Raw genomic sequence first — 55,740 nt, 5'->3', positions numbered from 1 at the left:
GAACACGGGCGTATCCTCGAAAGCCGCGAGCGCATGCAGCAGGTGCTGCAGATCGCCGGCGGGGAAATGGCCAGCCTGCACCAGCAGTTGTCCGGTGCTGGCCACGCGGTGCTGCTCACCGACGCTCGTGGCGTGATCCTCAACTGCGTGACCGCGCCCACCGAGCGCAAGGTGTTCGAGCGCGCCGGCTTGTGGCTGGGCGCTGACTGGAGCGAAGCCCGGGAGGGCACCAACGGGATCGGCACTTGCCTGGTGGAGCGACAGGCGTTGACCATTCACCAGGACGAGCATTTTCGCGGCCGTCATACCGGGTTGACCTGTTCCGCCAGCCCGGTGTTCGACCCCAATGGCGAGCTGTTGGCGGTACTGGACGTATCTTCGGCACGGGCGGATGTGTCGCGCCAGAGCCAATTTCACACCATGACCCTGGTCAACCTCTCGGCGAAGATGATCGAAAGCAACTATTTTCTGCGTCATTTCGAAGACCAGTGGTTGCTGCGCTTTCACTTGCAGGCCGAGTCCGTGGGCTTTTTCAGCGAGGGCTTGCTGGCGTGCGATGAGCAGGGGCGCATTGCCGCTGTCAACCAGAGTGCCTTGAACCTGCTGGCGCGCGGGCGCAGCACGCTGGTGGGCCAGCCGGTGGACAGCTGCTTCGACTGCTCACTGGGTGAACTGCTGGGCCGCGCGACCTTGGAGGCCAGTGCCAGTTGGCCGCTGCGTACCCGTGACGGCCGTTTGCTGTTCGCCAGCCTCAAGGGGCGTCCGCCGGCGTTGGCAGTACCGTTTGCCAAGGCAGCGGTGCCGACGGCGGATATCTGCCTGGGCGACGAGCGCTTGCAGCTGGATTTCCGTCGCGCGCTGAAAGTCTTCGAGCGTGACGTGCCGTTGATGGTCCATGGCGAAACCGGATCGGGCAAGGAGGCCTTCGCCAAGGCTGTGCATCAAGCCAGCCGCCGCGCCGGCAAAGCATTCGTGGCGCTCAATTGTGCTTCGTTGCCCGAAAGCCTGATCGAGAGCGAGCTGTTCGGCTACCGGGGTGGCAGTTTCACCGGCGCGCGCAAGGAAGGCATGCGCGGCAAACTGCAGCAGGCCGATGGCGGTACCTTGCTGCTGGATGAGATCGGCGACATGCCGCTGGCGTTGCAGACGCGCCTTTTGCGGGTACTGGAAGACCGCATGGTGGTGCCGCTGGGGGGTGAGGCCGTGGCAGTGGACGTGCGCATCATCAGTGCTACCCACCGCGATTTGCTGGAGCGAGTTCGCGATGGCAGCTTCCGCGAAGACCTCTATTACCGTCTCAATGGCCTGGAAATCGACCTGCCCGCCCTGCGTGAACGCACCGACAAGCCCGCCTTGCTGGCCTTCGTCCTGGGCCAGGAGGCGGCCGGTGAGCCGTTGCACCTTGAGGAGCGTGCCCGCCAGGCATTGCTCGCGTACTCTTGGCCGGGCAACGTGCGGCAGCTGCGCAATGTGCTGCGCACGCTTGTGGCTCTGAGCGAAGGTGGGCGGGTGGCGTTCAGCGACCTGCCGGCTTATGTGCGTGAGCAGGGCGTGGAGGTACCGCAACCCGAGCAACCACTGGCGCAGGCCGAGCGTACCGCGTTGATCGGTGTGCTGGAGCGCCAGCGCTGGCACATGACCCATGTGGCCGAGGAGTTGGGGGTCAGCCGTAATACCTTGTATAGAAAGCTGCGCAAGCACGGTATCAGCCGGCAGATGAATGCCTGAGTCTCGATCAGGCGTGAAGGCGGGCCCGCAGCGATACACCCGGCGGCGTGCAACAATCAACGCGTGAGATTTTTCCTACCGTGGGCTACCCTGCCTCGATGTTTTGCGAGGTCAATCATGCACATTCACATTCTCGGTATCTGCGGCACGTTCATGGGGTCGCTGGCGGTTCTCGCCAAGGAATTGGGGCATCACGTCACCGGCTCCGACGCCAACGTCTACCCGCCCATGAGCACTCAGCTGCAGGCCCAGGGCATTGAGCTGACCCAAGGCTATGACGCAGCCCAACTGGACCCGGCGCCAGACCTGGTGGTCATCGGCAACGCCCTGTCGCGCGGCAACCCGGCGGTGGAATATGTGCTGAACAAGGGCCTGCCTTATGTGTCAGGGCCGCAATGGCTGGCTGACCATGTGCTGCAAGGCCGCTGGGTACTGGCCGTGGCCGGTACCCATGGCAAGACCACCACCAGCAGCATGCTGGCGTGGGTGCTGGAACATGCCGGCATGGCGCCAGGCTTCCTGATCGGCGGCGTGCCGCAGAATTTCGCGGTGTCGGCGCGCCTGGGGGATACCCCGTTCTTCGTGGTCGAGGCCGACGAGTACGACAGCGCCTTTTTCGACAAGCGCTCGAAGTTCGTCCACTACCGCCCGCGTACGGCCATCCTCAATAATCTGGAATTCGACCACGCCGATATCTTCCCGGACCTGGCGGCCATTGAGCGCCAGTTCCACCACCTGGTGCGCACCATTCCCAGCGAAGGCCTGGTGATTCATCCCACCACCGAGCCCGCGCTCAAGCGCGTCATCGACATGGGTTGCTGGACGCCGGTGCAGACTACCGGCCAGGGTGGCCAGTGGCAGGCTCGGCTGTTGAGTGAAGACGGTTCGCGCTTCGAAGTGCTGTTCGAAGGTAAGGTGGAAGGTACGGTGAACTGGCCGCTGACGGGCCAGCACAACGTTGCCAATGCCCTGGCCACCTTGGCGGCCGCGCGCCATGTGGGCGTGGTACCGGCCATGGGCATCGAAGCGCTGAGCGCGTTCAAGAACGTCAAACGGCGCATGGAAACCGTGGCCCAGGTGCAGGGTGTGACCCTCTACGATGACTTCGCCCACCACCCGACCGCCATTGCCACCACCCTCGATGGCCTGCGCAAGCGTATAGGCGATGCACCGCTGATCGCCGTGATCGAGCCGCGTTCCAACTCCATGAAGCTCGGTGCCCACCGCGACGGCTTGCCGGACAGCGTGCGTGATGCCGACCAGGTCATCTGGTACGCGCCGCCCAACCTGGGTTGGGATCTGGCGGCAACCGCCGCGCTGTGCCCGGTTCCCGCCATCGTCGCCGATTCGCTGGAGGCCATCATTGCCCGGGTGCAAAGCCAGGCTCAACCCGGCACCCACGTGGTCATCATGAGCAACGGCGGCTTTGGCGGCCTGCACCTGAAGCTGGCCGAGGCGCTCAAATGAGTGGCCCGGAACGTATCACGCTGGCCATGACCGGCGCCTCGGGCGCCCAGTATGGTCTGCGCCTGCTCGATTGCCTGGTGCGCGAAGACCGTGAGGTGCATTTCCTGATCTCCAAGGCCGCGCAGTTGGTGATGGCGACCGAGACCGATGTGGTATTGCCGGCCAAACCCCAGGCCATGCAGGCTTTTCTCACCGAGTACACCGGTGCGGCGGCGAACCAGATTCGCGTGTACGGCAAGGAAGACTGGATGTCGCCGGTGGCCTCGGGCTCTGGCGCGCCGGCCGCCATGGTGGTGGTGCCCTGTTCCACCGGGACGTTGTCGGCCATCGCCACCGGCGCCTGCAACAACCTGGTCGAGCGTGCGGCCGATGTCACCCTCAAGGAGCGCCGTCAGTTGATTCTGGTACCCCGCGAGGCGCCGTATTCCAGTATTCACCTGGAGAACATGCTCAAGCTGTCGCAGATGGGCGCGGTGATCCTGCCGGCATCGCCGGGCTTCTATCATCAGCCCCAGACCATTGATGACCTGGTGGACTTCGTGGTGGCGCGGGTGCTCAACCTGCTCGATATCCCGCAAGACATGCTGCCGCGCTGGGGTGAATACCACCTGGGCGGCGATGAATAAACGACTGATCGGCCTGCTGGCGGCGCTTCAATTGACGGGGTGCGCCACTGTCAGCACGTTGAACGCCGCCAAGCCAGGCGCCCCGGTGGTGTACTCCGGGGCGCGGCTGGATTGGTACGCGATCGAAGGCGGTTGCTGTGCGATGGATCACTTCGGCGCGCAAGCCCCGGCCTGGCCGCGGGTGGACCTGCCGTTCAGCACCTTGCTCGATACACTGCTGCTACCGATATCGGCGTTGACCGTGCTCGGCTTCGGCGTGCAGGCCCACGGCGGGATGTAACCCTGCGCCTGACTGGCGCATCTCTGTGGAGTAGGGCGACAGGGCTATTTGCCTAGCCGGCGCAATTCGTCGGACTCGACCACGCGAATGCCATCCTGTTCTTCCAGTGCCAGGCGCCACAAGGCTCGGGCCAGGTCGCACACTTCGATGCCCCGGTACTTGCCCGGAATCAGCTTCGACAGCGGCCCTGCCAACTGTTCGCCCAGACGCGGTTCCAGGCGTTGCCCCAGCAGCAGCGACGGCCGCACGATGGTCAACTGCGGCCAGTTCATGGCCTTGAGGTCGCGTTCGGTCTCGCCCTTCACACGGTTGTAGAAGATCTTCGACTTGTCGTCGGCATCAATCGCGCTGATCACCAGCAGGTGCCGTGCGCCCAGTTCCCGCGCGCGTTTGGCATAAGCCACCACCAGGTCATGGTCGATCTGGCGGAAGGCTTCCTGCGAGCCGGCCTGCTTGATGGTGCTGCCCAGGCAGCAGAAGGCAATATCGACCCGGCCGCTCAGGCCAGGCAACAATTCGTTGAACGCCCCCACCGGGTTTTCCAGGTGCGGGTGCTCGGCAAGGGGGCGACGGGTAGGGGCCAGAACACGGCTCACGGTGGGTTCGCTGAGCAGGCGGTCAAGCAGATGTTCACCGGTCAGCCCGGTGGCTCCAGCAAGCAGGATGTGCTGCGGCGTCAAGTACATGATGTCTCTCCCTTGATACAGGAAGTTTAGTGGCTTCCGGTATTTTTTGCCTCTCCCGTGACACCCAGTGAGGCGCTTTGCAACGCATGCCTGGCTTGCTGCTGGCGCAGCCGCTGCCAATGCGCCAGCACGCCTTTGGGCGCCCAGATCTGTGGGTCGGACGCTTCGAAACCGTCCGTCGCTTCACGTTCGGCAACATGCTTGCGGGCAAGTTCGAATGCCTGTTGCAGGTCATCGGTTTCGTTCAGCGCCTGGGCGAACAGGGCATCGCCGAAATACGTGAAGTCCGACTCCTCCGAGCAGCCGAACGACACGCGGTCGGCCCGGGAAGCCGTCATGACCAGCGTGTGGTCGTCCTTGATGGCGGGAATGAAACCACCGGAGTAACAGGCGGAAATCACCACGACCTTGTCACGGTTTTTCAACGGTGCCAGCACCGCCGCCAGTTCGTCGGGCGGCAGGTCTGACAGCTGAAGGCGGGGTTGGTCCAGCACCAGTTCGTTTTCGTGGGTGCCGTGGCTGGTGAGGTAGATGAACACCAGGTCGTCGGCCTTGCTGCGCTGGGCAATGGTCTGTACTGCGCGGCTCAGGGTTTCGCGGGTCGCCATGGGGCGGTCGTCGAGATGGTCGCGGTGGTTGATCAGGTTGATCTGGCCCACGGCGCCGAATCGGCTGGCCAGCATGTGGTTGACGTAGTCGGCTTCGCGCATGAACACGCTCTGCTTGCCATCCCCTGCCAGGGTGATGGTGTACAACTGCACGTCGTTGCCCGTGGCAGCGGGCACGGCGGCCAACGCCTTGTCCAGCAACGCGCCCTGGTTCAGCAGGCCCAGTTCAAGGGTGTCGGGCAACAGCTTGCCCTGGGCGTCGCGCACACGCTGGCCGTTGGCCCACAGGCCGCTTTCGACTTCGCCGTCCTTGTGGATCAGCGTGCCCTTGCCGTCGTAGGCGTCCTTGTCGAAATTGCCGACGTAGGCGCTGCCATCGGCCAGGGACAGGCTGCCCGGGCCTGTGAAGTGCCAGTCATCGAAGCGGCCCTTGTAGTGGCTGCCGTCGCTGCCGAACATTTCGCCTTCGCCGCTCAGCGCGCCTTCCTTGAACTGGCCTATCCACACGTCGCCCTCGGCGCTCTCGTACCGGCCGCGACCGTGCAGTTGGCTGCGGTGGAAGTCGCCGATGTACTGGTCACCCTCGGAGCTGCTGAACGTGCCATGGCCTTCCAGCTCGCCGTTGGCGAAGGTACCGGTGAACTGGTTCCCGCTGGCATCGCTGCGCACCCCTTCACCGTTGGGCTTGCCATGGGCGAACACGCCCTGGTAATCGCTGCCGTCGTCGAGTTCCAGGTGGCCGGCCCCCGAATACTGGTCGGCCTTGAACTCGCCGCGGTAAGTCTGGCCAGGCTCCTTGAGGGTACCTTCACCGTCGCGGCGGCCCAGTTTGAAACTACCCACATACGTTGTGCCGTTGGCGCTCAGGTTGCCCTGGCCGTCGAACAGCCCCTGCTGGAAGCCGCCGCGGTATACCTCGCCATTGCTGCCGTGCCATTCGCCCTGGCCATGCCACTGGCCATTCTGGAAATCGCCGGCGTACCAGCTGCCGTTGGGATAGTCGATCCGGCCCTGGCCCTGCAACAGGCCATTGACCACCTCGCCCCGGTACCGGCCGCCGTCGGGCAGGCGTGCATCAGGTGGGGAAAGGGACTCGCCATCGCCACAGGCGGTGATCAGCAGGGTCAGGGCGAGGGGAACGAGTGGGCGCATGGCGGGATCCGGGCAAGTAAGGCGCCGAGTATGCCGCACAACACCCCCGGTGAAACAGCCACCGGGGTGGTTTGAGCGCTGGCCGGTATTAAACGAAGCAGAGCGACAACGGTTCAGCTATATAGGCCGGTTTTTCCTGACCTTCGATTTCCAGCGTGGCGACTGCCTTGAGCAACCACTGGCCGGGCTTTTTCTCGGTGACCTCGGTCAGTTCCACCTTCAGGCGCACGTTGGAGTCGACCTTCACTGGCTGGATGAAGCGCACGCTGTCCAGGCCATAGTTGACCACCATCTTCAAGCCCTCTGGCACTACCAGCAGGTCTTCCATCAGCTTGGGGATCAGTGACAGGCTGAGAAAACCATGGGCGATGGTGCCGCCGAACGGGGTCTTCGCGGCCTTTTCCGGGTCCACATGGATGAATTGGAAGTCACCCGTGGCCTCGGCGAACAAGTTGATGCGGGCCTGGTCGATTTTCAGCCATTGGGAATACCCCAGTTCCTTGCCCACGTACTGCTTGAGTTCTGCAACAGGTACAAACGGCATCGAGACTCTCCTTGTTGAGTGGCGCGTTGGCGTGCGCCCGCTTAGATCAGCACGCTGTGCCGGGCCGGTCAAGCCTCCATGGCGTTGGCGAATGCCGGTTTATAGGCATCAACCTTGCGTGCTTATAATGGTGCCGGATGCCGGCGGGGGAGGAAAATATGTTGTTACGTGGTTTGACGTGGCTGATCGTGTTCCAACTGTTGGGCACCGCGCTCAATCACTTGGTATTGCGCATGCTGCCTGGGCCGATCATCGGCTTGCTGCTGTTGCTGGGGTTCCTGATCATTCGGGGCGAAGTGGGCAAGCCGCTGGCCGATGCATCTGCCAGCCTCCTGCGTTACCTACCGTTGCTGCTGGTGCCCCCCGCCGTGGGCGTGATGGCCTACGCCAGCGACATTGCCGCCGACTTCTGGGCCATCGTCGGCACGCTGTTCATCTCGGTGCTGGTGTCCATGGCCCTGGTGGGCAAACTGATGCAGAAAATGCTCGCTCGCCGCGGGGAGCACCCATGAACCTTGACTGGCACGGCGCACTGGAATCGGTCATTCACCACCCGCTGTTCGGCATCGGCATTACCCTGGGTGCCTATCAACTGGTGCTGGCGGGGTACGAGCGTACCCGTTGGGTCTTTCTGCAACCGGTGCTGGTGTCGATGCTGCTGGTGATCGGGGTGTTGCTGCTGACCGGCGTCAGCTATGGCGAGTACCGCAAGAGCACCGAGATACTCGGCACTTTGCTGGGGCCGGCCACGGTTGCCTTGGCGGTGCCGCTGTTTCTCAACCTGCGGCGCATCCGTCAACTGCTGGCGCCGGTGTTGGCTACGCTGGTGATAGGCGGGGTGTTTGCCACCGGCCTGGGGCTGTTGCTGGCGTGGTGCTTTGGCGCCGAGCACATGATCCTGATGACCATGGCACCCAAGTCGGTCACCTCGCCCATTGCCATGCTGGTGGCGGAGCAGATTGGCGGTGTAGCCGCCCTGGCGGCGGTGTTCGTGCTGATCACCGGGGTCATCGGGGCGATCTTTGGCCCCGCGCTGTTGTCCATGCTCAAGGTGCACAGCCCCGAGGCCCGTGGCATGGCCCTGGGCATGACCGCCCATGCGGTGGGCACTTCGGTGGCCCTGCAGGAAGGTGAAGAGTGCGGGGCGTTTGCCGCATTGGCCATGAGCCTGATGGGGGTATCGACCGCGGTATTCCTGCCGCTGGCCGTCAGCCTGTTCGTTTAAGGAAACCACTATGACGTTGCCGCTTTTTCCCCTCAATACCGTGCTGTTCCCGGGCTGCATCCTCGATTTGCAGATTTTCGAGGCACGCTACCTCGACATGATCGGGCGCTGCATGAAACAGGGCGGGGGCTTTGGCGTGGTCTGCATTCTCGACGGGCAAGAGGTTGGCCCGGCGCCGGCTGGGCACGCGATGGTCGGTTGTGAAGCCGTGATCACCGACTTTCAGAAGCAGGACAATGGCCTGCTGGGCATTCGCGTGAAGGGCACCCGGCGGTTCAAGGTAACGGCTACCGAGCTGCAGCGCGACCAATTGCTGGTGGCGGATGTGGAGTGGCAGGACGAGGCCGCTGACCAGCCGTTGGTGGAAGAGGATGACGACCTGGTGGCGTTGCTGCATGCCCTGGCCGAACACCCCATGGTGGCGGCGCTGGACATGGGCACCGAAGTGCCCGGGCGTCAGTCCCTGGCCAATCAACTGGCCTATCTGCTGCCGTTTCCCGAGCAGGACAAGATCGACCTGCTGACCCTGACTGACCCGGCTGAACGGTTGGCTGGCATTCAGGTGCTGCTGGACGACTTGCAGGGCGAGCTCTTCGCCTAGTGCTCTACCGCGCGATTTGCGGCGGCCTTGAACGGTTAGTAGGCATACCGCAGCAAAGTATGGGAGAAGTCCCGCGTAGCGAAGAAGCCCAGCGACACCACTATCACCGGCATCACTGTCCACCACACCCGCGGTGGCATCGCTGGCAATGGCTGGCGCCACTGGTTCAAGGTCAGGCTGGCCGCGCAGACGAAGCACGCCAGCAGGGTGCCCGCCAGAATATCCGTCGGCCAGTGCGCCCCCAGGTACACGCGCGACAGGGCAATGCCCGCTGCCGGCAGCCCCGCCAGTACCAGCCAGGCCAGGCGCAGACGCGGTGGCTGGCCGCGCCCGGCCAGCACGCCCAGGGTCAGGAACAGCGCGAACGCCGCCGAACTGTGGCCGCTGGGCATGCTGTAGGTGCCCAGCGGGTGGGTCATCACCTCCGGGCGAATGCGCGCGAACACGTGCTTCATCAAGCCGTTGCCTAGCGCGGTAAATAGCAGCGTGCCCATGGCGAACATCGCAGGGCGCCACTGGCGCTGCACCACCAGCAGTCCGCATACCACGGCCGCCAGGAGGAACTGACTGCGAAAATCACCCATCTTCGTCAAGGCGATGGCGACGTCGTCCATGAACGGGGCGCGGTGCTCCTGAACCAGGGTCATGATCCCCTGATCGAACTGCACCAGGTGCGGCCAGCCGAGGAAGACCCCGACCAACAGCACCAGGCACATGCCCGTGACCAGGCGCGTGCCATGGGGCCGCGAGCGCCATGCGGCACTGATACTCAAGCCAACGAGCACGGCGAAGCCCGCCGCCAATACCCCGGCCTGCCCCCAGAACCCCTCTGGCAGCGGCAGTCGCATGGCCGCGCCGGTCGCCCAGCCCGGCATCAGGTACACCACCGACCAACCGGCGCCCGCCAGCAGGCTGACCCCCACGAAGCGCAACAATGGCATGTCGAACATGCCCGCCACCATGGGCAGCATGGGCCGCAGCGGGCCGATGAAGCGGCCCACCAGCAAGCTGGCAATGCCATAGCGCTGGAAATAGCCCTCGGCGCGGCCGATCCATTCCGGGTGGTGGCGCAGCCCGGGCAAGCGGCGGATGTTCTGGTGGAAATGGCGGCCGGTGAAGTAGGACAAGCCGTCACCCAGTAATCCGCCGATGTAGCCCAGCAACAAGGTTTCACCCAGCGACAGCGCACCATTGCCGGCCAGCACGGCAATGGCGAACAGCAGCACGGTGCCGGGCACTATCAGCCCGACAATGGCCAGGCATTCGGTGCACGCCACCAGCACAATCGCCAGCCCCAGCCATTGGGGGTGTGCGGACAACCAGGCGGTCAGCCCGTCGAGCCATGGGCCCATGTTTCAATTTCCTTGCGCAAGGGTAAAAAAGTCGCGACCTTCGACTTGGCCGCGGCGCAAGGGGTTCCTTGTGCAATGGCGGGCATGCTCGGCGTCCACGAAACGGTACGGCAGATGTTCGTCGCGCCCGTGGGGAATGCCCAGGCGAGTGGTCTGGATAATTTGTTTCGGGATGATGCCAAGGTCATCGACAAATAATTGTTCATGGTCGAACCGCTTGGCGTCCCAGTTCGGCACCTTCAGCCCCATGGCCTTGCACAACAGTGTCTGGCCGGCACAGAGGCGCTCGATCGGGCGCGGGTTGCCGGCGGCGTCGGGGTTGTTCAGTTGCATCTGGGCCAAGGCGTTTTCATCGGCATGGGCGTCCACCCAGGGGTAGCCGGACTTGATCAGCACTGCGTTGCCAGGGCCCTGGGCGCTGAAGTTCAGCGAATCACCGCCCCGGGCGTAGTACATGTAGATGTGCCCGCCATCCAGGAACAGCGCCTTGCGTTTCTCCGTGTAGCCCAGCGAGGCGTGGCTGCCCTTCTCGGCGCAGTAGTAAGCCTCGGTCTCGATGATGCGGGCCGACAGCCAGTACGGGCCCTGCTTGTGGCGAATCACCTTGCCCAGCAATTCGCGGGCAAGCAGTTGGGCGTCGCGGTCGAAAAACGCGTCGGGCAGAGGGCGTGCGTCTGGCCAGGGCAGGGCATTGAGCAGCATCGGCGATTTACCGCAAGTTACGAAAGAACCTGCAAGGATAATATTCATTCGTGGCTTAATCACGGCTGAATCATTGCCCTGGCGCAGACTGTTTTCGACCATCCGCCTGCCGCCGCTGTCAGTGGCCGGTCGAGACAGCTATAATCAGCCGCTTTCCTCTTTGCCAAGACCACAGAGACCATGACTGAGTCCGTTCTTGACTACATGACCCGTCTGGGTCGCGCCGCCCGCGAAGCCTCCCGCGTGATCGCGCGCGCCAGCACCGCGCAGAAGAACCGCGCCCTGCTGGCTGCTGCCAACGCGTTGGACGCTGCCCGTGGCGCGCTGACTGCCGCCAACGAACAGGACCTGGCCGCTGGCCGCGCCAATGGCCTGGAACCAGCCATGCTCGAGCGCCTGGCGCTGACCCCGGCACGCATCGACGGCATGATCGTTGGCCTGCGCCAGGTGGCCAGCCTGCCAGACCCCGTGGGTGCCATTCGCGACATGAGCTATCGGCCGTCGGGCATCCAGGTGGGCAAGATGCGCGTGCCCCTGGGGGTGGTCGGGATCATCTATGAGTCGCGCCCGAACGTGACCATCGACGCAGCCAGCCTGTGCCTGAAGTCCGGCAACGCCACTATTCTGCGCGGCGGCTCCGAGGCCATCCACTCCAACCGTGCCATCGCCGCCTGCGTCCAGCGCGGCCTGGCCGAAGCCGGCCTGCCGGCTGCCGTGGTGCAGGTCGTGGAAACCACCGACCGCGAAGCCGTGGGCGCGCTGATCACCATGCCCGAGTACGTGGACATCATCGTGCCCCGTGGCGGCCGTGGCCTGATCGAGCGCGTCAGCCGCGACGCCAAGGTGCCGGTCATCAAGCATCTGGATGGCATCTGCCACGTTTACGTGGCCGCCGACGCCGACCTGGCCAAGGCCGAGCGCATCGCCTTCAACGCCAAGACCTACCGCTATGGTATCTGCGGCGCCATGGAAACCCTGCTGGTGGACGCGGCCGTGGCCGCCGACTTCCTGCCGGCCATGGCTGCCCGGTTCGCCGAGAAAGGTGTCGAGCTGCGTGGCTGCGAGCGCACCCGCGATATCATCCAGGCGCTACCGGCCACCGAAGAAGACTGGCACACCGAGTACCTGGCGGCGATCCTGTCGATTCGCGTGGTCGATGGCCTGGAACAGGCCATCGACCACATCAACCATTACGGTTCGCATCACACCGATTCCATCGCCACCGAGAACTTCGGCGAAGCCCGGCGCTTCACCGCCGAGGTCGACTCCGCCTCGGTGATGATCAACACCCCGACCTGCTTTGCCGATGGCTTCGAGTATGGCCTGGGTGCCGAGATCGGCATTTCCACGGACAAGATCCACGCCCGTGGCCCGGTGGGCCTGGAAGGCCTGACCTGCGAGAAATACATCGTGATTGGCGACGGCCAGTTGCGCGGCCAGGAGCCTGCCTGACTTGGGTGACGTCAGCCGCCCAGGCAGCCAGCCCGTCCCGCGCCGTATCGGTGTGCTGGGCGGCACGTTCGACCCGGTGCACATCGGCCACTTGCGCAGCGCGCTGGAAGTGGCCGATGCCCTGGGCCTGGACGAGCTGCGCCTGACGCCCAACGCGCGGCCGCCCCACCGCGACACCCCGCAGGTGACGCCCCAGGACCGCCTGGCCATGGTGCGCTGCGCCGTGGAGGGCGTGGCGCCGCTGACCGTGGATGCCCGGGAGCTGCAACGGGACAAGCCGTCGTACACCATCGACACGCTGGAACTGATGCGCGCGGAACTCGCCGCCGACGACCAGCTGTTCTTGCTGCTGGGCTGGGATGCCTTTTGTGGCCTGCCTTCCTGGCACCGCTGGGAAGAACTGCTGCAGCATTGCCATATTCTGGTATTGCAGCGGCCTGACGCCGACAGCGAGCCGCCGGATGCCTTGCGCAACCTGCTGGCCGCGCGGTCGGTCAGCGACCCGCTGGCCCTTGAAGGGCCGGGCGGGAATATTACTTTCGTCTGGCAGACACCCCTGGCGGTGTCGGCCACCCAGATCCGTCAACTGCTGGCCAGCGGGAAGTCGGTACGTTTCCTGGTGCCTGACGCGGTACTGGCCTACATCGAGGCGCACGGGCTGTACCGTGCGTCCAATTGAACTGAACGAGTTTTATATGACCAAGCAAAAAATCAGCGTATCCGGCGAAGAGCTGGTTGAACTGGCCAAGGCCGCCCTGGAAGACGTCAAGGCCCAGGACATCCTGGTGATCGACGTGAAAGACAAGCACAGCCTGACCGACTACATGGTGATCGCCACCGGTACCTCGAACCGCCAGATCAACGCCATGCTCGACAAGGTTCGCGAGAACGTCAAAGCCAAGGGCGCGCAGCCACTGGGCGAAGAAGGCAAGGGCGAAAGCGACTGGGTACTGCTGGACCTGGGCGACGTGATCGTGCACATGATGACCGCCGCTGCCCGCCAGTTCTACGACCTGGAACGCCTGTGGCAGGGTGCCGAGCAGAGCCGTGCCGCCAGCGGTGCGCACCACACCCCAGGCAACGAATAAGGCCGGGCCATGCGTCTGCGTCTGATTGCTGTCGGTTCGCGCATGCCCAGGTGGGTGGAGGACGGTTGGCAGGAATACGCCAAGCGTCTGCCGTCCGAACTGGCGCTCGACCTGGTGGAAATTCCGCTCAACACCCGTGGCAAGAACGCCGACGTGGCGCGCTTCATCCGTCAGGAAGGCGAGGCCATGTTGGCCAAGGTTCAGCCGGGTGAGCGTATCGTCACGCTCGAAGTGCACGGCAAGCCGTGGAGCACCGAGCAGCTGGCGGTGGAACTGGACCGCTGGCGGCTGGACTCGCGCACCGTCAACTTCATGGTCGGCGGCCCCGAAGGGCTGGCGCCGGAAGTCTGCGCGCGCGCTGACCAGCGCTGGTCGCTGTCGCCGCTGACACTGCCGCACCCGTTGGTTCGTATCCTGATCGGCGAGCAGCTGTATCGCGCCTGGACCGTGTTGTCCGGGCACCCTTACCACAAATAAGCGTACAAGCCGCCTTTCATGTCCCAGCCGATTCACCTCAAGGATCACGAGAAGGACGCACGCCTGGTGCGTGGCCGCGTCGTGGTCGGTGCAATCGTGGTGATGGTGATGGTGTGCGCGCTGGTGGCGCGGCTGTATTACCTGCAGGTGATCCAGTACGAGTATCACTCCACGCTGTCGGAGAACAATCGGGTGCACGTGCAGCCGATTCCGCCGTCGCGTGGGCTGATCTACGACCGCAACGGCGTGATCATCGCCGACAACCGCCCCAGCTTCAGCCTGAGCATGACCCGCGAACGCGCGGGGGACTGGGCGCAGGTCCTGGACCTTATCGTCCAGGTGCTGGAGCTGACCCCGGATGACCGGGCCATTTTCGAAAAGCGCATGAAGCAGGGGCGCCGGCCATTCGAGCCGGTGCCTATCCTGTTCGAACTCAATGAAGAGCAGATCGCCCGCATCGCGGTGAACCAGTTCCGCCTGCCGGGCGTGGAAGTGGTGGCGCAGTTGGTGCGCCATTACCCCCAGGGCCCGCATTTCGCCCATTCGGTGGGCTACATGGGGCGCATCAACGAGAAAGAACTCAAGGCGCTGGACTCGACCAACTACAGCGGTACCCACCACATCGGCAAAACCGGCGTCGAGCGTTTCTACGAGCCCGAGCTGCACGGCCAGGTGGGTTACGAGGAAGTCGAGACCAACGCCCGCGGCCGCGTGCTGCGGGTACTCAAACGCACCGACCCGGTACCTGGCAAGGACATCGTCCTGAGCCTGGACATCAACCTGCAGGAAGCGGCCGAAGCGGCCCTGGGCGGGCGCCGCGGCGCCATCGTCGCCCTGGACCCGAAAACCGGCGAGGTGCTGGCCATGGTCAGTCAGCCGAGCTTCGACCCCAACCTGTTCGTCACTGGCATCAGCTTCAAGGCCTACGCCGAGTTGCGTGACTCCATCGACCGCCCCCTGTTCAACCGGGTGCTGCGCGGCCTGTACCCGCCTGGCTCGACCATCAAGCCAGCGGTGGCCATCGCAGGCCTGGACACCGGCGTCGTCACCCCTGCTACCCGGGTGTTCGACCCCGGCTATTACCAACTGCCGAATTTCGACCACAAGTACCGCAACTGGAACCGCAGTGGCGACGGCTGGGTGGACCTGGACACCGCCATCATGCGGTCCAACGACACCTACTTCTACGACCTGGCGCACAAGATGGGCATCGACCGCCTGTCCAGCTACCTGAACCGCTTCGGTATCGGCCAGAAGGTGTCGCTGGACATGTTCGAGGAGTCGCCGGGCCTGATGCCGTCGCGGGACTGGAAACGCATCACCCGCCGCCAGGCCTGGTTCCCGGGTGAAACCCTGATTCTTGGGATCGGCCAGGGCTACATGCAGGCCACCCCGTTGCAACTGGCCCAGGCCACCGCGCTGGTGGCCAACAAAGGCAAATGGAACCGGCCGCACCTGGCCCGCACCATCGAAGGCCAGCCTCCGGTGGATGACAACCCCATGGAAGACATTGTGTTGCGCGACGCCAATGACTGGGACCGCGTCAACCACGGCATGCAGCAAGTGATGCACGGCGCCCGGGGTACCGCGCGCAAGGCGGCGGTCGGCGCCCAGTACCGTATCGCTGGCAAGAGCGGTACCGCTCAGGTCGTCGCCATCAAGCAGGGCGAGAAATACGACCGCACCAAGCTTCAGGAACGCCATCGCGACCACGCTCTGTTCGTGGGTTTCGCGCCGGCCGACAATCCCAAAATTGTAGTTGCGGTGATGGTGGAGAACGGCGAGTCCGGTTCCGGCGTCGCGGCGCCCGTCGTGCGTCAGGTGATGGATGCCTGGCTGTTGGGGCCCGACGGCCAGCTCAAGCCCGAATACGCCAGCAACACCGCAATGGAGACAACCGCACGTGAAGAGTAATTTCGATCGCATGCTCTCCAGCGAGGACGTGATGCGCCGCCGCGCCACCTTGCTGCAGCGCATCCATATCGACGGCCCGCTGTTGATCCTGCTCCTGACCCTGGCCGCCGGCAGCCTGTTCGTGCTGTATTCGGCCAGCGGCAAAAGCTGGGACCTGCTGATCAAGCAGGCCACCTCGTTCGGCATCGGCCTGGTATCAATGCTGCTGATTGCCCAACTGGAACCGCGCTTCATGGCCCGCTGGGTACCATTGGCCTACGGCCTGGGGGTGATCCTGCTGGTGGCCGTGGATGTCATGGGCCACAACGCCATGGGGGCCACGCGCTGGATCAACATTCCGGGGGTGATTCGCTTCCAGCCGTCGGAATTCATGAAGATCATCATGCCGGCCACCATCGCCTGGTACCTGGCCAAACGCACCCTGCCGCCCACGCTCAAGCACGTGGGGGCCAGCCTGGTGCTGATCGGCGTGCCGTTCATCCTCATCGTGCGCCAGCCGGACCTGGGTACCTCGCTGCTGATTCTGGCCTCGGGTACCTTCGTGCTGTTCATGGCCGGCCTGCGCTGGCGCTGGATTGTCAGCGTGGTCGCCGCCGCCGTGCCGGTGGCCGTGGGCATGTGGTTCTTCATCATGCACGACTACCAGAAACAACGGATCCTGACCTTCCTGGACCCCGAGAGCGACCCCCTGGGCACCGGCTGGAACATCATCCAGTCCAAGGCGGCGATTGGCTCGGGTGGCGTATTCGGCAAGGGCTGGCTGCTGGGTACCCAGTCGCACCTGGACTTCCTGCCCGAAAGCCACACCGACTTCATCATCGCCGTGCTCGGCGAGGAGTTTGGCCTGGTGGGTATCTGCGCCTTGCTGCTGCTGTACCTGGCCCTCATCGGCCGCGGCCTGGTGATCACCGCCCAGGCCCAGACCCTGTTCGGCAAGCTGCTGGCCGGCAGCCTGACCATGACCTTCTTTGTGTACGTGTTCGTCAATATCGGTATGGTCAGTGGCCTGTTGCCCGTCGTAGGCGTGCCGCTGCCCTTCATTAGTTACGGCGGAACTTCGCTGGTGACGCTGATGTCAGCGTTTGGGGTTTTGATGTCGATCCATACCCATCGCAAGTGGATCGCGCAGGTTTGATTAAGGTGAAGAATTTCATGCAAGCAGTCTGCAACTGGGCCACCCGGTGCATTCCCTGGGTCGGCCTGGTCGGCATCCTCGGTTCGTCGCAGCAGGCAGTGGCCGGCGACTACGATGGCACCCCGCAGTTGGCGCAGTTCGTCGGTGAAATGACCCGCGACTATGGTTTTGCCGGCGAGCAGGTCATCGGGGTGTTCCAGGAGGTGCAACGCAAGCAAGCCATTCTGGACGCCATTTCCAAACCCGCCGAACGCGTCAAGCCGTGGAAGGACTACCGCCCGCTGTTCATCACCGATGCGCGCATCGCCCGGGGCGTGGACTTCTGGCGCCAGCATGAGGCTGCCCTCAAGCGTGCCGAACAGGAATACGGCGTACCGGCCCAGATTATTGTGTCTATCATTGGTGTCGAGACGTTTTTCGGTAGAAATACCGGCAACTACCGGGTGATCGATGCACTTTCCACACTGGCCTTCGATTACCCGCCACGGGCCGACTTCTTCCGCAAGGAGCTGCGCGAGTTTCTGCTGCTGTCCCGCGAAGAGCAGGTCGACCCGCTGAGCATCAAGGGCTCGTACGCTGGCGCCATGGGGCTGCCGCAATTCATGCCCAGTAGTTTCCGCGCCTATGCCGTGGACTTCGACGGCGATGGCCACATCAATATCTGGAGTGACCCCGATGATGCCATCGGCAGCGTCGCCAACTACTTCAAGCAGCACGGCTGGGTGATGGGCCAGCCTGTGGTGAGCCGCGCCACGGTGCGCGGCGAGCATGTGGACGAAGGCTTGAGCCCGGGCATTGATCCGGTGAAGAACGTTGGGCAGTTGCGAGCACTGGGCTGGTCGAGTCATGATGCGCTGCGCGACGATATGCCGGTGACTGCTTTCCGCTTCGACGGTGAGTTCGGTCCGGAATATTGGATGGGGTTGGGCAACTTCTACGCCATCACTCGCTATAATCGCAGCGCCATGTATGCCATGGCCGTCTATCAACTGTCGCAAGCACTGGTTCAAGCACGGGGCGTCAAGTAAATGCGGACACTGCAGATTCGCACACCTTTGAAGCTGATGGGCTACGCGGCCCTCGCCATGCTGGTCGTCAGTTGTTCGTCCACCAGCCGCACGCCGCAAAGCGGTGGCTACGTGGTGCGCTCCCAGCCGGGGCTGGACATCAACCGGGCCCACAAGGACGGCGCGCCGTGGTGGGACGTGGACGTATCACGCATTCCCGACGCCGTGCCCACCCTGCACAGCGGCCCCTACAAGGCCAACCCGTACACGGTATTGGGCAAGACCTACTTCCCGCTCACCGATGCCAGCCATTATGCGGCGACTGGCACGGCGTCCTGGTATGGCACAAAGTTTCACGGCCAGAACACCGCCAATGGCGAAGTCTACGACCTGTACGGCATGAGCGCGGCGCACAAGACCCTGCCGCTGCCCAGCTATGTACGCGTGACCAACCTGGACAACAACCGCAGCGTGATCCTGCGGGTCAACGACCGCGGGCCGTTCTATTCCGACCGTATCATCGACCTGTCCTACGCGGCGGCCAAGAAGCTCGGCTATGCCGAGATCGGCACCGCGCGCGTCAAGGTCGAGGGTATCGACCCGGCCCAGTACTGGGCTCAGCGTGGCCGTCCGGCGCCGCTGATGCTTGACCAGCCGCAGGTGGCCCAGGCGCCGCAGCAGCCAGTAATCACCGCGTCGGCGGGCACCATCGAGCAATGGACGCCGCCGCCGCAACAGCACGCCGCCGCCGTCCTGCCCGCGCAGATCGACGCAAAAAAAAACGCTTCTGTTCCAGCGTCTGGCCAGTTTCTCCAGGTGGGAGCGTTCGCCAACCCGGACGCTGCGGAGCTGCTGAGGTCCAAGTTGAGCTCGATGGTTCGGGCCCCGGTGTTCGTCAGCTCGATCGTGCGCAACCAGCAGACACTGTATCGAGTGCGGCTGGGGCCGATCGGCACGCCGGGTGAGGTGCAGCAGACCCAGGACAGCGTGCGCCTGGCCAACCTGGGCTCGCCCAGCGTGGTCACCGCCGAATGATTTTCCCGGCCTGGCGACAGGCCGGACCCCGGTTGCCACTTGCCCTTGGGGGCGGGCGGCAGCCGCATGAACAACGGCCCGCAGAAAGGCCGCGCAAACAACCAGGGCCACGGCCCACACAAACAGATTTTGCCCGCGAGGGCATGTGCCCATTAGCAATTTCGAGAGACGGATGAACATCACCACCTTTGCCAAACGCCTGTGCCTGCCTGTACTGCTGCTGATCGCCCCAGTTGCCATGTCGGCCGAGCAAATGACGCCTGCAGCCCCGCAACTGGCTGCCAAGGCCTACGTACTGATGGAAGCGTCCAGCGGGCAAGTCCTGGTGGACAGCAACGGCGACCAGCGTCTGCCGCCAGCCAGCCTGACCAAACTGATGAGCGCCTACATCGCCACCCTGGAGATCAAGCGCGGCCAGATCGGCGAGAACGACATGGTCACCGTCAGCGAAAACGCCTGGCGCACCGGCGGCTCGCGGATGTTCATCAAGGTCGGCTCGCAGGTCACCGTCAGCGACCTGCTGCACGGCATCATCATTCAGTCGGGTAACGACGCCACCGTGGCCCTGTCCGAGCACATCGCCGGCAGCGAAGATGCCTTCGCCGACATGATGAACAAGACCGCCGGCGACCTGGGCATGGAGAACAGCCACTTCATGAACCCTACCGGGCTGCCGAACCCGGACCACTACTCCACCCCGCACGACATCGCCAAGCTGGCCCGCGCGATCATCAACATCGACCCGGCCCACTACGCGATCTACTCGCAGAAAGAGTTCTTCTGGAACAACATCAAGCAGCCTAACCGCAACTTGCTGCTGTGGCGCGACAAGACCGTCGACGGTCTGAAGACCGGCCACACCGAAGAAGCCGGTTACTGCATGGCGGCTTCGGCCGTTCGTGATGGCATGCGCCTGATCGCCGTTGTGTTCGGTACCACCAGCGAAGCCGCGCGTGCGGCCGAAACCCAGAAGCTGCTGACCTACGGTTTCCGCTTCTTCGAAACCCAGACCTTCTACCAGAAGGGCACCGAGCTGGCGAAGGCGCCGGTCTGGAAAGGCGCTACCCACGAGATCCGCGCGGGCCTGGCCGATGACCTGACCATGACCCTGCCAAAAGGCCAGCTGAAAAACCTGACCGCCACCATGACCATGAACCCGCAGCTGACCGCGCCCATCGCCAAAGGTGACGTGATCGGTAAAGTGGAAGTCAAAAACGGTGAGCAGGTCGTGCACAGCGCCAACCTGATCGCCCTCGACGCGGTCGAGGAAGGTGGTTTCATTCGCCGCATGTGGGATAGCATTCGTCTATTCTTCTACGGCTTGTTCAACTGATTACGTGAACAGCATGCCCCCGGGACCGCGCCGTGCGGACCGGGGGTTTGTCCGTCTTCACGGCTTGCGAGGCCGTTACTGCTATGACAGACACCGAAGTCAAGGCTCCTAAGATCGAATTCCCCTGCGCCGATTATCCGATCAAAGTGATTGGTGACACCGGGGCGGGCTTCAAAGACCAAGTGATCGCCATCGTTGCCAACCATGCAACCATCGAGCACGAGAAAACCGCCGAGCGCCAGAGCAGCAACGGCAAGTACACCACGTTGCAGCTGCACATCCTGGCCACCGGCCAGGACCAGCTCTACAACATCAACAGTGAGCTGCGTGCCACGGGCGTAGTGAAAATGGTGCTCTGATGTCCGGTTGCCTGGGCTTTCGCGAGCTGGGCCTGATGGCCTACGAGCCGGTGTGGCATGCGATGCAGCGCTTCACCGACCAGCGTGGCCCGGCGACGGGTGACGAGGTCTGGCTGGTGCAACACCCTGCGGTGTTCACCCAGGGCCAGGCGGGCAAGGCCGAGCACTTGCTGGTGCCGGGTGATATTCCGGTGGTGCAGGTGGATCGTGGCGGCCAGGTGACCTACCATGGCCCGGGCCAGATGGTGGCCTACCTGCTGCTGGATGTGCGGCGTCTGGGTTACGGCGTGCGGGAGCTGGTCACGCGCATCGAGCAGACCATCGTCGCGCTGCTGGCTGAATATGATGTGCCGGCAGCGGCCAAGGCCGATGCGCCCGGTGTTTACGTCCAGGGGGCGAAAATCGCTTCCCTGGGCTTGCGGATCCGTAACGGGTGTTCCTTTCATGGCCTGGCCCTGAACGTGGACATGGACCTTGCGCCGTTCCGCCGTATCAACCCCTGCGGATATGCCGGGCTGGCGATGACCCAGTTGTGCGATCATGCAGGCCAGATTGAATATGCCGAGGTTGGTGCCCGGCTGCGCGCGCAGCTCGTCAAGCACCTCGACTACGCTGAGCAGACGACCCTGACGGGCGGAATCGATTGATATGACTACCGCGCTAGACACAGCTGAATCCGTGCAAACCATGATCCCCGTGACCAACGTCACGCCGCCGCGGCCCAAGGTCGAAGCCGGTGTGAAGCTGCGTGGCGCCGAGAAAGTCGCACGTATTCCGGTGAAGATCATCCCCACCGAAGAACTGCCGAAGAAGCCCGACTGGATCCGCGTGCGCATCCCGGTTTCGCCGGAAGTCGATCGCATCAAGCAACTGCTGCGCAAGCACAAGCTGCACAGCGTCTGCGAAGAAGCGTCCTGCCCGAACCTGGGCGAGTGCTTCTCGGGTGGCACCGCTACCTTCATGATCATGGGCGATATCTGTACCCGTCGCTGCCCGTTCTGCGACGTCGGCCACGGCCGTCCGAAGGCTCTGGACGCCGATGAACCGATGAACCTGGCGGTCGCCATCGCCGACCTGCGCCTCAAGTACGTGGTCATCACGTCGGTGGACCGTGACGATCTGCGTGACGGCGGTGCCCAGCACTTCGCCGACTGCCTGCGCGAAATCCGCAAGCTGTCGCCAGGCGTACAACTGGAAACCCTGGTGCCGGACTACCGCGGCCGCATGGACGTCGCCCTGGAAATCACCGCCAAAGAGCCGCCGGATGTCTTCAACCACAACCTGGAAACCGTGCCACGCCTGTACAAGGCTGCGCGTCCGGGTTCGGACTACCAGTGGTCGCTGACCCTGTTGCAGAAGTTCAAGGAAATGGTGCCGCACGTACCCACCAAGTCCGGCCTGATGCTGGGGCTGGGCGAGACCGATGAAGAAGTGATCGAAGTGATGCACCGCATGCGCGAGCACAACATCGACATGCTGACCCTGGGCCAGTACCTGCAGCCGTCGCGCAGCCACTTGCCGGTGCAGCGTTTCGTGCACCCTGACACCTTCGCCTGGTTCGCCGAGGAAGGCTACAAGATGGGCTTCAAGAACGTGGCCTCCGGCCCGCTGGTACGTTCTTCGTACCACGCCGACCAGCAGGCGCACGAGGCCAAGATCAAGCTCTGATCCGCGCCTGAGGTACCGATGCCGGCCGCCAGTTCCCGCAACTGCCGCCGGCATCGTTGTTTCCGGGGTTTGTTCATGGGACGCACGGGGTTACAAGGCTATGCTGTTCTGTCATGGGGATCGCTCTACAGTAGGCATCTTCGATCAATGCAAGGAGCCTGACGAATGAAACACACACCCACGCCCGCCGCTTTGCCGCGTCGCGTGCCCACCCAGGCGCAGATCGCCCTGATCGCGCCGGCCGGCCCCAAGGAATTCAGCGTAGAGGCCGCGCAGCGCTGGGTCAGCAGCCGGGGCCATACGCTGAAGGTCTACCCGGGTGTGCTCGAACACCAGGGCTACCTGGCGGGCAGCGATGCCGTGCGCCTGCGCGACCTGCATGACGCCTTCGCCGACCCGGACATAGACGCCATCATCTGCTTGCGCGGCGGCTACGGCACGCCGCGGCTGCTGGATAAAATCGACTACGACCTGATCGCCCGGCACGCCAAGCCCTTCATCGGGTACAGCGACCTCACTGCCTTGCACCTGGCGTTTGCCCGCTACTGCAACTTCGTCACCTTCCACGGGCCGATGCTCACCTCAGACCTGTTGGCCAACCGTCAGGCGCCCACTGAAGACTCCATGCGCCGCTTGTTGCGCGGGCAACTGCGCAAGGGTGACCTGCTGGTCCACCCCGTGGCGCACCCCTTGACCTGCGTCGAGCATGGGGTAGCCAGCGGTCGGTTGACCGGGGGCAACCTGTCGATGATCTGCGCCACCTTGGCCACCGATTACGAAATCGACCTGCAAGGCGCCATCCTGTTTCTGGAGGACGTGGGTGAGCCTCTCTACAGGGTTGACCGCCTGCTGACACAGTTGCGCCTTGCCGGACGTTTCAAGGGCCTTCGCGGGGTATTGGTGGGGGATTTCGCCGGGCTGGATGTGCCACGGTTGACGCCATTGCTCAAGGAGATCTTCGAGCCAATGGGCATTCCGGTGCTGGCCGGTTGGCGCAGTGGCCATTGCGACCCGAACCTGACCCTGCCCCTGGGCGCCCAGGTGCGCCTGGACGCGGGGCAGAAGACCTTGATGCTGGAGCAGGATGTGGTCAGGTAATCGGTGTCGCCTGGCCCCACGTGATTGACTGTGGGACCGGGCGAGGCTCGGGAAGAGAGCGACCCTGTCTCAAGGCTGGCGCAGGCTATCCAGCAACTTGTGGTTGGCATACCCATCCGCCGGCCAGCCCAGCGACTGCTGGGCCAGGCGAATGGCCTTGCGGGTATTGGCGCCGATGATGCCGTCCGGGTTGCCTGCCTCATAGCCCTTGGCCGTCAGCAGCGTTTGCAACTCGATACGCTCGGTGCGGCTCAATGGCAGGTCATCGCGCGGCCAGTCACCCATCACGTAGCCACCCCCGTCGAAGCGCTGAGCCAGCAGGCTCACGGCCAGGGCATAGGACGACGAGTTGTTGTACTTGAGAATGGCGCGGAAGTTGTCCAGCACCAGGAACGCAGGGCCACGGTAACCCGCTGGCAGCAGCAGGGCGGCCGAAAGCTGCTCGCTCCCGGCAGGCAAGCGCGTGCCAGCCGGCAGCTTCACGCCCATCTGCAGCCATTCGGCCACTGGCTTGCGCAGGGCACCATCGGCCTGGGCGTAGTCGAAACCAGGCGCCAATTGCACTTCGAACCCCCAGGGCTGGCCACGCTGCCAGCCCGAGCTTTGCAGGTAATGCGCGGTTGAGGCCAGGGCGTCTGGCGCGCTGTTCCAGATATCGCGACGGCCATCGCCGTCGAAGTCCACGGCATGGGAGTTGTAAGTGGTGGGGATGAACTGGGTCTGGCCCATCGCGCCCGACCAGGAGCCCAGCATGGCCTCGGGCTGGATGTCACCGTTCTGCAGAATCTGCAGGGCAGCGATCAACTGGTCCTGGGCGAAGCTCTGGCGGCGGCCTTCGTACGCCAGGGTCGCCAGCGAGCGGATCACCGACTTGTCGCCCTGGAACTGGCCAAAGCTGCTCTCCATCCCCCATACCGCCACCAAGGCCTGGCGGTCGACGCCATAGCGCTGCTCGATGCGCTGCAGGTCATCGCCGTACTGGTTCATCAGCGCCTGGCCTTTGCGAACGCGCACGGGCGAGATGGCGCCGTCCAGGTATTCCCACACCGGGCGGGTGAACTCTGGCTGGCTGCGGTCGGCCTTGACCACGCTCGGGTCCGGGGTGACGCCGGTGAAGGCGCGGTCGAACACATCCGGGCGGATGCCGGCCTGCAACGCCTGCTGGCGGAAGCCGTCTTCCCACTGGGTAAAGGTTTCGCTGGGCAGCATCACGCCATCGGCATCCACGGGGGCTGCGGTGGTCAGCGGGGCAACCGGCGAGGTCTTTTGCGCAGGGGTGGGCAGGGCATCGGCGGCAACCGTTGGCTTTTCAGCACAGGCGCCCAGCAGAACGAGGGTGGAGGCAGCGAGCAGATGACGCATTTGCACACGCTGGAGACGACGAAGAGACATTCACAGGTCCAGGTATTTCAAGTCAGATGCGGACCATATCATGAGAGCGGGGGGCAAGGGGCAACGCGTAGGAAAGTTCGTGGTAAACGGTGTTTTCAGGCTGCCAGAAAAGGAGAAGCCTCCCAGTTTTTCGACTGGAAGGCTTCGCGTTGGTAGCTGCCCTTGCCCTTGGCGGGTCGTTCCTGGCGGCTGCGGAACAGGGGTTGGGCGACGATGGATTTGGCCTTGTTGGGGCGCTTTTTGCTCATGACGGCACTCCTTGATTGGAGCGCCGATCATACGCCGATCACGCTCCCGCGCAATCCCTGTGGCCTTGGCAGGCCGCGTGTATCCCGCACCGGGCTATTGGGCAGGAAGTACGTTGCGCTGCCCGGCCATCAACAGCGACAGGCGCGACAGGCTGATCCACACCGAACCCTGGGCCTGGCCCTTGATCTGGGCGTCGATGTGCTGGGCGTCCTGCAGCAGTTCGCCCCAGCGCTTGGCCGAATGGCGTTGCAGGGCTTTGCTCATCAGCGGTTTGCGCTTGTCCCATACTGGCGGCTTGGCGCTGCTGAAGGCTTTGTCCAGCGGCGTGCCCTGGCTGTATTGCAGGGCAATGCTGGCCAGGGTGCGCAGCTCACGGGCCAGGGCCCAGAGAATCACCGGTGGCTCCACACCCTCGCCGCGCAAGCCCTCGAGCATGCGCAAGGCGTGGGCCGCTTCGCCGTTGAGTACCGCGTCAACCAGGCCGAATACGTCGAACCGTGCACTGTCGGCCACCGCCGACTGCACCGTTTCCAGGGTGACCTGGTTGTTCTCGGCCAGCAGCTTGAGCTTCTCGATTTCCTGGGCGGCCGCCAACAGGTTGCCCTCCACTCGCGCAGCAATGAGCTCGACGGCATCCTGCTGGGCAGCCAGGCCCGCCTGGGACAAGCGTTGGCGAATCCACTGCGGCAGCTGGTTGGCGTCCACCGGCCAGATCTGCACGAACTGGGTCTGCTGGCCGTCGATCAGGGCCTTGCCCCATTTGGTCTTCTGCGCGCTGCCATCAAGCTTGGGCAGGCTGATCAGTAGCAGGGTGTCTTCGGCCGGGCGGTTGCAGTACTCGATCAACGCCGCGGCGCCCTTGTCGCCAGGCTTGCCCGAGGGCAGGCGAAGTTCCAGCAGGCGCCGCTGGGCGAACAGCGACAGGCTGGCACCGGCCTGCAGCAGGGTGCCCCAATCGAAGTTGGCGTCGGCGCTGAAGACCTGGCGTTCATCGAAACCTTGGGCGCGAGCTGCGCTGCGCACGGCATCGGCGGCTTCCTGGCACAGCAACGGGTCGTCGCCGCTGATCACGTAGATCGGCGCCAGGCTGCCTTGCAGGTGTTTGTTGAGTTGGGCGGGGGTCAGTTTCATGGTGATGAAAGAAGGGGCGCCTGAGCGCCCCGTTCCTCTTTTACTTCGAAGGGATCTGGATCGGCGACTGTTGCGGCGTCGCGTCACGGATACGCTGGGCTTCGGCTTCCTGCTCGGCCAGGGCCTTGGCCTTGGCGTCAGCATCGGCCTGGAGCGTGTCCAGCTGCTGCGGGGTGATCTGCTGCAGACGCAGCATCAGGCGCTGGATAACTTCGCGGCGGATTTCTTCGCGAGTCTCCTGGGCCACCTGGTCGGAACCTGCCAGGTTGTTGCCGTCCTGGGTGTAGGTCTTGTCGACGATGATCTTGTCGCTGAGCAGGTTCAGGTTCTCGTGGCCGACGATGTCATAGCTCAGGGTGGTGGTCAGTTCGTACTCAGCCGAACGCGAACCGCTGGTGTAGCTGGCCGAACGCTGTTGCTCGTCCTCGTGGCTCAGCACCAGTTTGTACGGTGCGCCGTCGTAGACTTTCACGCCACTGGCACTGATTTGCTTGCGCAATTGGGTAACGGTGGGGCCGTAGGCATCGCGGGCGGTGACGTTCAGTTCTTTGAGCGCCAGTTGGCTGGTGCCGGTGCCGCGCAACTGGAAACCGCAGGCGCCCAGCAGCACGGCCAGGCCCATAACCAGTAGATTGCGTTTGATCATCTTGATGCTCCCTAGAAACCTTGTGGGCCGACTCTGTAAAGGGCGCCCGGCGTACCGGGCGCGCTGATACGATCAGCTGGCGACGATATTGACCAGTTTGCCAGGCACGACGATGACCTTGCGGATCGTCAGGCCATCGATGAAGCGCAGCACGTTTTCGTTGACCCGGGCGGCGGCTTCGATTTCTTCGCGGGTGGCGCTGGCAGGCATTTCGATCTGACCGCGCAGCTTGCCGTTGACCTGGATCACCAGGGTCAGGCTGTCCTGTACCAGGGCGCTGTCGTCCAGCACCGGCCAGCCGGCGTCGATCACGGGGCCCGTGTGGCCCAGCGCATTCCACAGCTCGTGGCAGATGTGCGGGGTGATCGGGGCCAGCAGCAGGGTCACGGTTTCCAGGCCTTCCTGAATCAGGGCGCGGTCCTGTTCGGTGGCTTGCGGGGCTTTTTCCAGCACGTTCATCAGGGTCATCACCTGGGCGATGGCGGTGTTGAACTTGTGGTGTTGGCCGATATCCTGGCTGGCCTGCTTGATGGCCAGGTGGGTGGCGCGGCGAATGACTTTCTGCTCGTCCGACAGGCTGGCGATGTCCAGTACGGCAGGCAGGCCCTGGCCGACATGGGCCTGGGCCAGGCGCCAGACGCGGCGCATGAAGCGGTGCGAGCCTTCAACGCCCGAGTCGGACCATTCCAGGCTCATGTCGGGCGGCGAAGCGAACATCATGAACAGGCGGCAGGTGTCGGCACCGTACTGGTCGATCATCGACTGCGGGTCAACGCCGTTGTTCTTGGACTTGGACATCTTCTCGGTGCCACCGATTTCCACCGGCAGGCCGTCGCTGATCAGCTTGGCGCTGATGACCTTGGCCTTGCTGTCGCGTTCCAGCTCCACGTCGGCCGGGTTGAACCAGGTCTTGCCGCCGTTTTCTTCCAGGCGGTAGTAGGTCTCGGCGACCACCATGCCCTGGGTCAGCAGGTTCTTGAACGGCTCGTTGGAACTGACCAGGCCTTCGTCGCGCATCAGCTTGTGGAAGAAACGTGCGTACAGCAGGTGCAGGATGGCGTGTTCGATACCACCGATATACTGGTCCACGGGCAGCCAGTGGTTGGCCGCGGCCGGGTCGACCATGCCTTGGTCGTACTGTGGCGAGGCGTAGCGGGCGTAGTACCACGAGGACTCCACGAAGGTGTCCATGGTGTCGGTTTCACGCTTGGCCGCCGCGCCGCATTTCGGGCAGGTGCACTGGAAGAATTCAGGCATGCGCGCCAGCGGCGAACCGGCACCGTCCGGGACTACGTCTTCTGGCAGCTTGACCGGCAGTTGGTCTTCCGGCACCGGCACGTCGCCACAGGTGTCGCAGTGGATGATCGGGATCGGGCAGCCCCAGTAGCGCTGGCGGCTGATGCCCCAGTCGCGCAGGCGGAACTGGGTGCGCGACTTGCCGAGTTCCTTCTTGATCAGTGCCACTTCGATGGCATCGAAAGCGCCGGCGAAGTCCAGGCCGTCGAATTCACCCGAGTTGATCAGGGTGCCGTGCTCGTTGTACGCGTCCTGCCAAGGGGTAGGGGTCAGGTCGCCCGCGCTGGTGCGCACCACCGGTTTGACCGGCAGGTGGTATTTGACAGCGAACTCGAAATCACGCTCATCGTGCGCGGGCACAGCCATCACCGCACCGTCGCCGTAGTGCATCAGCACGTAGTTGGCGACCCACACCGGCAGCTTTTCACCGGTCAGCGGGTGCTCGACGAACAGCGGCGTCGGCATGCCTTTCTTTTCCTGGGTGGCGACGTCGGCTTCGGCGACGCTGCCGCTCTTGCATTCATTGATGAATGCCAGCAGCTCAGGGTTGTTCTGCGCCGCCAGGGTGGCCAGCGGGTGCTCGGCGGCCACGGCCACGTAGGTGGCACCCATCAGGGTGTCCGGGCGGGTAGTGAATACTTTCAGGGTACCGGTTTCGCCGATCGACGCCTGGTCGTACGGGAACTGCACTTCCATGCCCCGGGACTTGCCGATCCAGTTGCGCTGCATGGTCTTGACCTGCTCAGGCCAGCCCGGCAGTTCGTCGAGGCTTTCCAGCAGCTCTTCGGCGTACGCGGTGATCTTGAAGTAGTACATCGGGATTTCGCGCTTCTCGATCAGCGCGCCCGAACGCCAGCCACGGCCGTCGATGACCTGCTCGTTGGCCAGCACGGTCTGGTCCACCGGGTCCCAGTTCACCGTGCCGTTCTTGCGGTAGATCACGCCTTTTTCGAACAGGCGGGTGAACAGCCATTGCTCCCAACGGTAGTAGTCGGGCTTGCAGGTGGTGACTTCGCGCGACCAGTCGATCGCCAGGCCCAGGCTCTTGAGCTGGGTCTTCATGTAGGCGATGTTCTCGTAGGTCCACTTGGCCGGCGCGACGTTGTTCTTCATGGCGGCGTTTTCCGCCGGCATGCCGAAGGCGTCCCACCCCATTGGCTGCAGGACATTCTTGCCCTGCATGCGGTGGTAGCGCGAGATCACGTCGCCAATGGTGTAGTTGCGCACGTGCCCCATGTGTAGCTTGCCGCTGGGGTAGGGGAACATCGACAGGCAGTAGAAGGTCTCCTTGCCTGGCTGTTCACTTACTTCAAAGGACTTTTGCTCGTCCCAGAACGACTGGGCGGCGGCTTCGATTTCGCGGGGCTGATAGAGTTCGTGCATGGCTACTTTGCGCTGAGAAATGGGTGACCTTATCCAGGCAGCGTGAAATCCGCTACACCCGGCAATCCGGCGGCGATCTTTAAACGCCGTAGCATACATGACCCCACTCGAAGGTGGGAAACCCTGATTGCATCAAAGCATGCGGCCCAGGGCCGGCCGAATGTCAGCAAACGCCCGCAGGCGTTGGCCGTTGGTCGCGGCGGCGGGCCGGTTTTGCCTGCGCCGCTAAGCTCATCAGTGGGGAACGTGTTTTATTTTCAATGAGGTGAACGGATGGTTGAGTCACATGTTAAAGGGATGAAGCCGGAGCTGTTTGAACGTTTGATCGATCGCCTTGGCCTGGCCCTGGATGTCGCCAGGACCTCGGTGCGTTTGCGCAACGAAGCCCCTGCCGAACTCGAGCTGCGCGGCCTGAGCCGTGCCGAGGTTGAGCTGATCAATGCCTACCTGGACACCATGCCCGTGGGCGTGCATGCCGGCGCGGTGGTTCGCGACCCCCGGGAAGCCGTGCCGCCCGCCAGCAATAACGTAGTGTGGATCAAGGACAAGGCACCGAAACGGCCCGCCAGCAAAGCCCGGTCGATGCAGTTCAAGTAAGTGTCGAGGTGATGCACCTTCCTGCACGCCCCCGGCACATTCATATTGTTGTGTCCCGTTGTTACCCTTAGGCTTCGAGCATCCATGGAGATGCTCGATGCCTTTTCGTTACTTCATCAAACAGTTGCTGTTGCCCCCGGGCATTCTTTTCATCTTCCTTCTGCTGGCCTGGTGGCTGCGGCGTTCACGGCCGCGGCTGGCCTGTGTCTGTTTCGTGGTGGGGCTTGGCGGCCTCTGGTTGATGAGCATGCCCAAGGTGGTGCAACTGGCAGCCCATGTACTGGAGCAGGAGCCCGCACTGACCGCCGCGCAGTGGCCGCAGTTGGCCCAGCGTGCCGATGCCATCGTGGTTCTGGGCGCAGGGCGCGAACGTGGCGACCCGGCCTGGGGCGGCGAAGACCAGCCCACGGGCGTCAACCTGGAGCGTGTGCGCTATGCCGCCCGGCTCGCCAAGGCTTCCGGGCTGCCGGTATTGACCTCCGGCGGGTTGCATTATGGTTCGCCGCCCAGCGAGGCCTACATCATGGCTACTTCATTGCAGGATGACTTCGGTGTACCGACCCGCTGGCAGGAAGGCGCCAGCCGCACCACCTGGGAAAACGCCACCCTGAGTGCCGACATCCTCAAGGCCCAGGGCATTCATCGTGTCGTGGTGGTGACCCAGGCCTGGCACATGCCGCGGGCGCGCTGGAGTTTCGAGCATGCGGGGTTGGAAGTGGTGAGTGCGCCGGTGGGCTTTCTGGGCATCGACAATGCCCGGGCATTGGGAGGGTGGATGCCGGAAGGCAAGGCCTTCTGGCAGAGTGGGCAGTTGTTGAATGAGGCGGTGGGGTTGGTTGGGTATCGCCTGTTCTACCGGTGATGAGTAGTGCCTGGTTCCCGAGCTTCGCCCGGTCCTGCGAGGGAACTGTGTAACCTGCAGGGCCGGGCGAAGCTCGGGAAGAGAGCGACGCCGATCTACACGGTTCTTGCAACCCGCCCAGCCAGGAGCGCCCAGCCGAACAGCATCAGGCACAGGATGATCAGCGGCCACGAGCGCCACTGCAGGTACGGTGTGAGCTGATGCATCGGCACCACCTCGCCATACAGAATGCCTTTCTGGAACTGCGGAATCTGCTCGGTGATTTCCCCATAGGGGTTGATCAGCGCCGTGACGCCGTTGTTGGTGGCACGAATCATCCAGCGGCCGGCCTCCAGCGCACGCATCTGCGCCATCTGCAAGTGCTGCAGCGGGCCGATGGAGGTGCCGAACCAGGTGTCGTTGCTGATGGTCAGCAGCAGGTCGCTACGCGCGGCCTCGCCAGCGGCAAACTCCGGGTACACCACTTCATAGCAGATGAAGGGCGCGATTTCGTAGCCCTTCGCCTGCAGCAGCGCCTGGTCGGCGGGGCCGCGGGCGAAGTCCGACATCGGCAGGTCGAAGAAGGCGATCAGGCCGCGCAGTACATCCTGCAGAGGCACGTATTCGCCAAACGGCACCAGTTTCTGCTTCAAGTAGGTGCCGTCGCCCTGGCCCGTCACGGTGATGCCGTTGAAGTACTTCTTCTCGTGACGCACCAGCTGGCGGATCGGCACGCCAGTGATCAGCGCCGAATTCCGGCTGCTGGCGAAGTTGCCCATCATGTCCAGGTAGCCCTGGGCATTGTCCATCAGGATCGGCACCGCGGTTTCCGGCCAGATGATCAGGTCGGTACGCTTGGCGGTGAAGGTCATGTCACGGTATAGCGCCAATTGTGCATCGACCTGGGCTGGGTCCCATTTCATTTCCTGTTCGATGTTGCCCTGTACCGCTGCCACGCTCAGGGGCTGGCCCAAGGGCTCGGTCCAGGCATGGTGCTTGAGGCCCTGGCCGATGATCCAGGGGCCGGCCAGCAGCGCCAGCGCCCCGGCGAGGGCACCCTTGCGCTGGCGCAGGCGGTGGAGGTTGCACAGCAGCGCGGCGCTCAGTGCCAGCACGAACGAGACCAGCCACAGGCCGCCGACCGGCGCCAGCCCGGCCAGTGGCGCGTCGAGCTGGCTGTAACCGGCGTAGAGCCAGGGGAAACCGGTAAGGAACCAGCCGCGGAAGGCCTCCTGGGCCACCCACAGTGCACCGAAGGCCAGGGCATCGGCCAGCGGCGCCTCGTTGCGGCGCAGCCACCGCGCCCACAGCCAGGCAGGCAGGGCGAAGAACAGCGCCACGGCCATGCTGAACAGCAACATGAGGAAGCCGGCCAGCAGTACCGAGGCACCACCGAAGTTGTGGATGCTGACGTAGATCCAGCTGGTGCCGGCGCCGAACAGGCCGAAGCCATAGCACCAGCCGCGCCCGGCTGCCTGACGCGGGCTCAGCCCGCGCAGGCCCAGGTACAGCAGCGCCAGTGACAGCAGCGACAGCGGCCAGATATCGAATGGCGCCAGGGCCAGAGGGGTCAGTGCACCGGCCGCCACGGCCAGCAGGTTACCGGGCCAGCCGGGGCGGGTGATCCAGCGCATTGTGATCCTTAATGCGTTTTCAGCGAGAGATAGGGGTCAGGCGCAGCAAGTGTATCCGGCGGCTGTCGGCGTTGAGAATACGGAACCGGTAAGCACCGATCTCCGTGGTCTCGTTACGCTTGGGCAGGTGGCCGAAGGCGCTCATCACCAGGCCGCCCACGGTATCGAATTCGTCATCGGAGAATTCGCTGTCGAAGAACTCGTTGAAGTTCTCGATCGGCGTCAGCGCCTTGATCAGGAAGTCGCCGCTGGGCAGGGGCTTGATGTAGCTGTCTTCTTCCACATCGTGCTCGTCCTCGATGTCGCCGACGATCTGCTCCAGCACGTCCTCGATGGTCACCAGGCCGGCCACGCCGCCGTATTCGTCGATGACGATGGCCATGTGGTTGTGGTTGGCGCGGAATTCGCGCAGCAGCACGTTCAGGCGCTTGGACTCGGGCACGAAGGTGGCCGGGCGCAGCAGGTCTTTGATGTTGAAGCTGTCGCCGTTTTCCTGAAGGATCAGGGGCAGCAGGTCCTTGGCCAGCAGCACGCCGATCACGTCGTCATGGCTGTCGCCGATGACCGGGTAGCGGGAGTGGGCGGCGTCGATCACCGCGGGCAGGAATTCGCGAGGTGTCTGGGTCGACTTGATGCTGATCATCTGCGAGCGCGGCACCATGATGTCACGCACTTGCAGGTCGGCAACCTGGATAGCGCCTTCGACGATGGTCAGCGCTTCGCTGTCGAGCAGCTTGTTCTGGTGGGCTTCGCGCAGCAGCTCCAGCAGCTCCTGGCGGTTTTTCGGCTCATGGGCAAAAGCCTGGGTGATTTTACCCAGCCATGACTTTTGCCCGTTGCTCGATCGATCTTCGCTCATGGCCCTTTTCTCGTGATCCTTGCTGTTTCGGTGGTGAATATCAGTGTTCATCGTCGTCTGCATACGGGTCGGGGTGACCCAACTTGGCAAGCAACTCTCGTTCCAGGCCTTCCATTTCCTCGGCTTCCTCGTCCTCTTCATGGTCGAAACCAAGCAGGTGCAGGCAACCGTGGATGACCAGGTGCGCCCAGTGGGCTTCCAGCGACTTGCCTTGTTCGGCAGCTTCGCGCTCCACCACCGCCACGCAGATCACCAGATCGCCCAGCAGGGGGATGTCGAGCATGTCGTCCGGCACATCGGCAGGAAAGGACAGGACGTTGGTGGCGTAATCCTTGTGACGGTAGGTGTGGTTCAGCTCGCGCCCTTCGGGCACGTCGACCAGGCGGATGGTCAGCTCCGAATCGCCTTTGCGCATGCCCAGCGCGGTTTCGCACCACTGCTGGAACAACGTTTCGCTGGGCACCGGGTCATTGGTGGCAACCTGCAGGTCCAGTTCAACCATTGCGGCGGCTGTCCTGTTCCGGGGTGCGGGCATCGAAGCGCTCGTAGGCTTCGACGATGCGCTGTACCAGCGGGTGGCGCACCACGTCCTTGGGCTTGAAGTGGGTAAAGCTGATGCCCGGGACGCCGTCCAGCACTTCGATGACATGGGCCAGGCCGGACTTGGTGCCCTTGGGCAGGTCGACCTGGGTGATGTCACCGGTGATCACGGCGGTGGAGCCGAAGCCGATGCGGGTCAGGAACATTTTCATCTGCTCGACGGTGGTGTTCTGGCTTTCGTCGAGAATGATGAAGCTGTTGTTCAGGGTGCGGCCGCGCATATAGGCCAGCGGGGCGATTTCGATCACCTGGCGCTCGATGAGCTTGGCCACGTGTTCGAAGCCGAGCATCTCGTACAGCGCGTCATAGAGCGGGCGCAGGTACGGGTCGATCTTCTGGGCCAGGTCACCGGGCAGGAAACCCAGCTTCTCGCCAGCTTCCACCGCCGGGCGTACCAGCAGGATGCGCCGCACCTGTTCGCGTTCCAGCGCATCCACGGCGCAGGCAACGGCCAGGTAGGTCTTGCCGGTACCGGCCGGGCCGATCCCGAAATTGATGTCGTTACCCAGGATTTCCTTGACGTAGCGCTGCTGGTTCAGCCCGCGCGGGCGAATCATGCCCTTTCGCGTGCGCAACGACACCGGCACTTCGTTGTTGGCAGGGTTGTCCAGCTCTTCGATGGCCGATTCCTGCAGGTACAGGTGCACCAGGTCCGGAGACAGCTCGGTGGCCTTGGTCTCACGGTACAGGCGGCGCAGCAGGTGTTCGGCGGAGGTGGTGTGCTTGGGTTCGCCAATCAGTTCGAACTGATTGCCGCGGTTGCGGATCTCGATTTCCAGGCGTTGTTCGATCAGGCGCAGATGCTCGTCGAACTGCCCGCAGAGGTTGGCGAAACGGCGAGCTTCAAAGGGCTCGAGGATGAAACGATGAGGTTCTATGGGTGCGTTCAAGGTCGTTTTTAGCCGCCCGACGGCAATTGAGTTGGATTCAAGGATAACCCCAGTGGGCCACCGGCGAAAGGCCCCAGATGTCCAGTGGTCATCTGACGCTGCGCACGCAGCCTTCGGCCTGCTGCACGGGCCGCCGTGGCAGCGGACCTGGCCGCGGCCAGGTCCGCGTGACTTCAGGCACGCCGCATGTACCGCCGGCGTGGCCCTGGCCGCCGTTACGGGGGCGGTGACGGGTCAGATCAGCGTGCCGCGCAGCGAGTGGGGGCGTGCTTCGCCGATGTGCACGTCGACGAACTGGCCGATCAGCTTGGCGTCGAGGCAGGCGAAGTTGACGATCCGGTTGTTCTCGGTGCGGCCCTGCAGCTCGCCTGGGTCCTTGCGCGAGTAGTCGGTGACCAGAATCCGCTGGGTGGTACCCACCATCTGTCGGCTGATCTCGAACCCCTGCTGGTTCAGGCGGTGCTGCAAGGCCTCCAGGCGTTGCTTCTTCAAGGCCTCCGGGGTGTCGTCGGCAAGGTCCGCGGCCGGGGTGCCCGGGCGCTGGCTGTAAACGAAGGAGTAGGAGAAGTCGAAGCCCACGTCGGCCACCAGCTTCATGGTCTGTTCGAAGTCCTTCTCGGTTTCGCCGGGGAAGCCGACGATGAAGTCCGAACTGATGCAGATGCCCGGTACCGCGGCCTTCAGCTTGCGCAGCTTGGACTTGTATTCCAGCACCGTGTGGTTGCGCTTCATGGCCGCCAGCACCCGATCGGAGCCCGACTGCACCGGCAAGTGCAGGTGTTTCACCAGTTCCGGCACTTCGGCGTGGGCCTGGATCAGGCTGTCGGAGAACTCCAGCGGGTGCGAGGTGGTGTAGCGGATGCGGTCGATGCCTTCGACGGCGGCCACCACGCGGATCAGCTCGGCCAGGTCCGCCAGGCGGCCGTCCTCTGTGAGGCCTCGGTAGCCATTGACGTTCTGGCCCAGCAGGGTCACTTCACGCACGCCGTTCTCGGCCAGGTGGATGACCTCGGCGATGACGTCGTCGAAAGGTCGGCTGACTTCTTCGCCGCGGGTGTAGGGCACCACGCAGAAAGTGCAGTACTTGCTGCAGCCTTCCATCACCGACACGTAGGCGGTGGGGCCATCGATGCGCGGCTCCGGCAGGTGGTCGAATTTTTCGATCTCGGGGAAGGAAATATCCACCTGGGGCAGTTTGGTCACGCGCGCGGCGTCGATCATTTCCGGCAGGCGGTGCAGGGTCTGCGGGCCGAACACCACGTCCACGTAGGGCGCGCGGTCGCGGATGGCCTCGCCTTCCTGGCTGGCCACGCAACCGCCCACGGCGATGACCATCTCCGGGTTGGCCAGTTTCAGCTCGCGCCAGCGGCCCAGTTGCGAGTACACGCGGTCCTGGGCCCGCTCGCGAATCGAGCAGGTGTTGAGCAGGATGACATCGGCGTCCTCCGCCCGGGCGGTGACCTCCAGGGCTTGATGTTCACCCAGCAGGTCGACCATGCGCGAGCTGTCGTACTCGTTCATCTGGCAGCCGTGGGTTTCGATGTAAAGCTTCTTGGCCATGGGGGATCATCTGGTCGTTCAACGAACCGCACATTATAGGGCCGCAAGCCCGACCTTCCTAGCATTGCCTGCCCGGCGCCTGTGCTATAGTTTTCGCCCTCTTTACCACCCCCGACTGTTGCCCACCCAAGATGACCAAACGCGAAGCTCCGATCTACAAAGTGATTTTCCTCAACCAGGGCCAGGTGTTCGAAATGTACGCCAAGCAAATCTTCCAGAGCGATCTGTGGGGTTTCCTGGAAATCGAGGAATTCGTCTTTGGCGAGCGCACCCAGGTCGTGGTGGACCCCAGCGAGGAAAAACTCAAGGCGCAGTTCGAAGGCGTGGTGCGCAGTTTCGTGCCCATGCACTCTATCGTGCGCATCGACGAAGTGGAGCGCCTGGGCACGCCGAAGATCAGCGAGGCCCGTGGCCCCAGCAACGTCATGCCGTTCCCGATGCCAATGCCGGAGAAGTAAGCGTCCCGGTATTGGCCCCCGGTTTCCCCCTCGTCAAGGAGAGTATTGGATGAAACTGATTGGCATGCTGGATTCCCCCTATGTACGCCGCACGGCGATTTCCCTGGACCTGTTCGGCGTCGCGTTCGAACACCAGTCATTGTCGGTGTTCAGCACCTTCGAAGACTTCGCCCGCATCAATCCGGTGGTCAAGGCGCCCAGCCTGGTACTGGATGACGGCACGGTCCTGATGGACTCGACCCTGATCGTCGGCTATTTCGAAGCCCAGGCTGCCGAAAGCCGCAGGCAGTTGCCGCAGCAACCCGCGGCGCTCGGTAAGGCGCTGGAGGTGGTCGGGCTGGCCCTGGCGGCGTGCGAGAAGGCGGTTCAGATCGTCTACGAGCGCAACCTGCGCCCCGAAGAGAAACTGCATCAGCCGTGGGTGGAGCGGGTGACGCGCCAGTTGCTGGCCGCTTGCCATGCGCTTGACCTGCATTACGCTGCGAACACCGAGCAAGCGGTGGATCAGGCTGGTATCAGCAGTGCGGTGGCCTGGTCGTTCATTCAGTTGATGGTGGCTGACGTGGTCAAGGCAGACGACTTCCCTGCCTTGCGCGCTCACGCCGAACGTCTCGAACAGAGCGAGCTGTTCAAGCGTTACCCGATGGTCTGAGGCAGGGGGTCAGGGCAGCGGCGAGAAGGGCGAGCGGCCGTCGGCGGTCTGCAGTTCCAGCAGGTACTTGCGGAAGATCTGGCCCAGTACCTGTGTTGCCGTTTCCAACTGGTCGCGCGGCATCTGCGCGGCCACTTCGTCGGCGACGTCCAGGGCATCCTCGGCGCCGTTGACAGCGGCCATCTTCAGCACGATATAAGCCTGGATATTGTTGGCGGCGACGCCTTCGCCGTGGAAGAACATCATGCCCAGGTGGTATTGCGCATCGGCATGGCCTTGCAACGAGGCCTGCTCGAAGTAATTGAGGGCCTGGCCCAGGTCGCGGGGCGTGGCCGTGCCGTCGTAGTAGAACTGACCCAACTCGTATTGTGCCTGCGCATCCCCCGACTTGGCCGCCTGCTGGCAGGCAGCCAAAGCCTGTGGCAGGTCCTGGGGCTGGGTGTTGAGGGTGCAGCGACCCACCGCCGGAATCAACAACGAGTTGCCGCCTGCGGTTGCCAGCAGCGGCTGAAGGAGCAACAGGCAGCCCAGGGCAAGGGCGCGGCCGGTGCGGTTCATGGGGATCGACTTACCTCAACAGGAAACGGGCGGACCCGGCCAGGACAATGGACTGGTAGGGCATTATGAAATAAGCCGGGCCGTCCTTACAAAGTCTTTACTCGTTTTTCTGCTCTGCGGGGCTGTGAAGCGGCCTTGCGGCCACTGCTACAGAGTGTGTAGCAGCAGCCACCAGGCCGCGTCCAGCCGTTGCGCAGGGTTATTTCAGGGCGGCGAAGGCCCGTTCGGCGGCGTCCAGGGTGATTTTCAGCTCTGCATCGCCGTGGGCGATGGAGGTGAAGCCCGCTTCGAATGCGCTCGGCGCCAGGTACACGCCACCTTCCAGCATCAGGTGGAAGAAGCGCTTGAAGCGCTCTGCGTCGCTGCCCATCACGTCTTCGAAGGTAACGATGTCGTCGGCACCGCTGAAGTACAGGCCGAACATGCCACCCGCCTGGGTGGTCACGAACGGAATGCCGGCAGCATCGGCGCGCTGTTGCAGGCCATCGAGCAGCCGGGCGGTGTAGTCGCTCAGTTCGTCATGGAAGCCCGGGCGGCTGATCAGGTTCAGGGTGGTCAGGCCAGCGGCCATGGCCAGCGGGTTCCCCGACAGGGTGCCGGCCTGGTACACCGGGCCCAGCGGCGCGATGTGCGACATGATCTCGCGCTTGCCGCCGAAGCAGCCCACTGGCATGCCGCCGCCAATGATCTTGCCGAAGGTGCTCAGGTCGGGTGTAACCCCGTAGAACGCCTGGGCGCCGCCCAGGGCCACGCGAAAACCGGTCATCACTTCGTCGAAGATCAGTACCACGCCATGCTGGTCGCACAGTTCGCGCAGGCCTTGCAGGTAACCGGGCGCCGGTGGCACGCAGTTCATGTTGCCGGCTACCGGCTCGACGATGATGCACGCGACTTCCTGCCCCACGTCGGCGAGCATCTCGGCGACCGCCGCCAGGTTGTTGAAGGGCAGGGTCAGGGTGTGTTTGGCGAACGCCGCCGGCACGCCCGGCGAGCTTGGCACGCCCAGGGTCAGGGCGCCGGAGCCGGCTTTCACCAGCAGGCTGTCGGAGTGGCCGTGGTAGCAGCCTTCGAACTTGATGATGCTGTCACGGCCGGTAAAGCCACGGGCCAGACGGATGGCGCTCATGGTGGCCTCGGTGCCCGAGCTGACCATGCGCACCATTTCCATGGACGGTACCAGCGAGCAGACAAGGTCGGCCATCTGGGTTTCCATCTCGGTCGGCGCACCGTATGACAGGCCGTGCTCCAGCTGCTTGCGCACCGCCTCCAGCACGTCGGGGTGGCTGTGGCCCAGGATCATCGGGCCCCAGGAGCCCACGTAGTCCACGTAGCGCTTGTCATCTTCGTCGGTGACGTAGGCACCGGCCGCGTGCTTGAAGAACAACGGCGTGCCGCCGACACTCTTGAAGGCGCGCACGGGCGAATTGACGCCACCAGGGATGTGTTTCTGAGCGTTGGCGAACAGCGTTTCGGAGCGGGACATAAGGGTGATCTCGTTAATCAGGCAGATTCGAACAGGGCGTTGAAGGCGCGCGCGCGGCGTGTCACGTCCTGGGCGGTCTCGGCGCCGAACAGGGCATTGACCACGGCCAGCAGGTCGGCGCCCTGTTCCAGCAGCAGCGGGGCGTTGTCCAGGGTGATACCGCCAATGGCGCAGATCGGCAGCTTGAACTGGGCGCGGGCCTGGCTGAGGGTGTCCAGGCTCACCAGGCCGGCATCGGGCTTGGTGCTGGAGTCGAAGAAGGCGCCGAAGGCCACGTAGCTGGCCCCTTCACGGGCGGCCTGTGCGGCCAGGGGCAGTTTCCCGTGGCAGGTGGAGCCAATGATGGCGTTGCGGCCCAGCAGGGCACGGGCCGGGGTCAACGGGCCGTCGGTCTGGCCCAGGTGCACGCCCACGCCCAGCTTGGCAGCCAGTTCCAGGTCATCGTTGATGATCAACTGGGTCTTGTAGGACTCGCACAGTTTGCGCAGGGCTTCGGCCTCGCGCAGGCGTCGGGCCTCGTCACTGGTCTTGTCGCGGTATTGCAGCAACACGACGCCACCGTCCAGGGCAGCCTTGACGTAATCAAGGAATTTGCCGGCCAACAGTTTGCTGTCGGTAATGGCGTAAAGGCCACGTAGTTTCATCAAGCGCACCTCAAAAATGGCGTGGCGTCAGGAGCAGAAGTCCAGCGGTAACCGGCGGGGCACGTATTGGCCCTTGCCCAGTTGTTCGGCGTCACGCAGGGTGCGCCATGTGTAATCGAGCGCCGATTGCACGGCGCTTTCCAGTTGCTCGCCCAAGGCCAGGCGGCCAGCCAGCGCGCTGGCCAGGGTGCAACCGGAACCATGATAGCTGCCGGGCAGGCGCTGGCAGGTGAAGGTCTGGCGCCGACCGTCGCGGCTGTACAGGCGGTTGTGGATTTGCACTTCGTCGCCGTGGCCGCCGGTGATCAGCAAATGCCGCACGTAGGGCAGCAGTTTCTCCGCGCACTCATCGGCGGTGCCTTCCGGCAGTTCGGCGAGGATGCGTGCTTCAGGCAGGTTCGGGGTGGCGATGATCGCCAGGGGCAGCAGGCGTTCGCGCATGGCGTAGCCGACCTCGTCCTTGCCCAGCCGGCCCCCGCCACCGGCACGCAGCACCGGGTCGCAGACCATGGGCAGGTGCGGGTGCGCGCTGAGCAGCTCGACCACGGTGTCGACCATTTCCAGCGAGCCGAGCATGCCCAGCTTGACCGCTGCCACCTCGGAATCGTTGAGCACGGCATTGGCCTGGGCCATTACCCACTCGCGGTCCAGTACACGGAAGTCGGTGACATTGACAGTGTCCTGAACGGTCAGGGCGGTCACTGCGGGGGCAGCGTGACAGCCTTGGGCAATCAGGGCTTCGATATCTGCCTGCAGGCCGGCGCCGCCACTGGGGTCGTGGCCGGAGAGACAGAGGACAACGGGGCGGGAGCTATAGATATTCATGGTGCGCGAGCTTACCACCAAACGCTTTTGCGGGGCGGACAGGTGCAATTGGATTTTTTGTCGTAATGGCCAGCAATAATCGACCGATGGTCGCTGAAAGTGCTGTTATAGAGCCTTCGATACAAATTTTTACCAGCGGTGCGCTAGTGGCCAGAAGCTATGCTAGAGTGCTCCGAAACCGATAACAGGCACTGCCGGACGACGTCGTCTCAAAGGGAATGGGGGCTTCCTGACGCGCTCGTGCAGGCTACGCTGGGGCTGTATGCGCTATTTGCTGATACTACTGGTGGGCTGGCTACCGATGCTTGCCTGCGCGCTCGATTTCGACGAGTCCACGCGCACCCTTCCCCTGGGGCACGTGATGCAGGTGTACGAAGACGTCGATGGCAGGGCCAGCATCGAACAGGTGAGCTCCGCGGGCTTCGCCGACAAATTCCATCGCCAGAACGAAGCTGTGCTCAACGCGGGTTACTCACGGTCGGTTTTCTGGCTGCGGGTAGACCTGCGCTTCGTGCCCAGGGAGCCCGACGCCGTGGGCAACTGGCTGCTGGAGTTGGCCTACCCGCCCATGGACAGTATCGAACTGTTCCTGCCCGACAAACGTGGCGTGTACCGCCTGAACGAGCACACCGGCGATGAACTGCCGTACTCGGTGCGTCAGATCAAGCAGAACAATTACGTCTTCGCCATTCCGTTTCCCGCCAACGAGCAGAAGACCGTGTACCTGCGTATCCACAGCGAAGGCTCGGTGCAGGCACCGCTGAACCTGTGGTCCTACACCGCCTACCTGGAAGACCAGCCCACGCGTCTGTATGTGTTGGGGCTGATCTACGGGGTGCTGTTGGGGATGCTGGTGTACAACCTGTTCATCTACCTGAGCGTGCGCGACCGAAGCTACCTCTATTACATCCTCTATATCGCCTCGTTCGGCCTGTACCAGGTGTCGGTCAACGGCGCCGGGGTGCAGTACTTCTGGCCGGAGAACCCCTGGTGGGCCAATGCGTCCACGCCCCTGCTCATCGGTTCCGCCGCGCTGTTCGGCAGCCAGTTTGCCCGCAGCTTCCTGCAGACCGCCGACCACAGCCGCTGGCTCGACCGCATCCTGATGGTGCTGATGGGCTGGGGCGCGATAACCATGCTCATGTCCCTGGCCTCCACCTATGCCCTGGCCTTGCGCCTGGCCACGGCCCTGGCGCTGGTATTTACCGTGGTGATCTTCAGCGCTGGCCTGATTGCCTGGTGGCATGGCCTGCGCCTGGCGCGCTACTTCATCATTGCCTGGACCGCCTTCCTCGCAGGCGGCGTCATCAATACGCTGATGGTGCTGGGCTACCTGCCCAACGTGTTCATCACCATGTACGCCAGCCAGATAGGCTCGGCACTGGAGGTGGGCCTGTTGTCCCTGGCGCTGGCCGACCGCATAAACTCCATGCGCGAGCAGCAGGCCCGGGTGCTGCTTGAGGCCGGGCAGAAGCTGGAGTTGCTCAACCAGCAACTGGCCAACAGCAACCGCCTGAAGGACGAGTTCCTGGCGACCGTCACCCACGAACTGCGTACGCCCATGAATGGCGTCATCGGTTCGCTGGAACTGATGCAGACGGTGCCCATGGACGCCGAACTTGCCCAGTATCAGCAGACCGCCGCAGGTTCCGCGCGGGACATGATGCGCATGGTCGACGACATCCTCATCCTCACCGAACTGCAGGCCGGCAAGCTCTACCCGCGCCACGAACCGTTCGGCGTGCAGGCGCTGCTGGACAACCTGCAGATGCAGTTCATCCGCCCGGCACAGGCCAAGCACCTGGCGTTTTCCGTGGAAACCGACAGTGACCTGCCCGAGCGCCTGCAGGGCGATTCGAAAAAGCTGGCGCTGTGCCTGGGCTGCCTGCTGGACAACGCCATCAAATTCACTCGCCAAGGCGCGGTAGGCTTGCGCGTTCGTGCCGGTACCCGCACCGCTGACAGCTTGGAACTGAGCTTCAGGGTCAGCGATACCGGCATCGGCTTCAGTCAGTTGGCTGATGCGGCGCTGTACCAGCGGTTTTCCCAGGTGGACGGCTCCATGACCCGTGAGTACGGCGGCCTGGGAATAGGCCTGGCGATTTGCAGGCAATTGGCCGACCTGATGGGGGGTGAACTCAGCCACCACTCCGAGCCTGGCCACGGTAGTTGGTTCGAATTGCGTGTCCCGCTGGGTGTGGTGCACCGCGCAGGCAATGCCCCGCCTGGCCTGCGCCCCGGGCCTCAACGCCCGCAACGCCAGCCGCAGGACTGCACGGTATTGCTGGTAGACGACAACAGCATCAACCAGCTGGTGATTCGCGGCATGCTGCTCAAGCTCGGATACCGGGTGCGCACTGCCGACGATGGCATCACCGCCCTTGAACTGTTGCACCGCGAGCGCTTCGATGCGGTGCTGCTGGACTGCCAGACGCCGTTGACCGATGCCTTCGCCACCACCCGGCGCCTGCGTGAACTGCCGGGGTGCGCACGCTTGCCGGTGCTGGCGGTGATCGCGCAGCGCCATGAGCGCCAGCGCTGCCTGGAAGCGGGCATGAGTGACTGCCTCAACCGCCCCGTGCGTTTCGAGGAATTGCAGGCGGCGCTGCATCGCTGGCTATTGGTGCAAGCGCAGGGCGAAAGCGCCGGCAGTTAGGCCGAAATGACACTTTGATGCAGGGCTTCAGCGTGCTTCACTGGGGCAGGAACCCGCCCCCAGGAGCCTGCGATGAACCTGCATCAGTTCGCCGAGACCCACGAAGTCACGAACCAGCCGCCCTCGCTGGACGGCGCCAACCTGTGGCGTATCGACCTGCCGCTGCAGGAATGGGTGCGCCGTTGCGGCGGTGGCTGGGCCGAGTCGCGCATCGACGCCTATGGCGCGCTGGCAGGCGGGCCGCTGATGGCGGCTGGTTTCCTGGCCAACCAGCATAAACCCGTGTTCAACAGCCACGACCGCTACGGCCACCGGGTCGACCTGGTGGAATTCCACCCCGCTTATCACGAGCTGATGCGCACGGCCATCGAGCATGGCCTGCCGTCCCTGCCTTGGGCTCACCCCCAGCCCGGCGCCCACGTGGCCCGCGCCGGCATGACCTACCTGCATAGCCAGGCCGAGGCCGGCAGCGGTTGCCCGTTGACCATGACCTTCGCCAGTGTACCGGCGCTGCGGTTGCAACCGGACCTGGCCGAGCAATGGCTGCCCAAGGTGCTGGCCACCGAATATGACCCGCGCAACGTCGGTATGGCCCACAAGGCCGGGGTTACCTTGGGCATGGCGATGACCGAGAAGCAGGGCGGTACCGATGTGCGCGCCAACACCACTCGGGCGTTCGCCGTGGGTTCGCCGGGGCCAGGCCAGGCTTACGAACTGGTGGGGCACAAATGGTTCTGCTCGGCGCCCATGTGCGATGCCTTCCTGACCCTGGCGCAGACCGACAAGGGCTTGAGCTGTTTCCTGCTGCCACGCCACCGCCCCGACGATACGCGTAACGAGTTCTACATCCAGCGCCTGAAGAACAAACTGGGCAATTGCTCCAACGCCTCCAGCGAGGTCGAATTTCGGGGAGCCTTGGCCTGGATGATCGGTGAAGAAGGCCGAGGCGTGCCCACCATCATCGAAATGGTGGCCATGACTCGCTTTGATTGCATGGTCGGCTCCAGTGCCCTGATGCGTCAGGCCCTGACCCAGGCTGCGCATCATTGCGCGCATCGCCAGGTAGGCGGGCGCCTGCTGGCCGATCAGCCGTTGATGCAGAATGTGCTGGCCGACCTGGCCCTGGAAAGCGAAGCCGCCCTGGCCTTGAGCCTGCGCATGGGCCAGGCGCTGGACCACCTGGGCGACGGCCAGCAGGCCCGCTTCGCCCGGCTGATGACCGCCGTGGGCAAATACTGGATCTGCAAGCGGGCCCCGGCCATGATCAACGAAGCGGCCGAATGCATGGGCGGTGCCGGTTATGTGGAAGACAGCATCCTGCCGCGGCTTTACCGCGAGGCGCCTGTGAATTCCACGTGGGAGGGCTCGGGCAACGTGCAGTGCCTGGACGTGCTTCGCGCCTTGTCCAAGGAGCCAGGCGTGCTCGACGCATTGTTCGCCGAGCTGGGCGATGGCCATGGCGACCGGCGCCTGGTGGCGCACATCGACCACCTGAAAGACGCGTTCACTGATACCGCTGACATCCAGTACCGCGCCCGGCAATTGACCGAGGACATTGCCCTGGCCGTGCAGGCGAAGTTGTTGCTGGAGGCAGGCAATACCGTGGTCAGCGATGCCTTCATCGCCAGCCGACTGGGCAGTGGCGGGCGCGTCTATGGCGTGCTGCCGCGCGGCCTGGATGTGCAGGCACTGGTGCAGCGTTCAACGCCGGCAACCCTGTAATCGCGGCGATCCCTCGCAGCACCGGGCTGATCGTCTGTTATCGGAAGGCGTGCCTTTGCCTGTTGTTACAGGCAAGATGGAGGTCTGCAAGATCAGACAGGAAGCGCACCGTGACTCAAGCCTTTGTTGTTGTCGAAACCGCCGAACAAGCCGTCGATCGTCTGGCTGAACTGCATGAACGGGCTACCCAGGCCCTGAGCCAGGCCCTCAAGCAGTACCTCAAGGATCGCAGCGAGCCCGACGCTGCCCAGCGGGCCCAGTTCCGCTACCCCGAATTGCGCGTCACTTACACCTACAGCGGCGAAGTGCCGCCCATCACCCGTGCCTACGCCAAGGTGCAGTCGCCGGGTACCTATTCAGTGACCGTCACCCAGCCCGCGGCTTTTCGCACTTACCTGCTGGACCAATTGCGACCGCTGATGCGCGACTTTTCCGTCACGGTCGAAGTGGGTGTCAGCGAGCAGAACATTCCGTACCCCTACGTGGTGGAGCAAGGCGATGAGCTGGCTGGCAGTGGCGTCACCGCCGCGGCCCTGGCAAGGGTATTTCCCAGCACCGACCTGTCCGCCGCCACTGACGGTGTCGCCGACGGCCTGTATGACTGGGCCACTGCCGACCCGATGCCATTGGCGCTGTTCGACGCCGCCCGCGTGGACTTCTCCCTGCGCCGCCTGATCCACTACACCGGCAGCGACTGGCGCCATGTGCAGCCGTGGATTCTGCTCACCAACTACCACCGCTATGTTGACCAGTTCGTCAGCCACGGCCTGGAGCAACTGCAAAGCGACCCGCGCTTCGTGCGCATGGTCATGCCCGGCAACGTGGTCATCGATAAAAGCATGAACACCGAGCAGGCCCAGGCGCTGGTCGACAGCGTGGTCTGGCACCGCTACCAGATGCCGGCCTACCACCTGATCGCCGCCGATGGCGATGGCGTGACCCTGGTCAACATCGGCGTGGGCCCCTCCAACGCCAAGAACATCACTGACCACCTGGCGGTGCTGCGCCCACATTGCTGGTTGATGATCGGCCACTGTGGCGGGCTACGCCAATCCCAGACCATCGGCGACTATGTGCTGGCCCACGCCTACATGCGCCAGGACGGCATCCTCGACCGCGTGCTGCCGCCGAACATCCCGATCCCGGCCCTGGCCGAAGTGCAGATGGCCCTGCAGGAGGCAGCGGCGCAAATCACCGGCGAGCGTGGCGATGAGCTGAAGAAACGCCTGCGCACCGGTACCGTGCTGACTTATGACGACCGCAACTGGGAGCTGCGCTGGGCCCAGGAACGGCCGTTGATCAACCTGTCCCGTGCCGTGGCCGTGGACATGGAAAGCGGCACCATCGCCGCCCAGGGTTACCGCCTGCGCGTACCGTACGGCACGTTGCTGTGTGTGTCCGACAAGCCGCTGCACAGCGAGATCAAGCTGCCGGGTTCGGCCAATGCCTTCTACAACCGGGCGGTCAGCCAGCACCTGAAGATCGGCATCGCCGCGCTGGACCTGCTGCGCACCGAGCTGAACTCGTTGCACTCGCGCAAACTGCGCAGCTTCGACGAACCGCCGTTCCGTTGAGGTTTGCCCAAAGCGGCCGGGCCCACTAGCATAGTCGGCCCAGTTGCCTTGATAGCCTTCGCCATGTCTTTGCCACCGCGTTCCAACCCTCGCCGCCCGGGCACCAAACCCTCTACCAAGCCCGGGCAACCACGGCGCGTGGCCAAGGCGCCGCCGGCCGAGCCGCGGTTGATCCTGTTCAACAAGCCCTTCGACGTGCTGACCCAGTTCAGCGACGGCGAAGGGCGGGCGACGCTCAAGGACTTCATCGACATCCCAGGCATCTACCCGGCCGGGCGCCTGGACCGCGACAGCGAAGGGTTGTTGCTGCTGACCAACGACGGCCAGTTGCAAGCGCGCATCGCCGACCCCAAACACAAGTTGGCCAAGACCTATTGGGTGCAGGTGGAGGGCGAACCAACCGAGGAGCACTTGCAGCGGTTGCGCCAGGGCGTGGAGCTCAACGACGGCATGACCCTGCCGGCCCAGGCGCGTCTGCTGGCAGAGCCGGACCTGTGGCCGCGCGACCCGCCGGTACGGTTCCGCAAGAGCGTGCCCACCCATTGGCTGGAACTGATCATCAAGGAAGGCCGCAACCGCCAGGTTCGGCGCATGACGGCGGCGGTGGGCCTGCCCACCTTGCGCCTGGTGCGCGTGCGCATTGGGGATTGGGCACTGGACGGCCTGGAACAGGGCAAATACCGCGAAGTACCCGCCAAACTGTAGCCGCGGACCTGGCCGCGTCACGATCGCCGCGCACCATCAGGCAAGCCGCAAGCCCAACTGCCTAGCGCGACTCGATCACCGCGATCACCACGGTCTTGATGATGAACGCCAGCACGCCCAGCCCCAGCACCGCGAACAGGATCAGGGTGCCCAGCCGCCCGGCCCTGGACTTCTTCGCCAGGTCCCAGACGATAAACCCCATGAACCCCACCAGGGCAGTGACGAGAATTCGCAGCATCCAGCCTTCGAATACATCCGGGTCCATGTGGCCGTTCCTCAGGTGCGCAGGTGGGTCAGCGGCAGTTCGGTGCTGGACAGCACCTGGTTCAGCACAAAGCTGGAACGCACGCTGGTCACGCCCTCGATGCGGGTCAGGTGGCCCAGCAGCAGTTTTTGATAGTGGTCCATGTCGGGCACCACCACCTTGAGCAGGTAGTCCGCTTCCATGCCGGTCACCAGGCTGCATTCCAGCACCTGGGGCAGGGCGCGCACGGCGGCTTCGAAATTCTCGAAGCGCTCGGGGGTGTGGCGGTCCATGCCGATGTTCACGTAGGCCGTCAGGCTCAGGCTGAGCATCTTGCGGTCCAGCAGGGCGACCTGGCGAGTGATGTAACCGTCATCTTCCAGTTGCTTGACCCGGCGCGAGCAGGGCGAAGGCGACAGGCCGATGCGTTCGGCCAGTTCCTGGTTGGAGATGCGGGCATCGCGCTGCAATTCGGCGAGAATGCTCAGGTCATAACGGTCCAGCTTGCTCATGGATCTGCCCTTGATCTTTAATATTGCTGCAAATTATCCATCTGAAGGCAAAAATTGCGCAAGTGATGTTTTCATCAGCAATCTTCGCAATCCCCTGCCGCCGCCTTCGTCTTATGCTTATACCCAGAATCACTACCCGGACATGAGTCCACTGCGACCCGCCCAAGCAGGCAGGTCGCGGCCACCACCCCCACAGGGGATGCGTTGGCCCCCGGGTTGCACGCGGTCCAGAAGACAGCGTGAGGTGAGCCGGCGCCACAAGCGTCGAGCCGGACGGAAGACACTAAAGGGAGGCCGACGGGCCTCCCTTCTTTCTTTGTGGGCGCTGTAAAAAAACCGCGCAACAAAATCATGTCCCCGCCGATACCCTCCTCATACACCCTGATAGACTTGAAGAACCGAAAGGTCGTTTCCAGTCTTGTCTGTACGCCCTAACCCCCGTGAGGAAAAGCATGAAGTCGCGCATCTGGCAGTTGGCAGGTGTTGGTTTGCTCTGTGTGAGTGTCAGCGCTCAAACCCTGGCCGAAGGGCCAAACTCGCAAGAAGAACAGCGGGGCAACCAGCATGGACCGCAAGGGCAGCAAAACCACCCGCAGCCGCAACAGCAGCAGAATCACCCGCAGCCGCAACAACCACCTCAGCAACAACAGCAGCAACAGCGCCCGGTGCAGCAGAGCGGGCAATACCAGTTTCACCAGCAGAACTTCAACCGGGACGAGCCTGCGCGTCAGCAGCAGAATTTCAACCGCCCCGAGCCTCAGCGCCAACCGCAGCAGCCACCCGTGCAGCAGCAACAGCCGCGCCCGCAGCAGCAGAGTGGCCAGTACCAGTTTCACCAGCAGGACTTCCCGCGCGCCCAGGACCCGAACAACCGCAACCAGTTCGACAACCGCCCCGCGCAGAATTTCGAGCAGCCCTCCATTCGGCCCAAGCCCGATGAAGTGCGCCAGACCCAGCCGCCCATTCGCGGCAACTACGCCGACATGCCCAACCGCGACCGTCGTGATGACCGCCGCTGGCCTGGCCGCCCCGATGGTCATGGCAATGGCTGGGGCCCTGGCCCGCAATACCGGCCCGGGCAGTTCGTCGACCGTTTCCCCGGGCAGTCCTACCGCGTGCCATACCGGGGGGGCGACTACTTTTTCTCGGGGGGCTACTGGTACCGGCCTGAAGGCCCGCGCTACATAGTGGTGTCACCGCCTTATGGTATCCGTACCCGTTACCTGCCGGACTATGCCCGCGAAGTATGGGTGGGCGGCGCACTGTTCTTCCTCGCCGCAGGCAGCTACTACCAGTGGCTGGACTCGAGCCAGGAGTACCAGGTGGTCAACCCGCCCACCGCCCAGCCGGAGCCCGCGCCCAACCCCTATGACGTGAACCTGTACCCGGCCTACGGCCAGAGCCCCGAGCAGATGGCTCAGGACAAGTACGAGTGCTATCGCCAGGCGGTGCAGCAGACCGGATTCGACCCGGCCACTGCCACCTATGCGCCTGAAGAGGCCGTGGTGTACGGCTACCGCAACGCCTTCGGCTCCTGCCTGACCACCCGCGGTTACAGGGTGTACTGACGCGGGTCGGTGCGGCTGGCCTTGAGCACTTCCTGCGGGTCGGCGTGCACCAGCACTTCGGCCTGTGGGTAGGTCTTCATGATCGCTGCCTCCACTTGTTCGCACAGGTCGTGGGCGGCGGTCAGGGTCAGGTGGCCTGGCAGTTCCAGGTGCAACTGCACGAACCAGTGGTTGCCGGACATGCGCGTGCGCAGGTCATGGGCGCCCAGTACGCCGGGCACACCACAGGCCAGGGCCAGCATCTGCTCGCTGACATCGGCCGGCAGTTCCTGGTCCATCAGGATGGCCGAGCTTTCCCGGGCGATCTGTACCGCGCTCCAGAGGATATACAGGGAAATACCCAGGCCGAAAAAGGCGTCCATCTGGCCGAGGCCGAACTGTGCCAGCAGCAGCGCTACCAGAATGCTGCCGTTGAGCATCATGTCCGAGCGGTAATGCAAGGAGTCCGCGCGAATGGCCGTGGAGCCGGTTTCGCGGATGACCTTGTACTGGATGGCCAGCAACCCTGCCGTGAGCACCAGCGACAGCACCATCACTGCGATGCCCAGGCCTGCCTGGCCCAGTGGTTGCGGGTTGTGCAGCCGCTCGACCGCCTGGTAGGCGATCAGCACCGCACTGAAACCGATGAACAGCGCCTGGGCCATGCCTGCCATGGCCTCTGCTTTGCCGTGGCCGTAACGGTGGTCATCATCGGCCGGGCGCAGGGCGTAATGCACCGCCAGCAGGTTGAGGAATGAAGTGGCGCCGTCCAGTACCGAGTCGGTGAGGCCGGCCAGCAAGCTGACCGACCCGCTCAACCACCAGGCCACGGCCTTGGCGATGATCAGAATGGCGGCCACCGTCAGCGAAGCGCGGGTGGCCAGGCGCAGCAGTTTGATGTGGCGAGCGGATGGGGTCATGGGGGCCTTTTCTTACGCGGCGGGTTTGAGGCCGAACATTGCCAGCTGTTCGACGCTGCCACGGCTTTCGATCAGGCGCGGGTCGTTCAGGGGCAGGCTGCGGCCCAGTTCGTTCTGCAGGATAGCTTCCAGTTTCGCCCGGTCTACCTTGCCATCGGCGGTCACCGCCTCGCGGAGTTTTTCCGGGGCTACCTGGGCTGTCTTGCCGTGAGGGAAGTAGATGGCGCCAGTGGCGAAATCGACGCCGAACGCGATCAGGCCCGGGATGATATAGAACAACAGGCCCACGGCGTCGGCGATGACGATGACCGGGTCGACATGGCCGTCGATCTGGCCGCGACGATCAGGGTAGAACAGGCTGCCGCAGGCAGTCACCTGGGTCAGCAGGGCGCCCACCAGGACACCGCCGATCAAACGCGAAGGAATACGCATGGGAATCTCCGTAATGAAGGACACAACGTTACAGGCAAAACGCCGTTACCAGTAGATAAGACCATGATAATAGGGCGCGGGTTCGCCGTTATACTCGTCGGCTTGCTTGGGAGCCACCATGATTTCATTGCCGATTGATGCCGTTCTGCCAGCCCTTCGTGAAGCCCTTTCGGCCCGCCACGAAGCGGTCCTCGAAGCCCCGCCCGGTGCTGGTAAAACCACCCGGGTGCCGCTGGCGCTGCTCGATGAGCCATGGCTGGCGGGCCAGACCATTCTCATGCTGGAGCCACGGCGCCTGGCGGCCCGCGCGGCGGCCGAGCGCCTGGCCAGTGAGTTGGGGGAGAAGGTCGGTGAAACCGTGGGTTACCGCATTCGCCTGGAAAGCAGGGTTGGCCCTAAAACCCGTATCGAGGTTGTGACCGAGGGCATCCTTGCGCGGCGCCTGCAGGAAGACCCGGCGCTGGAGGGCGTGGGGCTGGTGATCTTTGACGAGTTCCATGAACGCAGCCTGGACGCCGACCTGGCGCTTGCACTGAGCCTCAACGGTCGCGAACTGCTGCGCGATGACCCGCCGCTGAAGATCCTGCTGATGTCGGCCACCCTGGAAGGCGAGCGCCTGGCCGCCATGCTGGATAACGCCCCCGTGGTGCGCAGCGAAGGGCGCATGTTCCCGGTGGATATCCGCTGGAGCCGGCCGTTCCAGCCGGGTGAATACGTGGAGCCGCGGGTGGTCAACACCGTGCTTGAAGCGCTCAACGACGAGACCGGTAGCGTCCTGGTATTTCTGCCGGGCCAGGCCGAGATTCGCCGCGTGCACCAGCAGTTGGCTGAAGCCTTGGGCGAAGGTGGCAACGTGCTGTTGTGCCCGCTGCACGGCGAACTGGACCTGGCCGCCCAGCGTGCTGCTATTGACCCGGCACCTGCCGGGAAGCGCAAGGTGGTGCTGGCCACCAACATCGCCGAGACCAGCCTCACCATCGACGGCGTGCGCGTGGTCATTGATGCGGGCCTGGCACGGGTGCCGCGCTTCGACCCGGGCAGCGGCATGACCCGGTTGGACACCCAGCGTATCTCCCGCGCCAGCGCCACCCAGCGCGCTGGCCGGGCAGGGCGGTTGGAACCGGGCGTGTGCTACCGCCTGTGGTCAGAGGCCCAGCATGAGCAATTGGCGGCGTATGGCGCCGCTGAAATCCTCCAGGCCGACCTGGCAGGGCTGGCCCTGCAACTGGGGCGCTGGGGCGTCACGCCCGGCCAGTTGAGCTGGCTCGACCTGCCCCCGGCGGCTGCCTACAACCAGGCCCTGGACCTGTTGGTACGCCTGGGGGCGCTGGCTGACGCGGGCGCGGTCAGCCTCACTGACCATGGCCAGGCCATGGCCCAGTTGCCTGCCCACCCACGCATCGCCCATTTGCTGTTGCGCGGGCATGCTCTGGGGCTGGCGGACCTGGCCTGCGACGTTGCGGCATTGCTGGGCGAACGCGACATCCTGCGTGGCGCCGGCGCCGACCTGCACAGCCGTCTGGGCCTGGTGTCAGGCGAGCAGCGCGGTGCGCGCGGCAGCCAGGGCGGTGTCCAGCGTGTACGGCAACTGGCCAGGCAATACCGCGGCTACCTCAAGGGCAATGGCCGCCAGCCGGTGGCCGATCCCCAGCACCCGCGCTGGCTGGGCGCGTTGCTGGCGCTGGCCTACCCGGACCGCGTCGCCCAGCAACGCCGGGCCGGTGGCGGCGAATACCGTCTGGCCAACGGCCGCGCTGCCCAATTCGGCGAACCGGACGCGCTGATGAAACACGAGTGGATCGTCATCGCTGACCTGGGCAGCCGCCAGGGCCAGCGCGAAGAGCGCATCTACCTGGCCACCTATTTCGACGCGCAGCTGTTGGACGGCGTACTGGCCGAGCAAGTGCGCCAAGTGGATCAATTGGAATGGGACGAGCGCGAAGGCGTGCTGCGCGCCGAACGCCAGCGCAAGGTCGGCGAGCTGGTGCTCAGCCGTGAGCCATTACCCGGGCTGGACGACGCAGCCAGGGCGCACGCCCTGGCCAGCCTGGTGCGGCGCAAAGGCCTGGAACTGCTGCCCTGGACCCCCGAGCTGCGCCAGTGGCAGGCCCGGGTCGGTCTGCTACGCCAACTGGACCTCGACAAACAAGGCGCCAGCGAATGGCCGGACGTCAGCGACGCCGCGCTGCTGGCAACGCTGGAAGACTGGCTGGAACCTTACTTGGGGAAAGTCACCCGACTGAGCCACTTCGGCAACCTGGACCTGTCCTCCATTCTGCGCAACGCCTTGCCCTGGCCGCTGCCCCAGCGCCTGGACGAATGGGCGCCGCAGCACCTCACCGTGCCATCAGGCAGCAACGTACGGCTGGACTACAGCGAGCTGCCGCCGATCCTGGCGGTGCGCCTGCAAGAACTGTTCGGCCTGGAAGACACCCCGCGCATCGCCAATGGTCGCCTGCAGGTCAAGCTGCACCTGCTGTCGCCGGCGCGGCGCCCGGTGCAGGTCACCCAGGACCTGGCCAACTTCTGGCGTACCACTTATGCCGAAGTGAAGAAAGACCTGAAGGGGCGCTATCCAAAGCACTACTGGCCGGATGATCCGTTGGTGGCGGAGGCCACGGCGCGCATCAAGCCTAGAAAATGAAAGGTGCAGGCCCGAGGCACCCGGTCCTATAGGGATTGGCGTGTACCGTGTTCCATTGTAGGACCGGGCGAAGCTCGGGAAGCGGCCAGCTTGTATCTGTCAGGAAGACCGCGGTGCCTGGTTCCCGAGCTGGCGCCCGGTCCCACAGTGATTGGCACGGACCGGTGTGTCGCGGAGCACCACGGTCCATTGTAGGACCGGGCGAAGCTCGGGAAGCGGCCAGCCTGTATCTGTCAGGAAGACCGCGGTGCCTGGTTCCCGAGCTGGCGCCCGGTCCCACAGTGATTGGCATGGACCGGTGTGTCGCGGAGCACCACGGTCCATTGTGGGACCGGGCGAAGCTCGGGAAGCGGCCAGCGCCTATCTGTCTGGAACTCTCGGCGCCTATCCCTCAATTAGCCGGCGGCGGCAACAACAGCCGCGCCATCAACGGCAGGTGATCGGCAATTTCCTCGGTGTCCTCCTGCCGCACCCGCGCTTCCATGCGCGTGAGCTTGGGACTGTGGAACAGGTAATCCAGCGTGCGGTCCGGGCCTGGCACCGCCGGGTCGTTGGGGTAGTAGGTGAACCAGTCGCTTCGGTCCGCGCCGCTGGCTTCCTGGTTGTCCGGGATCATGGGGTAACGGTCCCACAGCAAGTGCAAGGGGCTGTCCGCCGGGTAGGTGGCTTGCTGCGCCTGGCTCAGGCGCAGTGTCTGGCCCAGGGGCAAGGCATTGAGGTTGCCGCCCAGCAACCATGGGGTGCCATGGCTTTCCATGCGGTCGATGCGCTTGAGGATGGCTTGCATCTGCTGGCCCTGCAGGTCGCTTCCCGAGGCGGGCTTGTCCAGGTTGGTGTTGAGCACCGCCAGTTGGCCGCCACCCTGTATCGGCAAGTAGCTGGTAAGCAGGGCCCGCTGCGGTGCGAACGGGTTGCTCCAGCGCGGGCGGCCTGGCAGTTGCAGGCGCTCGGCCTGGACGATCTGGTAGCGGCTGAGGGTCACCAGTTTGCGGCCAACGCTGCCCAGGATATGCGGGTCGGGCACGAAATCGGCTTTCCAGTCGAAGGACTCGACGTCGCAGGGGTAGAGGTCGACGATGCGGGCGCGCAGCAACGCCAGCTGGTCCTGGTAATCGCTGGCCTTGGCGCCGTCGTCCAGGTCCTGCAGCAGCACCAGGTCGGGTGCCTCGTCACGGATGACCCGCGCCACTTCATCGAGGTTGTACGCCAGGTCTTCAGAGGTAGCGCGCTCATCCGGGCCGTTGCCACCGGGCAGGTCGTACCAGAACACGTACTGCTTGCCCGCCAGGTGCTGCACGTTCCAGGTCATCACCTTCAGCGCCTGGCCAGGCACCAGTTGCGGCGCAGCGCCGCGGCACATGCGTGTCAGTTTTTCCCGGGGCTCTGGGTGCCAGGTCAGGGTGTACACCAGCACCGCCAGCAACAGCGCCAGGGTCACCAGCACCAGCAGGGTATTGCGCAGTAGTCGGGTCATCGGCTCGGCTTATGGCGTGGCAATGCCCCTGAGCATAACCGAGCCGACGCCCCGGCCCAAGGCCTCACGCCTGGC

55 protein-coding genes (2 of these 55 only partly in view) are annotated in these 55,740 nt (G+C 64.1%); 30 read left to right on the top strand and 25 right to left on the bottom strand.

Going from position 1 to position 55,740, the window contains the following annotated elements; translation table 11 throughout:
- The 4 genes from QBK88_RS18125 to QBK88_RS18110 all read left to right on the top strand — a co-directional run.
- On the top strand, positions 1-1,728 hold the 3' portion of the coding sequence (locus tag QBK88_RS18125) for a sigma-54-dependent Fis family transcriptional regulator (RefSeq protein WP_277963095.1). 168 nt of this gene lie to the left of the window's left edge; 1,728 of the gene's 1,896 nt are visible here — the last part of the coding sequence; its start codon lies off the left edge, out of view; it ends in the stop codon at positions 1,726-1,728.
- 117 nt (positions 1,729-1,845) lie between these two features.
- Positions 1,846-3,195, top strand: coding sequence for a UDP-N-acetylmuramate:L-alanyl-gamma-D-glutamyl-meso-diaminopimelate ligase (gene mpl / locus QBK88_RS18120; protein WP_277963094.1), 1,350 nt, complete (start codon positions 1,846-1,848; stop codon positions 3,193-3,195).
- A complete protein-coding gene (ubiX, locus tag QBK88_RS18115; RefSeq protein WP_268148000.1) occupies positions 3,192-3,821 on the top strand; it encodes a flavin prenyltransferase UbiX in 630 nt (209 codons plus the stop codon). The genes mpl and ubiX overlap by 4 nt, the downstream gene beginning before the upstream one ends.
- The gene (locus QBK88_RS18110; protein WP_277963093.1) at positions 3,814-4,101 is read left to right on the top strand and encodes a YceK/YidQ family lipoprotein; all 288 of its coding nucleotides are present in this window, start codon (positions 3,814-3,816) and stop codon (positions 4,099-4,101) included. Before ubiX ends, QBK88_RS18110 begins: the two co-directional genes overlap by 8 nt.
- Positions 4,102-4,145: 44 nt before the next feature.
- Here the strand turns inward: QBK88_RS18110 and QBK88_RS18105 are convergent, their stop codons facing one another.
- The 3 genes from QBK88_RS18105 to QBK88_RS18095 all read right to left on the bottom strand — a co-directional run bounded on the left by QBK88_RS18105 (position 4,146) and on the right by QBK88_RS18095 (position 7,091).
- A complete protein-coding gene (locus QBK88_RS18105; RefSeq protein ID WP_268148004.1) occupies positions 4,146-4,787 on the bottom strand; it encodes an oxidoreductase in 642 nt (213 codons plus the stop codon).
- Positions 4,788-4,813: 26 nt separating this feature from the next.
- Complete coding sequence (locus QBK88_RS18100; RefSeq protein WP_277963092.1) at positions 4,814-6,547, bottom strand: C13 family peptidase; 1,734 nt, start codon at positions 6,545-6,547, stop codon at positions 4,814-4,816.
- An 88-nt stretch (positions 6,548-6,635) separates the two neighbouring features.
- Positions 6,636-7,091 carry a MaoC family dehydratase gene (locus QBK88_RS18095; protein ID WP_268148007.1) on the bottom strand — a complete coding sequence of 152 codons (456 nt, stop codon included), beginning with the start codon at positions 7,089-7,091 and terminating at the stop codon, positions 6,636-6,638.
- Between the two features lie 158 nt (positions 7,092-7,249).
- On the opposite strand from QBK88_RS18095, the gene QBK88_RS18090 reads away from it, so the two are divergent.
- Genes QBK88_RS18090 through QBK88_RS18080 form a run of 3 tightly spaced genes read left to right on the top strand, consistent with a single transcriptional unit; the run spans position 7,250 to position 8,917 of the window.
- On the top strand, positions 7,250-7,603 hold the full coding sequence (locus tag QBK88_RS18090; protein WP_268148009.1) for a CidA/LrgA family protein: 354 nt from the start codon (positions 7,250-7,252) through the stop codon (positions 7,601-7,603).
- Entirely contained in the window at positions 7,600-8,316 is a 717-nt protein-coding gene (locus QBK88_RS18085) for an LrgB family protein (protein ID WP_277963091.1), read from the top strand. Before QBK88_RS18090 ends, QBK88_RS18085 begins: the two co-directional genes overlap by 4 nt.
- Positions 8,317-8,326: 10 nt before the next feature.
- Entirely contained in the window at positions 8,327-8,917 is a 591-nt protein-coding gene (locus QBK88_RS18080) for an LON peptidase substrate-binding domain-containing protein (RefSeq protein WP_277963090.1), read from the top strand.
- A gap of 35 nt (positions 8,918-8,952) precedes the next feature.
- On the opposite strand, the gene QBK88_RS18075 is transcribed toward QBK88_RS18080, so the two are convergent.
- Positions 8,953-10,269: a bifunctional DedA family/phosphatase PAP2 family protein gene (locus QBK88_RS18075; protein ID WP_277963089.1), complete on the bottom strand. Its 1,317-nt coding sequence runs from the start codon at positions 10,267-10,269 to the stop codon at positions 8,953-8,955.
- Between the two features lie 3 nt (positions 10,270-10,272).
- Positions 10,273-10,971 carry a DNA-3-methyladenine glycosylase gene (locus QBK88_RS18070; protein WP_445764955.1) on the bottom strand — a complete coding sequence of 233 codons (699 nt, stop codon included), beginning with the start codon at positions 10,969-10,971 and terminating at the stop codon, positions 10,273-10,275.
- A gap of 180 nt (positions 10,972-11,151) precedes the next feature.
- Between QBK88_RS18070 and QBK88_RS18065 the strand changes: the two genes are divergently transcribed.
- The 13 genes from QBK88_RS18065 (at position 11,152) to QBK88_RS18005 (ending at position 23,537) form a co-directional block, all read left to right on the top strand.
- Positions 11,152-12,423, top strand: coding sequence for a glutamate-5-semialdehyde dehydrogenase (locus QBK88_RS18065; protein WP_277963087.1), 1,272 nt, complete (start codon positions 11,152-11,154; stop codon positions 12,421-12,423).
- Position 12,424: 1 nt separating this feature from the next.
- The gene (gene nadD / locus QBK88_RS18060; RefSeq protein WP_277963086.1) at positions 12,425-13,102 is read left to right on the top strand and encodes a nicotinate-nucleotide adenylyltransferase; all 678 of its coding nucleotides are present in this window, start codon (positions 12,425-12,427) and stop codon (positions 13,100-13,102) included.
- Positions 13,103-13,118: 16 nt separating this feature from the next.
- Positions 13,119-13,511, top strand: a complete 393-nt coding sequence (rsfS, locus tag QBK88_RS18055) for a ribosome silencing factor (protein WP_008374761.1) — start codon at positions 13,119-13,121, stop codon at positions 13,509-13,511.
- Positions 13,512-13,520: 9 nt separating this feature from the next.
- Entirely contained in the window at positions 13,521-13,988 is a 468-nt protein-coding gene (gene rlmH, locus QBK88_RS18050; RefSeq protein ID WP_277963085.1) for a 23S rRNA (pseudouridine(1915)-N(3))-methyltransferase RlmH, read from the top strand.
- Positions 13,989-14,006: 18 nt separating this feature from the next.
- On the top strand, positions 14,007-15,902 hold the full coding sequence (mrdA, locus tag QBK88_RS18045; RefSeq protein WP_268148026.1) for a penicillin-binding protein 2: 1,896 nt from the start codon (positions 14,007-14,009) through the stop codon (positions 15,900-15,902).
- A gap of 31 nt (positions 15,903-15,933) precedes the next feature.
- Positions 15,934-17,037 (top strand): rod shape-determining protein RodA, encoded by a 1,104-nt coding sequence (rodA, locus tag QBK88_RS18040; RefSeq protein ID WP_268151325.1) that lies wholly within the window; start codon positions 15,934-15,936, stop codon positions 17,035-17,037.
- Between the two features lie 17 nt (positions 17,038-17,054).
- Positions 17,055-18,065 (top strand): lytic murein transglycosylase B, encoded by a 1,011-nt coding sequence (gene mltB, locus QBK88_RS18035; RefSeq protein WP_277963084.1) that lies wholly within the window; start codon positions 17,055-17,057, stop codon positions 18,063-18,065.
- On the top strand, positions 18,066-19,079 hold the full coding sequence (locus QBK88_RS18030; RefSeq protein WP_268148030.1) for a septal ring lytic transglycosylase RlpA family protein: 1,014 nt from the start codon (positions 18,066-18,068) through the stop codon (positions 19,077-19,079).
- Positions 19,080-19,251: 172 nt separating this feature from the next.
- Entirely contained in the window at positions 19,252-20,412 is a 1,161-nt protein-coding gene (locus QBK88_RS18025) for a D-alanyl-D-alanine carboxypeptidase family protein (RefSeq protein WP_277963083.1), read from the top strand.
- 83 nt (positions 20,413-20,495) lie between these two features.
- The gene (locus tag QBK88_RS18020) at positions 20,496-20,771 is read left to right on the top strand and encodes a DUF493 domain-containing protein (protein WP_158153464.1); all 276 of its coding nucleotides are present in this window, start codon (positions 20,496-20,498) and stop codon (positions 20,769-20,771) included.
- Positions 20,771-21,418 (top strand): lipoyl(octanoyl) transferase LipB, encoded by a 648-nt coding sequence (gene lipB, locus QBK88_RS18015; RefSeq protein ID WP_277963082.1) that lies wholly within the window; start codon positions 20,771-20,773, stop codon positions 21,416-21,418. The genes QBK88_RS18020 and lipB overlap by 1 nt, the downstream gene beginning before the upstream one ends.
- A 40-nt stretch (positions 21,419-21,458) precedes the next feature.
- Complete coding sequence (gene lipA / locus QBK88_RS18010; protein WP_199267059.1) at positions 21,459-22,439, top strand: lipoyl synthase; 981 nt, start codon at positions 21,459-21,461, stop codon at positions 22,437-22,439.
- Positions 22,440-22,604: 165 nt separating this feature from the next.
- Positions 22,605-23,537: an LD-carboxypeptidase gene (locus tag QBK88_RS18005; RefSeq protein ID WP_277963081.1), complete on the top strand. Its 933-nt coding sequence runs from the start codon at positions 22,605-22,607 to the stop codon at positions 23,535-23,537.
- Positions 23,538-23,606: 69 nt separating this feature from the next.
- Here the strand turns inward: QBK88_RS18005 and QBK88_RS18000 are convergent, their stop codons facing one another.
- The 5 genes from QBK88_RS18000 to leuS all read right to left on the bottom strand — a co-directional run bounded on the left by QBK88_RS18000 (position 23,607) and on the right by leuS (position 29,634).
- Positions 23,607-24,929, bottom strand: coding sequence for a lytic murein transglycosylase (locus tag QBK88_RS18000; RefSeq protein ID WP_268148038.1), 1,323 nt, complete (start codon positions 24,927-24,929; stop codon positions 23,607-23,609).
- A gap of 95 nt (positions 24,930-25,024) precedes the next feature.
- Positions 25,025-25,177: an alternative ribosome rescue factor ArfA gene (gene arfA, locus QBK88_RS17995; RefSeq protein ID WP_158153469.1), complete on the bottom strand. Its 153-nt coding sequence runs from the start codon at positions 25,175-25,177 to the stop codon at positions 25,025-25,027.
- Positions 25,178-25,271: 94 nt separating this feature from the next.
- On the bottom strand, positions 25,272-26,309 hold the full coding sequence (gene holA, locus QBK88_RS17990; RefSeq protein WP_268148040.1) for a DNA polymerase III subunit delta: 1,038 nt from the start codon (positions 26,307-26,309) through the stop codon (positions 25,272-25,274).
- 40 nt (positions 26,310-26,349) lie between these two features.
- Positions 26,350-26,955, bottom strand: a complete 606-nt coding sequence (locus QBK88_RS17985; RefSeq protein WP_277963080.1) for an LPS assembly lipoprotein LptE — start codon at positions 26,953-26,955, stop codon at positions 26,350-26,352.
- Positions 26,956-27,027: 72 nt separating this feature from the next.
- Entirely contained in the window at positions 27,028-29,634 is a 2,607-nt protein-coding gene (gene leuS, locus QBK88_RS17980) for a leucine--tRNA ligase (protein WP_277963079.1), read from the bottom strand.
- Between the two features lie 273 nt (positions 29,635-29,907).
- On the opposite strand from leuS, the gene QBK88_RS17975 reads away from it, so the two are divergent.
- Entirely contained in the window at positions 29,908-30,231 is a 324-nt protein-coding gene (locus tag QBK88_RS17975) for a hypothetical protein (RefSeq protein ID WP_277963078.1), read from the top strand.
- A gap of 97 nt (positions 30,232-30,328) precedes the next feature.
- Complete coding sequence (locus tag QBK88_RS17970; RefSeq protein ID WP_277963077.1) at positions 30,329-31,093, top strand: YdcF family protein; 765 nt, start codon at positions 30,329-30,331, stop codon at positions 31,091-31,093.
- A gap of 95 nt (positions 31,094-31,188) precedes the next feature.
- Here the strand turns inward: QBK88_RS17970 and lnt are convergent, their stop codons facing one another.
- The 5 genes from lnt to miaB form a co-directional block, all read right to left on the bottom strand.
- Positions 31,189-32,706 (bottom strand): apolipoprotein N-acyltransferase, encoded by a 1,518-nt coding sequence (lnt, locus tag QBK88_RS17965; protein WP_277963076.1) that lies wholly within the window; start codon positions 32,704-32,706, stop codon positions 31,189-31,191.
- A 19-nt stretch (positions 32,707-32,725) separates the two neighbouring features.
- Entirely contained in the window at positions 32,726-33,565 is an 840-nt protein-coding gene (locus tag QBK88_RS17960) for an HlyC/CorC family transporter (RefSeq protein WP_008374714.1), read from the bottom strand.
- Positions 33,566-33,605: 40 nt separating this feature from the next.
- Positions 33,606-34,067: an rRNA maturation RNase YbeY gene (ybeY, locus tag QBK88_RS17955; RefSeq protein ID WP_027981095.1), complete on the bottom strand. Its 462-nt coding sequence runs from the start codon at positions 34,065-34,067 to the stop codon at positions 33,606-33,608.
- The gene (locus QBK88_RS17950; protein WP_277963075.1) at positions 34,060-35,055 is read right to left on the bottom strand and encodes a PhoH family protein; all 996 of its coding nucleotides are present in this window, start codon (positions 35,053-35,055) and stop codon (positions 34,060-34,062) included. The genes ybeY and QBK88_RS17950 overlap by 8 nt, the downstream gene beginning before the upstream one ends.
- A gap of 234 nt (positions 35,056-35,289) precedes the next feature.
- Positions 35,290-36,615 carry a tRNA (N6-isopentenyl adenosine(37)-C2)-methylthiotransferase MiaB gene (miaB, locus tag QBK88_RS17945; RefSeq protein WP_268148054.1) on the bottom strand — a complete coding sequence of 442 codons (1,326 nt, stop codon included), beginning with the start codon at positions 36,613-36,615 and terminating at the stop codon, positions 35,290-35,292.
- A gap of 131 nt (positions 36,616-36,746) precedes the next feature.
- Between miaB and QBK88_RS17940 the strand changes: the two genes are divergently transcribed.
- Positions 36,747-37,073: a DUF1820 family protein gene (locus QBK88_RS17940; protein WP_158153479.1), complete on the top strand. Its 327-nt coding sequence runs from the start codon at positions 36,747-36,749 to the stop codon at positions 37,071-37,073.
- A 49-nt stretch (positions 37,074-37,122) separates the two neighbouring features.
- Positions 37,123-37,725, top strand: coding sequence for a glutathione S-transferase (locus tag QBK88_RS17935; protein ID WP_277963074.1), 603 nt, complete (start codon positions 37,123-37,125; stop codon positions 37,723-37,725).
- A gap of 9 nt (positions 37,726-37,734) precedes the next feature.
- On the opposite strand, the gene QBK88_RS17930 is transcribed toward QBK88_RS17935, so the two are convergent.
- The 4 genes from QBK88_RS17930 to QBK88_RS17915 form a co-directional block, all read right to left on the bottom strand.
- Positions 37,735-38,283: a tetratricopeptide repeat protein gene (locus tag QBK88_RS17930; RefSeq protein WP_158153481.1), complete on the bottom strand. Its 549-nt coding sequence runs from the start codon at positions 38,281-38,283 to the stop codon at positions 37,735-37,737.
- A 199-nt stretch (positions 38,284-38,482) separates the two neighbouring features.
- Complete coding sequence (gene hemL, locus QBK88_RS17925; RefSeq protein WP_277963073.1) at positions 38,483-39,766, bottom strand: glutamate-1-semialdehyde 2,1-aminomutase; 1,284 nt, start codon at positions 39,764-39,766, stop codon at positions 38,483-38,485.
- A gap of 17 nt (positions 39,767-39,783) precedes the next feature.
- On the bottom strand, positions 39,784-40,410 hold the full coding sequence (thiE, locus tag QBK88_RS17920; protein WP_268148061.1) for a thiamine phosphate synthase: 627 nt from the start codon (positions 40,408-40,410) through the stop codon (positions 39,784-39,786).
- A gap of 27 nt (positions 40,411-40,437) precedes the next feature.
- The gene (locus QBK88_RS17915) at positions 40,438-41,235 is read right to left on the bottom strand and encodes a hydroxymethylpyrimidine/phosphomethylpyrimidine kinase (RefSeq protein WP_277963072.1); all 798 of its coding nucleotides are present in this window, start codon (positions 41,233-41,235) and stop codon (positions 40,438-40,440) included.
- A gap of 262 nt (positions 41,236-41,497) precedes the next feature.
- Between QBK88_RS17915 and QBK88_RS17910 the strand changes: the two genes are divergently transcribed.
- The 4 genes from QBK88_RS17910 (at position 41,498) to QBK88_RS17895 (ending at position 47,892) form a co-directional block, all read left to right on the top strand.
- On the top strand, positions 41,498-43,891 hold the full coding sequence (locus QBK88_RS17910; protein ID WP_277963071.1) for a hybrid sensor histidine kinase/response regulator: 2,394 nt from the start codon (positions 41,498-41,500) through the stop codon (positions 43,889-43,891).
- A gap of 72 nt (positions 43,892-43,963) precedes the next feature.
- Positions 43,964-45,613 carry an acyl-CoA dehydrogenase family protein gene (locus QBK88_RS17905; protein ID WP_277963070.1) on the top strand — a complete coding sequence of 550 codons (1,650 nt, stop codon included), beginning with the start codon at positions 43,964-43,966 and terminating at the stop codon, positions 45,611-45,613.
- 110 nt (positions 45,614-45,723) lie between these two features.
- Positions 45,724-47,187 (top strand): AMP nucleosidase, encoded by a 1,464-nt coding sequence (gene amn, locus QBK88_RS17900; RefSeq protein WP_277963069.1) that lies wholly within the window; start codon positions 45,724-45,726, stop codon positions 47,185-47,187.
- 138 nt (positions 47,188-47,325) lie between these two features.
- Positions 47,326-47,892, top strand: coding sequence for a pseudouridine synthase (locus QBK88_RS17895; RefSeq protein ID WP_277963102.1), 567 nt, complete (start codon positions 47,326-47,328; stop codon positions 47,890-47,892).
- 61 nt (positions 47,893-47,953) lie between these two features.
- Here the strand turns inward: QBK88_RS17895 and QBK88_RS17890 are convergent, their stop codons facing one another.
- Together QBK88_RS17890 and QBK88_RS17885 are read right to left on the bottom strand one after the other, a co-directional pair.
- Positions 47,954-48,157 (bottom strand): DUF2788 domain-containing protein, encoded by a 204-nt coding sequence (locus QBK88_RS17890; protein WP_268148071.1) that lies wholly within the window; start codon positions 48,155-48,157, stop codon positions 47,954-47,956.
- A gap of 11 nt (positions 48,158-48,168) precedes the next feature.
- Positions 48,169-48,648 (bottom strand): Lrp/AsnC family transcriptional regulator, encoded by a 480-nt coding sequence (locus QBK88_RS17885; RefSeq protein WP_158153490.1) that lies wholly within the window; start codon positions 48,646-48,648, stop codon positions 48,169-48,171.
- A 452-nt stretch (positions 48,649-49,100) separates the two neighbouring features.
- On the opposite strand from QBK88_RS17885, the gene QBK88_RS17880 reads away from it, so the two are divergent.
- Entirely contained in the window at positions 49,101-50,216 is a 1,116-nt protein-coding gene (locus QBK88_RS17880; protein WP_277963068.1) for a DUF6515 family protein, read from the top strand.
- On the opposite strand, the gene QBK88_RS17875 is transcribed toward QBK88_RS17880, so the two are convergent.
- Both QBK88_RS17875 and QBK88_RS17870 read right to left on the bottom strand, forming a co-directional pair.
- A complete protein-coding gene (locus QBK88_RS17875; RefSeq protein ID WP_277963067.1) occupies positions 50,201-51,115 on the bottom strand; it encodes a cation diffusion facilitator family transporter in 915 nt (304 codons plus the stop codon). The genes QBK88_RS17880 and QBK88_RS17875 overlap by 16 nt on opposite strands.
- A 12-nt stretch (positions 51,116-51,127) precedes the next feature.
- Entirely contained in the window at positions 51,128-51,547 is a 420-nt protein-coding gene (locus QBK88_RS17870) for a polyribonucleotide nucleotidyltransferase (RefSeq protein WP_277963066.1), read from the bottom strand.
- 118 nt (positions 51,548-51,665) lie between these two features.
- Here QBK88_RS17870 and hrpB point away from each other — a divergent pair, with 118 nt between their 5' ends.
- Entirely contained in the window at positions 51,666-54,191 is a 2,526-nt protein-coding gene (gene hrpB / locus QBK88_RS17865) for an ATP-dependent helicase HrpB (protein WP_277963065.1), read from the top strand.
- Positions 54,192-54,582: 391 nt separating this feature from the next.
- On the opposite strand, the gene QBK88_RS17860 is transcribed toward hrpB, so the two are convergent.
- Positions 54,583-55,665, bottom strand: coding sequence for an endonuclease/exonuclease/phosphatase family protein (locus QBK88_RS17860; protein ID WP_277963064.1), 1,083 nt, complete (start codon positions 55,663-55,665; stop codon positions 54,583-54,585).
- Between the two features lie 64 nt (positions 55,666-55,729).
- A protein-coding gene (locus QBK88_RS17855) for a YciC family protein (protein WP_277963063.1) crosses the window boundary here: on the bottom strand, positions 55,730-55,740 show its final stretch. Its footprint extends 649 nt past the window's final position; the window shows 11 of its 660 coding nt (coding positions 650-660); its start codon lies off the right edge, out of view; its stop codon occupies positions 55,730-55,732.

It is taken from the genome of Pseudomonas sp. RIT-To-2 (assembly GCF_029623465.1).
GTDB classification, from domain to species: domain Bacteria; phylum Pseudomonadota; class Gammaproteobacteria; order Pseudomonadales; family Pseudomonadaceae; genus Aquipseudomonas; species Aquipseudomonas silvicola.
This window is presented reverse-complemented; position numbering and strand designations above follow the sequence as displayed.

Bases quoted from the DNA above. Each gene is read 5' to 3' on its own strand.
- mpl (WP_277963094.1), top strand. From the start codon at position 1,846: ATGCACATTCACATTCTCGGTATCTGCGGCACGTTCATGGGGTCGCTG.
- ubiX (WP_268148000.1), top strand. From the start codon at position 3,192: ATGAGTGGCCCGGAACGTATCACGCTGGCCATGACCGGCGCCTCGGGC.
- QBK88_RS18110 (WP_277963093.1), top strand. From the start codon at position 3,814: ATGAATAAACGACTGATCGGCCTGCTGGCGGCGCTTCAATTGACGGGG.
- QBK88_RS18105 (WP_268148004.1), bottom strand. From the start codon at position 4,787: ATGTACTTGACGCCGCAGCACATCCTGCTTGCTGGAGCCACCGGGCTG.
- QBK88_RS18100 (WP_277963092.1), bottom strand. From the start codon at position 6,547: ATGCGCCCACTCGTTCCCCTCGCCCTGACCCTGCTGATCACCGCCTGT.
- QBK88_RS18095 (WP_268148007.1), bottom strand. From the start codon at position 7,091: ATGCCGTTTGTACCTGTTGCAGAACTCAAGCAGTACGTGGGCAAGGAA.
- QBK88_RS18090 (WP_268148009.1), top strand. From the start codon at position 7,250: ATGTTGTTACGTGGTTTGACGTGGCTGATCGTGTTCCAACTGTTGGGC.
- QBK88_RS18085 (WP_277963091.1), top strand. From the start codon at position 7,600: ATGAACCTTGACTGGCACGGCGCACTGGAATCGGTCATTCACCACCCG.
- QBK88_RS18080 (WP_277963090.1), top strand. From the start codon at position 8,327: ATGACGTTGCCGCTTTTTCCCCTCAATACCGTGCTGTTCCCGGGCTGC.
- QBK88_RS18075 (WP_277963089.1), bottom strand. From the start codon at position 10,269: ATGGGCCCATGGCTCGACGGGCTGACCGCCTGGTTGTCCGCACACCCC.
- QBK88_RS18070 (WP_445764955.1), bottom strand. From the start codon at position 10,971: ATGCTGCTCAATGCCCTGCCCTGGCCAGACGCACGCCCTCTGCCCGAC.
- QBK88_RS18065 (WP_277963087.1), top strand. From the start codon at position 11,152: ATGACTGAGTCCGTTCTTGACTACATGACCCGTCTGGGTCGCGCCGCC.
- rsfS (WP_008374761.1), top strand. From the start codon at position 13,119: ATGACCAAGCAAAAAATCAGCGTATCCGGCGAAGAGCTGGTTGAACTG.
- rlmH (WP_277963085.1), top strand. From the start codon at position 13,521: ATGCGTCTGCGTCTGATTGCTGTCGGTTCGCGCATGCCCAGGTGGGTG.
- mrdA (WP_268148026.1), top strand. From the start codon at position 14,007: ATGTCCCAGCCGATTCACCTCAAGGATCACGAGAAGGACGCACGCCTG.
- rodA (WP_268151325.1), top strand. From the start codon at position 15,934: ATGCGCCGCCGCGCCACCTTGCTGCAGCGCATCCATATCGACGGCCCG.
- mltB (WP_277963084.1), top strand. From the start codon at position 17,055: ATGCAAGCAGTCTGCAACTGGGCCACCCGGTGCATTCCCTGGGTCGGC.
- QBK88_RS18030 (WP_268148030.1), top strand. From the start codon at position 18,066: ATGCGGACACTGCAGATTCGCACACCTTTGAAGCTGATGGGCTACGCG.
- QBK88_RS18025 (WP_277963083.1), top strand. From the start codon at position 19,252: ATGAACATCACCACCTTTGCCAAACGCCTGTGCCTGCCTGTACTGCTG.
- QBK88_RS18020 (WP_158153464.1), top strand. From the start codon at position 20,496: ATGACAGACACCGAAGTCAAGGCTCCTAAGATCGAATTCCCCTGCGCC.
- lipB (WP_277963082.1), top strand. From the start codon at position 20,771: ATGTCCGGTTGCCTGGGCTTTCGCGAGCTGGGCCTGATGGCCTACGAG.
- lipA (WP_199267059.1), top strand. From the start codon at position 21,459: ATGATCCCCGTGACCAACGTCACGCCGCCGCGGCCCAAGGTCGAAGCC.
- QBK88_RS18005 (WP_277963081.1), top strand. From the start codon at position 22,605: ATGAAACACACACCCACGCCCGCCGCTTTGCCGCGTCGCGTGCCCACC.
- QBK88_RS18000 (WP_268148038.1), bottom strand. From the start codon at position 24,929: ATGTCTCTTCGTCGTCTCCAGCGTGTGCAAATGCGTCATCTGCTCGCT.
- arfA (WP_158153469.1), bottom strand. From the start codon at position 25,177: ATGAGCAAAAAGCGCCCCAACAAGGCCAAATCCATCGTCGCCCAACCC.
- holA (WP_268148040.1), bottom strand. From the start codon at position 26,309: ATGAAACTGACCCCCGCCCAACTCAACAAACACCTGCAAGGCAGCCTG.
- QBK88_RS17985 (WP_277963080.1), bottom strand. From the start codon at position 26,955: ATGATCAAACGCAATCTACTGGTTATGGGCCTGGCCGTGCTGCTGGGC.
- leuS (WP_277963079.1), bottom strand. From the start codon at position 29,634: ATGCACGAACTCTATCAGCCCCGCGAAATCGAAGCCGCCGCCCAGTCG.
- QBK88_RS17975 (WP_277963078.1), top strand. From the start codon at position 29,908: ATGGTTGAGTCACATGTTAAAGGGATGAAGCCGGAGCTGTTTGAACGT.
- QBK88_RS17970 (WP_277963077.1), top strand. From the start codon at position 30,329: ATGCCTTTTCGTTACTTCATCAAACAGTTGCTGTTGCCCCCGGGCATT.
- lnt (WP_277963076.1), bottom strand. From the start codon at position 32,706: ATGCGCTGGATCACCCGCCCCGGCTGGCCCGGTAACCTGCTGGCCGTG.
- QBK88_RS17960 (WP_008374714.1), bottom strand. From the start codon at position 33,565: ATGAGCGAAGATCGATCGAGCAACGGGCAAAAGTCATGGCTGGGTAAA.
- ybeY (WP_027981095.1), bottom strand. From the start codon at position 34,067: ATGGTTGAACTGGACCTGCAGGTTGCCACCAATGACCCGGTGCCCAGC.
- miaB (WP_268148054.1), bottom strand. From the start codon at position 36,615: ATGGCCAAGAAGCTTTACATCGAAACCCACGGCTGCCAGATGAACGAG.
- QBK88_RS17940 (WP_158153479.1), top strand. From the start codon at position 36,747: ATGACCAAACGCGAAGCTCCGATCTACAAAGTGATTTTCCTCAACCAG.
- QBK88_RS17935 (WP_277963074.1), top strand. From the start codon at position 37,123: ATGAAACTGATTGGCATGCTGGATTCCCCCTATGTACGCCGCACGGCG.
- QBK88_RS17930 (WP_158153481.1), bottom strand. From the start codon at position 38,283: ATGAACCGCACCGGCCGCGCCCTTGCCCTGGGCTGCCTGTTGCTCCTT.
- hemL (WP_277963073.1), bottom strand. From the start codon at position 39,766: ATGTCCCGCTCCGAAACGCTGTTCGCCAACGCTCAGAAACACATCCCT.
- thiE (WP_268148061.1), bottom strand. From the start codon at position 40,410: ATGAAACTACGTGGCCTTTACGCCATTACCGACAGCAAACTGTTGGCC.
- QBK88_RS17915 (WP_277963072.1), bottom strand. From the start codon at position 41,235: ATGAATATCTATAGCTCCCGCCCCGTTGTCCTCTGTCTCTCCGGCCAC.
- QBK88_RS17910 (WP_277963071.1), top strand. From the start codon at position 41,498: ATGCGCTATTTGCTGATACTACTGGTGGGCTGGCTACCGATGCTTGCC.
- QBK88_RS17905 (WP_277963070.1), top strand. From the start codon at position 43,964: ATGAACCTGCATCAGTTCGCCGAGACCCACGAAGTCACGAACCAGCCG.
- QBK88_RS17890 (WP_268148071.1), bottom strand. From the start codon at position 48,157: ATGGACCCGGATGTATTCGAAGGCTGGATGCTGCGAATTCTCGTCACT.
- QBK88_RS17885 (WP_158153490.1), bottom strand. From the start codon at position 48,648: ATGAGCAAGCTGGACCGTTATGACCTGAGCATTCTCGCCGAATTGCAG.
- QBK88_RS17880 (WP_277963068.1), top strand. From the start codon at position 49,101: ATGAAGTCGCGCATCTGGCAGTTGGCAGGTGTTGGTTTGCTCTGTGTG.
- QBK88_RS17875 (WP_277963067.1), bottom strand. From the start codon at position 51,115: ATGACCCCATCCGCTCGCCACATCAAACTGCTGCGCCTGGCCACCCGC.
- QBK88_RS17870 (WP_277963066.1), bottom strand. From the start codon at position 51,547: ATGCGTATTCCTTCGCGTTTGATCGGCGGTGTCCTGGTGGGCGCCCTG.
- hrpB (WP_277963065.1), top strand. From the start codon at position 51,666: ATGATTTCATTGCCGATTGATGCCGTTCTGCCAGCCCTTCGTGAAGCC.
- QBK88_RS17860 (WP_277963064.1), bottom strand. From the start codon at position 55,665: ATGACCCGACTACTGCGCAATACCCTGCTGGTGCTGGTGACCCTGGCG.